The following is a 56,161-nucleotide window of genomic DNA, read 5'->3' on the forward strand; positions in this document are numbered from 1 at the left end:
CACGCAGATCGGACACGCCATGTCGGCGTAAGCAGCGTCCCAGCCCAGCACGTGATACGGCCGGATTGATGCATTCACGGGTAATGCTCAGCAGGTCATCGGTGGGCAACAGCAGCGTGCGGCGCAACTCCACGACGATGAGTTCCTGGTCGGGCGTCAGCGTGGTGTACATCGTTTTGGGACGATGCGAAACATCATCAACGCTGTCCCTGTCCTGCCACTTGCGAATGGTTTAGCGACTGACGTTGTACAACCTGGCCAACTCGGCCTGGGACAACGTAGAGTTCTTGATTTCTTCGCGGATCAGGTGAGTTGTCCGGGCGCGGCTATGCAGGGCTTGAGTCATGAGAAGGCTGCTGATTGAGGTTGTCCAACAGTGTACGCAAAACGTGTCTGGCTTTGAATAGCGGCCAGCTACGGTGGGGTACATAATCACACGACTCTAGACACCTAGACGCACTAAGCAACAGACGATCTAGCAAATCGATCCACCAATGTTTTTACCACTGCGGAGGTAGAATGACGTGATGTATTTATCTGGCCCTTACTTTTTTGCAATTATTTTCTGCGTAATTTAGTGGATATCTTTCGATTTTTATTGCGATTGACAAAAGTTTCGATACTTTCCAAGAAAAATTCAGTGTCAAGGTAGTAATTGGGAAAGCATTGCCTAAGAGAATTAAAAGATTCTGCTCCGACTAAAACAGCTTGCGCTCCAGATAGATTTTCAAGCTCAGGAAATAAAGTTAATTGTGGTCCACTTGTGTAAAGTGGTAAGAGCCGCTCTGCTTTTTCGTACTCTTTATATGCTTCTTCCGCTTTTTTTATGGGAAAGAATTGAATTTTCAGTTACCTTTGTTCAGGAAGTAATAATAAAAGGTAGTATCCTTTCTGGCGCATTGCGGGATTTTCTGTTGCTTTCAATGCGGCTCTATATGACTGCAACTTCTTCGAAACTTGTAGTTCTTTGTCCAGCGCGGCTAGATTTTTTGCGATATCATTTAATCTTTCATCTTCGAAATTTGATACTTGAGACGTTTCCATAGCCTCTAAAGCCAATGAGGCGTATTAGAAGTAGTGAAGCCATTTTTCTTCTCCTTCACTTGACTTTAACGCCTGACCAATTACAGCTCCAACAGTTTCAACAGCAGTTGCCCATGCATGCTGAACCACGGTGCGAATCTGTATCTCCAACAGCAACTTACTGAATTCAGGATGTTTTCTGCTGTGATAGCGAAGGATTAAATGGATGCTACGGTATCCGGATTCTTTAGGTGCGGAAATATAGTCATCAACATGAACTATTTCATATATACCCCGTCCATTTCTATATGATTCTGTAAGTTGATAGACCTGATCAATTGTGTCAAGTACAGCACGACAGCCTCCAATGTCTTGCATCTGAGTAAGCCGCATACTTCCTTTTTTTACCAACTTTGCGAGGATAGAGCGTGTACGCTTTAGGCGTTCCACCACTAGAGCGTCCGATTTCAATCTTCTTGCCTTAGTCTTCAGAACTACAGCTATTGAATTAAGAGGAAAAGTATGGAAAGAGCGCCAATCATTCAAAGCACTGATTGCTTGCTCTGGTAGTTGATCCTCAGTAAGTGCTGCAGACTGAAACGCCATTAACGCTTTACCAGCCGCATCAATTCTTGATCTACTAAATTTTAGTTTGTGTCGAAGAGTCATTGTGCTGATCTATAAGAAACTGAGCCATCACATCATCATATGATGATTGTTGATGAGTCAAGCTATCATATATAAATTTTCGGTGCAATAACTTATATTTTGAAGGGCGAGGAGGGCGAGGGTCAGGTTCGCCATACGTACACGGCCTGAGCAGCTTATGTTGTCGCTTGGAAAAACCGCCTGCGGCGCAAGAGCCAGTCAGACGAATCGGAGAGGGTTGCGCTTGCAAGCGCAACCCGGTTTTGCGGCGCCGAGCTGCGCTCGCCGAAGGCCCCGCAAAACCCCCGCGTCCGTACCGGACGCGGATTCGACGCCCGCGTTCTGCATGCGTTGAATAAATAAAAAGGGCCTCCCCGCCGAAACGGGGAAGCCCTTTTTATTTATTCAGTGGTGGAGACGGCGGGAATCGAACCCGCGTCCGCAAGCACTCCACAGACAGTTCTACATACTTAGCACTATCATTTAATTTAACTCAGCCAGCACGGATGTGCACGTTATGGGCAAGCGAGTTACCTATTATTTAGTCGGACGCTAAGTAACCCAGCATCAGACGAGTCCCTGTAAATGACTCTAGAGCTTTTGACGGCCCACCCCAGGGACGAGGTGTTCTAGAGCTAACAGCGATTAAGCTGCCAGTGCGTACGAGTTATCGTTTGCAGTTAAGTTTTTTCAGGTTGTATTTACGAGGTAGCCCGCCCTCGGTATGCCCTGCGCTGCTTTGCAACCCACGTCGAAACCAGGTCGTCCCCACAGAACCTTCATTGTAGCGCAATCTGCCCACTCTTGCATGATGCATTCGTGATAGGGAGCGAGGCATTCTCGAATCGCTTGAATTCGCTTGTCGGCGTGCCAGGTCAGGCGGATGCCAATTTATGCCGCCAGCTGCCGCGCCTGCGCCGCCTTCACCACGTCAGTCACCAGCTCGAGCAGGGTCAGTGGCGTGTCCAGCAGGTGGTCTGCCTTCCAGTGTTGCGGTTCGACGGGGCCGCAGTAGCCCCAGGCGCAGGCGACCGTGCGCATGCCGGCGGCGCGGCCGGCCTGGATGTCGCGCAGGTCGTCGCCCACGTACCAGCAGTCTTGCGGCGCAAGGTTCAGGCGGCGCGCCGCTTCCAGCAAGGGGGCGGGGTGCGGCTTCGGGTGCGCCATGGTGTCGCCCGAGATCACGCAGCCGGCGCCGCCCAGGCCGATCTGGCCCACCAGCGGGTCGGTGAAGCGGGCCGCCTTGTTGGTGACCACGCCCCAGACCAGGCCCAGCGCTTGCAGCCCTTCCAGCATGGCGGGGATGCCGTCAAATAAACGGCTTTCCACGGCCAGGGCTGCTTCGTAATTGTTCAGGAAGCCATCCTTCAGGGCTTCGTAGCCGCTTTCACCCGGTTGGACGCCATACGACGCGCCTATCATGCCGCGCGCACCGGCCGAGGCCGTTGGGCGCAGGATGTCATACGGGGTCGGCGCCAGGCCAGCGCGTGCGCGCAGCAGATTGATGGCCGCTGCCAGGTCGGGCGCGGTGTCGGCCAGGGTGCCGTCGAGGTCGAACAGGATGGCGCGCGGGGCTGGCAGAGGGTCTGTGATCATGGCGGGCAAAAGTGTGTCAAGTAGGAATGAAAAATGGCGGCCGCAGCCGCCTTGTATTATGCGTGTTGGTTACAGCGGCCGGGTGCAGGCCACCAGATAATTGACGCTGGTATCGCTATTAAGTGAGTAAATCTTGGTCAGTGGATTGTAGCCCATGCCGCGCATGCTGTTGATGTCCAGGCCGGCGCTGCGCAGGTATTGCGACAGTTCGGCCGGGGTGATGAATTTGTCATAGTCGTGCGTGCCTTTCGGCAGCAGACGCAGCAGGTATTCGGCGCCCAGGATGGCAAACAGATACGCTTTCGGGTTGCGGTTCAGGGTCGACAGGAAGATGTGGCCGCCCGGCTTGACCAGGGTGGCGCAGGCCTTGACGATGGCGGCGGGGTCCGGCACGTGCTCGAGCATTTCCATGCAGGTCACGACGTCGTACTGGCCCGGCTCTTCCTCGGCCATGGCTTCGGCGGCGATCAGCTTGTAGCGTACCTTGGCACCCGATTCCAGGCTGTGCAGGTCGGCCACTTTCAGGGCCTTGTCGGACAGGTCGATGCCCGTCACGTCGGCACCCTTGCGGGCCATCGATTCGGCCAGGATGCCACCGCCGCAGCCGATGTCGATCACGCGCTTGCCGGCCAGCGGCACTTTCGCATTGATCCATTCCAGGCGCAGGGGGTTAATTTCGTGCAAGGGACGAAACTCGGAAGTGGGGTCCCACCAGCGGTGGGCCAGCTCACTGAATTTTTGGATTTCGAGAGGGTCGGCGTTCATAGGTCGAATAATAGCGGCAATTTTACAATCGGGCAGCCACGGACGAAAAAAAACCCCGCTTTGGCGGGGTTTTTCATGCTGTCCTTGACTTGCGCGATGACTTGCGGCAAGTCCAGGGACTCAGCTATTACTTGTTGCGGGTACCAACAACTTCGATTTCCACGCGACGGTTTTTCGCACGGCCTTCGGCAGTTTTGTTATCAGCAACAGGTTGTTTCTCGCCTTTGCCTTCGGTGTACACGCGGTTGCTTTCAACGCCTTTGGTGACCAGGTAGGCTTTGACAGCATCAGCACGACGTACCGACAGTTTTTGGTTGTAAGCATCGGTGCCGACGGAGTCGGTGTGACCCACAGCGATGATGACTTCCAGGTTGATGCCGCCCAGTTGTGCGGTCAGCTCGTCCAGCTTGGCTTTGCCTTCTGGCTTCAGCGTAGCTTTGTCGAAATCGAAGAATGCATCAGCAGCGAAGCTGACTTTTTCCGAGGTAGGAGCAACGACGACTGGCACTGGTACGACAACGGCTGGTGCCGGTGCTGGTACGACTGGCGCTGCTGGAGCCACGCATTTGCCGTCTTGCAGGGTTTCTGGTGCTACGCACAGTGGCACGTCGCAACCTGGCACCGCGTCAGCAGGTGTCCAGTAGCCGGTGCGCCAGCACAGACCGAATGGATCGCGCACGATCACGCCGCGGGCATCTTGCACATAAGCGCTTTTTGGGCTTGGTGCTTTGATGTCAGTGGTAACTGGCGCAAATGGTGGGGAGGTTGGGGTTTGGGCCGAAGCCGAGCCAGCAATCACTGCGGATGCAGCGAAAAACAGCGTTACAAATTTATTCATTCTTTTTTCCTTTCGGGGGGTGATATCCGCAGAACAACACTGCGCTACTGGTGCTACGTGCCAAGATTTTATCATGTAGACCATATGCGCTCGTCTCAGATTGCGAAACTAGCAATTAACTTCCCAGTCATTTTGCCACACGCATCAGGGGCGCACGACCGTGGTTAAATCAAAGCTTGCCCGATTTTAGACCGCACGTTGTTTTTGCGCAACGAAAATGCCCATTTGTAACGCGTCTGTAACAATTGATCGTTTTTTTTGCCACTTTTAAGGGCAGGTGTCTTGAACTGGTATTGCCATTGTGCATTATCGACAAGCCAGCGTGCACGGCCCCGGTGCAAACTGTCAATATTGTCGGCATGGCCAATTTGTACAGGTAGCTGGGCGCGCATGCTAAAATCGTGCGCTTGACTGTTAAGAGTGTCGAGCAAATGCCCCCGGCGGCACTGCATGGCCAGGACGTACCGCTGCGGTACGCGTACTGGTCGTGCCGCCAGTGCGCCGATTTGCTCGGGCACTCTGCGACATGGAAGCCGGGCCGCGCCAGCAGCGCGCGGTGCGGCGTCCACGACGACAGCCGCCTAGGATATGCAGTATTGCGTCATACATTGCGTAACAGATAAGTTAACCACAGCCTGAGATCAGTCGAACCGCCAATGGATCAATTCGCAAAAGAAACAATTCCTATTTCCCTCGAAGAAGAGATGCGCAAGAGCTACCTCGATTACGCCATGAGCGTGATCGTCGGTCGCGCCTTGCCCGATGCGCGTGATGGCTTGAAGCCAGTGCACCGCCGCGTCTTGTTCGCGATGCATGAAATGAATAACGTGTGGAACCGCCCTTACGTCAAGTGCGCCCGCGTGGTCGGCGAAACCATGGGTAAATACCATCCCCACGGCGATGCCTCGATCTACGACACACTGGTGCGCATGGCGCAAGATTTTTCGCTGCGCTACATGCTCGTCGATGGCCAGGGCAACTTCGGTTCCGTCGACGGCGATGGTGCCGCGGCGATGCGTTACACCGAGTGCCGCCTGGATAAGATCGCCAGCGAGCTGCTGGCCGATATCGACAAGGACACCGTCGACTTCCAGCCCAACTACGATGGCAAGGAAAAGGAACCGACGGTCTTGCCGACGCGCATCCCGAACCTGCTGATCAACGGTTCGTCCGGTATTGCCGTCGGCATGGCGACGAACATTCCGCCACACAACATCACCGAAGTCATCGACGGCGCGCTGCACGTGCTGCGCAACCCCGATTGCACGATCGATGAATTGATCGAGCTGATCCCGGCGCCGGACTTCCCGACCGCCGGCATCATCTATGGCGTGTCCGGCGTGCGCGACGGCTACCGCACCGGCCGCGGCCGCGTGGTGATGCGCGCCAAGACCCACTTCGAAGAATACGGCAAGGATGGCGGCCGCATCGCCATCATCGTCGACGAGCTGCCATTCCAGGTCAACAAGAAATCCTTGCTGGAACGCATCGCCGAGAACGTGCGCGACAAGAAGCTCGACGGCATTTCCGACATCCGCGACGAATCCGACAAGTCGGGCATGCGCGTGGTGATCGAGCTGAAACGGGGCGAAGTGCCGGAAGTGGTGCTGAACAATCTGTACAAACAGACCCAGTTGCAAGACACCTTCGGCATGAACATGGTGGCCCTGGTCGATGGCCAGCCGAAGCTGCTGAACCTCAAGCAGATGCTGCAATGCTTCCTGTCGCACCGTCGTGAAGTGGTCACGCGCCGCACCGTGTTCGAACTGCGCAAGGCGCGCGAACGGGGCCACGTGCTCGAAGGCCTGGCTGTCGCTCTGGCCAATATCGATGACTTCATCGCCATCATCAAGGCCGCACCGACGCCGCCGATCGCCAAGGTCGAGCTGATGGCCAAGGCCTGGGATTCGTCCGTGGTGCGCGAAATGCTGGCCCGCACGGGCGACGGCACGACGCCAGGCGGCATCGATGCCTACCGTCCGGAAAACCTGCCGAAGCACTACGGCATGCAAACGGATGGCCTGTACAAGCTGTCGGACGACCAGGCGCAGGAAATCTTGCAGATGCGCCTGCAGCGCCTGACCGGCCTGGAGCAGGACAAGATCGTCAACGAGTACAAGGACGTGATGGAACATATCGCCGACTTGCTCGACATCCTGGCCAAGCCGGAACGCGTCACCGTCATCATCACCGATGAAATGACGGCGGCGAAAAACGAATACGGCGCTGGCAACAAGGACGTGCGCCGCTCGCAGATTGAGCTCAATGCGACCGACCTGGAAACGGAAGACCTGATCACGCCGCAAGACATGGTCGTGACCCTGTCGCACACCGGTTACATGAAGGCGCAGCCGATTTCCGAATACCGTGCGCAAAAGCGCGGCGGACGCGGTAAACAGGCCATGGCGACCAAAGAGGAAGACTGGATCGACCAGCTGTTCATCGCCAATACGCACGACTACATCCTGTGCTTCTCGGATCGTGGTCGCATGTACTGGCTGAAGGTGTGGGAAGTGCCGCAAGGCTCGCGCAATTCGCGCGGCAAGCCGATCGTCAACATGTTCCCGCTGCAGGACAACGAAAAGATCACCGTAATCCTGCCGCTGTCGGGCGAGAACCGCACGTTCCCGGAAGACCATTACGTGTTCATGTCGACCAGCCTCGGCACCGTCAAGAAGACGCCGCTGAAGGACTTCAGCAATCCACGCAAGGCCGGCATCATCGCCGTCGACCTGGACGACGGCGACTTCCTGATCGGCGCGGCGCTGACCGATGGCCAGCACGATGTGATGCTGTTCTCCGATTCGGGCAAGGCAGTGCGCTTCGACGAAAACGATGTGCGTCCGATGGGCCGCACGGCGCGCGGCGTGCGCGGCATGAACCTGGAAGAAGGCCAGCACGTGATCGCCCTGCTGGTGGCCGAGAACGAGCAGCAATCGGTGCTGACGGCAACCGAAAACGGTTACGGCAAGCGTACGCCGATCACCGAGTACACGCGCCATGGCCGTGGCACGAAAGGCATGATCGCCATCCAGACCAGCGAGCGCAACGGTAAAGTGGTTGCCGCGACCCTGGTCGATACCAGCGATGAAATCATGCTGATCACCACCGGTGGCGTCTTGATCCGCACCCGCGTATCGGAAATCCGCGAAATGGGCCGCGCGACGCAGGGCGTGACCCTGATCGCCGTGGAAGACGGCACCAAGCTGTCCGGCCTGCAGCGCGTGGTGGAAACGGATATCGACGAAGTCGAGCTGACGACGGAGGCGGGCCTGGAGGCCGCGGCCGCGCCGGCAGCGGCTGAACCAGCCGATCCTGTTGATCCGGCCCAGCCGGAGTAAGATGATTGGGGCTCTTTCGGGAGCCCCAATTGCTATTGGCGCGCCTTTTCCTGGTGCCGCCAGCAGAATTTCGTAGGTCGGCTTAGCCCGTCGGGCGTAAGCCGACATGCATCGCCGGCAGTGCCCTTTTACCAGTCATTCAACATCCCGCATGCCATGAGAAAAATCGTCGCCACCTTCTTCGCCGCGTTTTCGCTGGCCTTCCTTGCGACCCTGCCGGCCCTGGCCCAGAGCGCGCAAGCCACGCCCGCGCGCCAGGCGGCGCCCAGCCCCGCCATGAAAGTGGCCGTGCGGCGCATGCTCGATGCGATGCAGTTCCCGCAGCTCACGCGCAGCATCTTCGACCAGATGCTGCAATCGGTGCCCGCCATGATCCGCCAGTCGGCGCAGCAGCAAATCAGCAGCAACCCGAAACTGGACGAACAGCGCAAGGCGCGCGCGCTGGCCAGCGCCGAGGAAGAAATCCCTGTCGCCATCGCCACCCTGACGCAGGTGCTGGCCGACCCGACCCTGATCGATGAGCTGAGCGCCGAAATGGTGCCCCTGTACGCGCGTTTTTACACGGTGCCGGAAGTCGAGCAACTGACGGCCTTTTACAAGACGCCGCTGGGCCGCAAGATGCTGGCCACCATGCCGCAACTGTCGGCCGAATCGATGGCCATCAGCCAGCGCGTGCTGATCCCCCGCGTGAATGCCGTGCTCGAGCAAGTCATGCGGGCGGCCACGCAGTCGCCCCAATAACTCCATTTTTCCAAGGACCGTATCGTGACCCATATCTACAACTTCTCCGCCGGCCCCGCCGTCCTGCCCAAGGAAGTGCTGGCGCAAGCGGCTGCGGAAATGCAGGACTGGCATGGCAGTGGCATGTCGGTGATGGAAATGAGCCACCGTGGTCCCGAATTCATTTCCATCTACAAGCAGGCAGTGGCCGACCTGCGCGAACTGCTGGTCGTCCCCGAGAACTACAAGATCCTGTTCCTGCAGGGCGGTGGCTTGGGCGAGAACGCCATCATCCCGATGAACCTGGTGGGCCTGGCCGCGCAGCAGCCAGCCACCGTCGACTTCGTGCACACGGGCTCGTGGTCGGGCAAGTCGATCCAGGAAGCGGCCAAGTATGCCGACGTCAACGTGGCCGCGTCGTCCAAGGCCACCCGTTTCACGGGCGTGCCGCCTGTGAGTGAATGGAAGCTGACCCCGGGCGCCGCCTACCTGCATATCTGCACCAATGAAACCATCGACGGCGTGGAATTCCAGCAGGCGCCAGGCGTGCCGGCAGGCACCACCATCGTGGCCGACATGTCCTCGCACATTTTGTCGCGGATCATTGACGTATCGCAATATGGCGTCATTTTTGGTGGCGCGCAAAAGAATATCGGCCCGGCCGGCCTGACGGTTGTCATCGTGCGCGAAGACTTGCTGGGCAAGGCGCTGCCGATCTGCCCGTCCGCTTTCGACTGGAGCATCGTGGCCGAACATGAATCGATGTACAACACGCCGCCCACCTACGGCATCTATATCGCCGGCCTGGTTTTCCAGTGGCTCAAACGCCAAGGTGGCGTGGCAGCCATGGAACAGCGTAATATTGAGAAAGCGGCGCTGCTGTACGCGGCGCTCGATGCGGACGACTTCTACCAGAACCGGGTCGACCCGGCGTACCGCTCGCGCATGACCATCCCGTTCTATCTGCGCGACGAAAGCTTGAACGACGCATTCCTGGCCGGCGCCAAGCAGCGCGGCCTGCTGCAACTGAAGGGCCACAAGTCCGTCGGCGGCATGCGTGCATCGATCTATAACGCGATGCCGATCGAGGGCGTGCAAGCCTTGGTGAGATATCTGAACGAGTTTGCCGGACGCTAGAATGCCTGCCAAAAAGTCCAGGGCGTTGTTGCATTGCCTTGTCGTACATCCGTACTGTCAGCGGCAACGCGCCTAGCCCTGATCATTTTGTCCGGCATTCTCATGAATATGCGCGCCGGCCCGCCGCCGGCGCAGGCCGCGCGGCCATGATTGAAGTACAGCTGACGAAACAAACAACCATGACCGATAAATTGAAACCGCTGCGCGAACAGATCGATGCGATCGACGCGCAAATCCTCGAGCTGCTGAACCGCCGCGCGCAAATCGCCCAGGAAGTGGGCCACGTGAAAGCCGAAACGCAGGCGCCCGTGTTCCGTCCCGAGCGCGAAGCGCAGGTGCTGCGCGGCGTGGCCGAGCGCAATCCCGGCCCCATGGGCGACCGCGAAGTGCAGACCATTTTCCGCGAAATCATGTCGTCCTGCCGCTCGCTGGAAAAGAGGGTCACCGTGGCCTACCTTGGCCCGGCCGGCACCTTCAGCGAACAGGCCGTATATCAACAGTTCGGCAGCGCCGTCGAAGGCTTGCCGTGCGCGTCCATCGATGAAGTGTTCCGCTCGGCCGAGGCGGGAACGGCGGACTTTGGCGTGGTGCCGATCGAGAATTCCTCGGAAGGCGCCGTCAACCGCACGCTCGACATGATGCTGCAGACTAGCCTCATCATCAGCGGTGAAGTGGCCATTGCCGTGCACCACAGCCTGATGACGAAGAGCGGCAACATGGATGGCGTCACGTCGATTTGCGCCCATTCGCAGGCGCTGGCGCAATGCCAGGTCTGGCTGAACCAGAATTACCCGCACATCGCGCGCCACGCCGTGGCATCGAATGCCGAGGCGGCCCGCATGGCAGGCGAAGATGGCGCGGTGGCGGCGATTGCCAGCGAACTGGCAGGCGCGCAATACAAGCTGGGCGTGGTCAAGGGCCATATCCAGGACGACCCGCACAACCGCACGCGCTTTGCCGTCGTGGGTACCTTGCAAACGGCGCCGTCGGGCAAGGACCAGACCTCGCTGGTGCTGGCCGTGCCGAACAAGGCCGGCGCCGTGTACCAATTGCTGGCGCCCCTGGCCAAGCACGGCGTGTCGATGACGCGCTTCGAGTCGCGCCCGGCGCGCATGGGCAGCTGGGAGTATTATTTCTATGTCGACGTGGAAGGCCATGTGCACGACGCGGCCGTCGCCCAGGCGCTGGCCGAGCTGCAGAGCAATGCGGCGTTTTTCAAGGTGCTGGGGTCGTATCCGGTCAGTTTGTGAGTGGGGGGCGGGGTCAGACCCGCTGGGTCTGACCCCAGCCTTCCGTTGCGCTCCTGCCACCTCTGCGTTTTACCGTTACAGTAAGCATACAGAAATGCTGGGGTCAGACCCGACGGGTCTGACCCCGATGATCAACTTTTAATGAGTTCACCATGTCTAAAAATATCGGTCCAGAATACGTCCGCGCCATCGCCCCTTACCAGAGCGGCAAACCGATCGCGGAAGTCGCGCGCGAATTCGGCCTCGACGAGGCAGCCATCGTCAAGCTGGCGTCGAATGAAAACCCGTACGGCATGCCGGAATCTGCCAAGCAGGCGATGATCGCCGCCATCGATGACCTGGGCCGCTACCCGGACGCCAACGGCTTCGACTTGAAAGCCGTGCTGTCCAAGCGCTACGACGTGCCAGCTGACTGGATCACCCTGGGCAACGGCAGCAACGACATCCTGGAAATCGCCGCGCACGCGTTTGTGCAGCATGGCCAATCCGTGGTGTACTCGCAGTACTCGTTTGCCGTGTACGCGCTGGCCACGCAAGGCCTGGGCGCGCGCCACCTCGTCGTGCCGGCGCAAGCCTATGGCCATGACCTCGACGCCATGGCGGCGGCGATTGCCGACGACACGCGTTTGATCTTCATCGCCAACCCGAACAACCCGACCGGTACCTTCCTGTCGGCGGCGCAGCTCGAAGCGTTCCTGCAGAAAGTGCCGCAGCACGTGGTGGTGGTGCTGGACGAAGCCTACAACGAATTCCTCTCGGCCGACGACCAGTACGAATCGACGGCCTGGGTGCGCCAGTATCCGAACCTGGTGGTGTCGCGCACCTTGTCGAAGGCGTATGGCCTGGCCGGCCTGCGCATCGGCTTCGCCATTGCCCAGCCGGCGCTGACGGACCTGATGAACCGTATCCGCCAGCCGTTCAATGTCAATTCGCTGGCACAGGCGGCCGCGATTGCCGCCCTGAACGACAAGGCCTTCCTCGAACAAAGCGCGCGCAACAACGCGGCCGGCTACCAGCAGTTCATCGAAGCTTTCACGCAACTGGGTCTGGAATTCGTGCCGTCGCACGGCAATTTCGTGCTGGTGAAAGTGGGCGACGATGACGGCGCGGGTGCGCGCGTCAACCTGGCGTTGCTCCAGCAGGGCGTCATCGTGCGTCCCGTCGGCAGCTACGGCTTGCCGCAATGGCTGCGTATTTCCATCGGCCTGCCGCAGGAAAACGCCATCTTCATCGCCGCGCTGACGAAAGCGCTGGCTTGACGATATGACGACGCCTGCACTGAAAAAAATCGTCATCTTCGGCGTAGGCCTGATCGGCGGCTCGTTCGCGCGCGCCTTGAAACACGCGGGCGCAGTTGGTACCGTGGTCGGCATGGGCCGCTCGCCGGCATCGATGGCGCGCGCGCTCGAACTGGGTATCATCGACGAGATAGGCGGCGACATGGCCAGTGCCTTGCTTGGTGCCGACCTGGTGCTGCTGGCCGCGCCCGTGGCGCAGACGGGTGCCATCCTGGCATCCATCGCGCCACACCTGCAACCGGGCACCATCGTCACCGATGCGGGCAGCACGAAAAGCGACGTGGTGGCGGCCGCGCGCGCGGCGCTCGTTAGCAAGGTGGGGCAATTCGTGCCCGGCCACCCGATCGCGGGACGCGAGACGAATGGTCCCGACGCGGCCATCATCGATCTGTATCAAGGCAAGAAAGTGGTGCTCACGCCGCTGGCGGAAAACGCCGCGGCCGACGTGGAGCGGGTGGCGGCCGCGTGGCGCGCCTGCGGTGCCATCCTGCACACCTTGAGTCCCGAAGAACATGACAAGGTGTTTGCCGCCGTTAGCCATCTGCCGCATCTGCTGGCCTTTGCGCTGGTCGACGACATCGCCAACAAACCGCACGCGGGCCTGCTGTTCCAATACGCGGCCAGCGGCTTTCGCGACTTTACGCGCATCGCCGGCTCATCGCCGGAAATGTGGCGCGACATCAGCCTGGCCAACCAGCCGGCGCTGCTGCACGAACTGGACGCCTACCTGGCGCAGTTGACGACCTTGCGCGCCCACCTGGCCGCGAATGACGGCGCCGCCATCGAAGGCGTGTACGCGAACGCCCAGCACGCGCGGCAACAATGGATCGAGGCGATTGAAACGGCGGAAATACCTGCCGCGCCCACACGATAAATACTCAAGGATTCCAGCATGACCCAGACCAAGCACTACCCCCACCATATCGATTTGCAGCCGGTGATGCATGCCGAAGGCACGGTGCGCCTGCCCGGCTCGAAAAGCATTTCCAACCGCGTGCTGCTGCTGGCCGCGCTGGCCAAGGGCACGACGAAAATCATCGACTTGCTCGCCTCCGACGATACCTTCGTCATGCTCACGGCTCTGACCTCGCTGGGCGTCAAATGGACGCAGGATGAATTGACGGGCGCTCCGGCCTCTGCCCACCAGGTGCACCACGTGGAAGGCTGCGGCGGCGTCTTCCCGCATCACGCGGCCGACCTGTTCATGGGGAACGCCGGCACGGCGATCCGCCCGCTGACGGCGGCCTTGGCCGTCATCGGCGGCGACTACACCTTGCACGGCGTGTCGCGCATGCACGAGCGCCCCATCGGCGACCTGGTCGATGCGCTGAATGCCGTTGGCACGCAGATCGAATACACGGGCGAGCAGGGCTTCCCGCCGCTGCGCATCCGCCGCGGCCACATCCACGCGCAGCGTATCGCCGTGCGCGGCAATGTGTCGAGCCAGTTCCTGACGGCCCTCCTGATGGTGGCGCCGCTGATGGCGCGCGACCATGCGGTGACCATCGATGTGACGGGCGAACTGATCTCGAAGCCCTACATCGAGATCACCCTGAACCTGATGCGCCGTTTCGGCGTGACGGTCGAGCATGACGGCTGGCAGTCGTTCACCGTGCAACCGGGCCAGCAATATCAGAGCCCGGGCACGATTCACGTGGAAGGCGATGCTTCATCGGCTTCATATTTCCTGGCGGCCGGCGCCATCGGCGGCGGCCCCGTGCGCGTGGAAGGCGTGGGGCGCGACAGCATCCAGGGCGATGTGCGCTTCGTCGAAGCCTTGCAGCAGATGGGCGCGACCATCACCATGGGCGAGAACTGGATCGAAGCCCGCTCGAATGGCGTATTGAAAGCCGTCGACATGGATTTCAACCATATTCCCGATGCGGCCATGACGATCGCCGTGGCTGCCCTGTACGCCGACGGCACTTCGACCTTGCGCAATATCGCCAGCTGGAGGGTGAAGGAAACGGACCGCCTGGCTGCCATGGCGACGGAATTGCGCAAGCTGGGCGCGGAAGTGGAAGAGGGCGCGGACTACCTGCGCGTGACGCCTCCGGCTCAGATTCTTGCGGCCAGCATCGACACGTATGACGACCACCGCATGGCCATGTGCTTCTCGCTCGCTTCGCTCGATGGCGCCGCGCGCCGCGGCAACACCATGCGCATCAACGAGCCGAAATGCGTAGCCAAGACCTTCCCCGAGTATTTCTCCGCGTTTGCGGGGATTGCCAAAGACAATCTTATTTAATCGAAATCCGGGGTCAGACCCTCTCCACCAGTAACGCCAGTTCAGGCGTTGACGCAAGTGGGGGTCTGACCCCAGCCCTAACGGGTTTAGTTTTTTAAAGTGACAAAATAATGCCGACCTCCAACATTCCAGTCATCGCCATCGACGGCCCCACCGCTTCCGGCAAGGGCACGGTGGCGCACCGCGTGGCCGACAAGCTGGGCTTTCATTACCTCGACTCGGGCGCGCTGTACCGGCTGACGGCCTTGAGCGCGCTGCGCCGCGGCACGGACTTGCGCGACGAGCACGCGCTGGCCAAGCTGGCCGAGCACTTGCCTTGCCATTTTGCGGGCGGCGAGATCCTGCTGGCGCAGGAAAACGTCACCGAGCAGATCCGTGCCGAAGAAGTGGGCAATACGGCGTCAAAGATTGCCGTATTGCCAACAGTGCGCCAGGCCCTGGTGGGCTTGCAGCTGGGTTTTCGCAAGACGCCCGGCCTGGTGGCCGACGGACGCGACATGGGTACGGTGATCTTTCCGCATGCCCAATTGAAGGTGTTCCTCACCGCCAGCGTCGAGGCGCGCGCGCAACGGCGCTACAAGCAATTGATAGACAAGGGTTTTTCTGCTAATATGGAAGACCTTCTGATGGATTTGCAGGCGCGGGACGAACGTGATACTCACCGTGCGATTGCGCCGCTGGTCCCCGCGGAAGGTGCGCATGTCCTCGATACGTCGGAAATGACGGCAGATGTTGCCGTTGAAACCGTGTTGAAATGGTATGCCGCTGCAGCAAAATAGCGTGTTGTTGTGCTATGTGGTGCCCGTTGACGGCTCCTGGCCTGTCCGGGTGTGTCAAAAACCTAACCCAGTTTAAGTCGCATGGTGCGATCTCTGCTGGATAACCTGTGTGAACCCTATGTCTACTGTTACAACTAACGAATCTACCGGTATGGAAAGTTTTGCTGCGCTCTTCGAGGAATCGTTGTCGCGTCAAGATATGCGCTCCGGCGAAGTTATTTCCGCTGAAGTCGTGCGCCTCGACCACAATTTCGTGATCGTGAACGCTGGCCTCAAATCCGAAGCATTCATCCCTGTCGAAGAATTCAAGAACGACCACGGCGAACTGGAAGTCAAAGTTGGTGACTTCGTTTCCGTGGCGATCGAATCGCTGGAAAACGGTTTCGGCGATACCATCCTGTCGCGCGACAAAGCCAAGCGTCTGGCTTCGTGGCTGGCTCTGGAAAAAGCGATGGAATCGGGCGAAATCGTCGTCGGTACCGTCAATGGTAAAGTCAAAGGCGGTCTGACCGTGTTGACCAACGGCATCCGTGCATTCCTGCCGGGCTCGCTGGTTGATACCCGTCCTGTCAAAGACACGACCCCATTCGAAGGCAAAACCCTCGAATTCAAGGTCATCAAACTGGACCGCAAGCGTAACAACGTGGTTCTGTCCCGCCGCGCCGTCATCGAAGCTTCGATGGGCGAAGAGCGTCAGAAACTGATGGAAACGCTGAAAGAAGGCACGGTCGTGACCGGCGTCGTCAAAAATATCACCGACTACGGCGCGTTCGTGGATCTGGGCGGTATCGATGGCTTGCTGCACATCACCGACCTGGCATGGCGCCGTGTACGTCACCCGTCGGAAGTACTGACGGTTGGCCAGGAAATCACCGCCAAAGTCCTGAAATACGATCAAGAGAAAAACCGTGTTTCGCTGGGCGTGAAACAACTGGGCGACGATCCTTGGACCGGTCTGTCCCGTCGTTACCCACAAAGCACCCGTCTGTTCGGTAAAGTAACGAACCTGACCGACTACGGCGCATTCGTGGAAGTGGAACAGGGTATCGAAGGTCTGGTACACGTTTCCGAAATGGACTGGACGAACAAAAACGTTGCTCCTAACAAAGTTGTCCAACTGGGCGACGAAGTAGAAGTCATGGTTCTGGAAATCGACGAAGAGCGTCGTCGTATCTCGCTGGGTATGAAACAGTGCAAAGCCAACCCTTGGGATGACTTTGGCGTAACCCACAAGAAGGGCGATAAAGTCCGCGGCGCGATCAAATCGATCACCGACTTCGGCGTGTTCATCGGCCTGGCCGGCAACATCGACGGTCTGGTGCACCTGTCCGACCTGTCCTGGACCGAAACCGGCGAAGAAGCCGTGCGTCGCTTCAAGAAAGGTGACGAACTGGAAGCCATCGTTCTGGCCATCGACGTTGAGCGCGAGCGCGTTTCCCTGGGCGTCAAGCAACTGGAAGGTGACCCATTCAACAACTTCGCAGCCATGAACGACAAAGGCTCGCTGGTAACCGGTACCGTTAAATCGGTTGAGCCTAAAGGCGCCGTGATCCAACTGTCCGAAGAAGTCGAAGGCTACCTGCGCGCTTCCGAAATCTCGCGTGACCGCGTTGAAGATGCTGGTACGCACCTGAAAGTCGGCGATACCGTCGAAGCAATGGTGTTGAACATCGACCGCAAAGCCCGTGGTATCCAACTGTCGATCAAAGCGAAAGACAACGTTGAAACCCAGGAAGCCATGCAGAAGATGGCAGCTACCGACAACAACGCAGCTTCGGGCACCACCAGCCTGGGCGCCTTGTTGAAAGCTAAGTTCGATAACAAGAACTAAGACTGCGGATACGGCAGATGACAAAGTCCGAGCTGATCAACCGCCTTGCTGAGCGTTATTCTCAGCTGGTGGCGAAAGATGCGGAGTATGCCGTCAAGACCATTCTCGATGCGATGACCAACGCCCTGGCGACCGGTCAGCGTATCGAGATCCGCGGTTTTGGCAGTTTTGCCCTGAACAGCAGGCCCCCGCGTATCGGCCGCAACCCGAAATCCGGCGACAAGGTGATGGTTCCTGAAAAACGGGTACCCCACTTCAAACCGGGCAAACAGTTGCGCGAGCGGGTGGACGCGATGGTCGGGCAACCGATTATCGAGGATTAATCGTCTGCTGGAAGGCGACACAAAGAGCGGCGTCCTTGGATGCCGCTTTTTTTTGTTAATATGCTGTAGAGCACTGCTCAAACCTACTGCGCGTCGCGCTTTGCGGCCGGCGATGCTCACCGTACTTCAGTACGGTTGCGCTTCTTGGCCACAAATCACTGCCGCTCGCTACGGTTTGATCAGTACTCTACGTTTGTGCCATGTTGGCACGGGCATTTTTTTGTTCACTCTGGACCTATCGATGAAAATCATCTCCACCATCGTTGGCTGTGTTCTTTTCGTCCTGTTCTTCAGTTTTGCGCTGAAGAATGCGCAGGTTGTCGACCTGCATGTTTTCCTCAATTATGAAATTCGCGGCCCCCTGGTCCTGATGCTGCTGGGCTTTTTTGTCGCCGGCGCCAGCCTGGGCGTTCTTGCCCTGACGCCGACCGTGTTCCGTCATCGCCGCGAAGCGACCAAGCAAAAAACCACCATTGCCGCGCTGCAAACCGTTGGCGTGGCCAGCAATGTCCAGCCGCAACCGGACAGCGTGAGCGCGCAGTAATCGGCGCCGTCGCTCCTATCTCTCTTACTCGAATAAAAACAATCGCATGGATTTTGAACTCTGGTGGCTCTTGGGTATCCCGGTGTTTTTCGCGTTGGGCTGGATTGCCGCGCGTGTTGACATTCATCAACTGGTGGCCGAATCGCGCAGCCTGCCGCGCAATTACTTCAAGGGCTTGAATTTCCTGCTCAATGAGCAGCATGACAAGGCCATCGATGCCTTCATCGAAGTCGTCAAGCTGGACCCGGAATCGGCCGATATGCACTTTGCGCTGGGCAACCTGTTCCGCCGCCGCGGCGAGACGGAGCGCGCCATCCGCGTGCACCAGAATTTGCTGGCGCGCCCGGACCTGCCGCTGGAACAGCAGGGCCATGCCGCTTATGAGCTGGGCATGGATTACCTGAAGGCGGGTTTGCTGGACCGCGCCGAAGAAACCTTCAACAGCCTGGTTGACACGCAATATGCGGCCCAGGCGCGCCGTGCCCTGCTGGAAATCTACCAGCGCGAAAAGGAATGGCCACGCGCCATCGAAGCGGCCGTGGGTTTGCAGGAATCGGGCGCCGGAGCGCGCCAGAAGGAAATCGCCCAGTTCTATTGCGAGCTGGCGCATGACGCGCTGGTGCACATGAAACCGGACGACGCCATGCCTCTGCTGGAAAAAGCGCTGCAGACGGACCGCAAGAGCGTGCGCGCCACCATCCTGACGGGCGACGTGCTGCTGGCGCGCGGCGACGTGGAAGGCGCGCTGACGACCTGGCGCCGCGTGGAGCAGCAAAGCGTGCCGCACGTGGCTCTGGTGGCGCAGCGCCTGATGGATGGCTACACCAAGCTGGGCCGCGCGCAGGAAGGCGTCAACCTGCTGCGCTCCTACCTGGAAGAGGCATCCTCCATCGACCTGATCGAAGTCGTCTTCAAGGCCGTCATCGAACTTGACGGCGTGGAAGCGGCGAAGCAGCTGGTCAGCGCCGAGCTGCGCCGCACGCCGACCCTGCTGGGCCTCGATAAACTGCTCGAGGCGCGCATGATGGATGCCCCGGCCGCGATCTGGTCCGAGCTGTCGATGGTGAAAAACCTCGTGCACGGCTATACGCAAAAGCTGGCCCGCTACCAGTGCAGCCACTGCGGCTTCAAGGCACGCCAGTTTTACTGGCACTGCCCGGGCTGCAACCGCTGGGAAACCTACCCGCCGCGACGCACGGAAGAGCTCAACGTCATGAACTAGTCGTGCCCACCACAGGGCCCATGGCTGCGTTGCAGCGCCTCGCCGTACTATTCGTACTGTCTTCGGCGCAGCGCCTTGCCCTGAACCCTGTGCTGTGCACTTGCAGGTCAGATATATATATATATTACAAATACGGCACAACCATGAAAATCACCATTATCGGCACGGGCTATGTGGGCCTCGTGACGGGCGCCTGCCTGGCGGAGCTGGGCAACGACGTCTTTTGCCTCGACCTGGACGCACAGAAGGTCGCCTTGCTCAACAGCGGCGGCATCCCCATCCATGAACCGGGCCTGGACGAAGTCGTGGCGCGCAACCGCGCCGCCGGCCGCATGACCTTTTCCACCGACGTCGAGGCCGCCGCCGCGCACGGCGTGATGCAATTTATTGCCGTCGGCACTCCGCCCGATGAGGACGGTTCAGCCGACCTGCAATACGTGCTGGCCGCCGCGCGCGGCATCGGCAAGTATATGACGGACTACAAGGTCATCGTCGACAAGTCGACGGTGCCCGTCGGCACGGCCGAGAAAGTGCGCGCCGCCATCCAGGGCGAGCTCGACGCGCGCGGCGTGGCCGCCACGTTCTCGGTCGCGTCGAACCCGGAATTCCTCAAGGAAGGCGCCGCCGTCGAAGATTTCATGCGTCCGGACCGCATCGTCATCGGCTGCGACAGCACGCCGGAAGGCGAGCGCGCGCGCGAATTGCTGAAAAGCCTGTACGCGCCGTTCAACCGCAACCGCGAACGCACCTACTGGATGGATGTGCGCTCGGCTGAATTCACGAAGTATGCGGCGAATGCCATGCTGGCCACGCGGATTTCCTTCATGAATGAATTGGCGAACCTGGCCGACAAGGTGGGCGTGGATATCGAGGCCGTGCGCCACGGTATCGGTTCCGACCCGCGCATCGGCCACAGCTTCCTGTATGCCGGTTGCGGCTATGGCGGTTCCTGCTTCCCGAAAGACGTGCAAGCGCTCGAGCGCACGGCGCGCGGCTACGGCCAGGAATTGCTGATCCTGCGCGCCGTCGAAGCCGTCAACGACCAGCAGAAGCAGGTGCTTGGCCGCAAAGTGGTCACTCGCTTCGGCGAAGACCTGACGGGCCGGCATTTCGCCGTGTGGGGCCTGGCCTTCAAGCCGAATACGGACGACATGCGCGAAGCGTCGGCCCGCGTGCTGCTGGCAGACTTGCTGGCACGCGGCGCCACGGTAGCCGTCTACGATCCTGTCGCCATGACCGAGGCAAAGCGGGTGCTGCAACTGGACTTGACACCGGAGCAATTGGCGAAGGTGCGCTTTGCCGACAGCCCGAAGGATGCGCTGCAGGACGCCGACGCGCTGGTCATCGTGACTGAATGGAAGGCCTTCCGCAGTCCCGATTTTGAGCAGGTCAAGGCGCGCCTGAAGCAGGCCGTGATCTTTGACGGGCGTAATCTGTTCGAGCCGGCCGTCATGGCCGAGAATGGCATCGAATACCACGGGATCGGTCGCTCGATCCTGACACGCGCATGAGCGCCCATGAGGTGGCAGCCTTGACGGCGCCGGCCGCGCTGGCCCAGGTACGCCTGCTGGTGGTGGGCGATGTCATGCTGGACCGCTACTGGTTCGGCGACGTCAGCCGTATTTCGCCGGAAGCGCCCGTGCCCATCGTGCGCATCGAGAAGCGCGAAGAGCGCCTGGGTGGCGCGGCCAACGTGGCGCGCAACGCAGCCGCGCTGGGAGCGAAGACAAGCTTGCTGGGCGTGGTCGGCGACGATGAGGCCGGCAGCCAGGTCGAGCGCCTGCTCGAAGGCGGCGGCATCCACAGCTATCTGCAGCGCGATGCGGCCATTTCCACCATCATCAAGCTGCGCGTGATTGGCCGCCAGCAGCAAATGTTGCGCATCGACTTCGAGGATGCGCCCAGCGATACGGTGCTGCGCGACAAGCTGGCGCAGTTTAATGCCCTCTTGCCCAATTATGATGTGGTGATCCTGTCCGACTACGCCAAAGGCAGCCTGGTGAACGTGGCCGAGATGATCAAGGCCGCCAAGGCCGCCGGCAAGATCGTCATGGTCGACCCGAAAGGCGATGATTTCAGCCGCTATGCGGGAGCGTCAGTGCTCACTCCGAACAAGTCCGAACTGCGCCGCGTGATCGGCAACTGGAGTACGGAAGAGCAATTGACGGAACGCGCGCAGCAGATGCGCGCACAACTGGGCCTGGAAGCCTTGCTGCTGACCCGCTCGGAAGAGGGCATGAGCTTGTACACGGTCGATGAGGTGCTGCACATGCCTACCGATGCGCGCGAAGTGTTCGACGTCTCGGGCGCCGGCGACACGGTGATCGCCACCATGGCGGCGATGCTGGGCGCCGGCATGGGCCTGGGCGACGCCGTGCGCACGGCCAACCGGGCTGGCGGCATCGTTGTCGGCAAGCTGGGCACGGCCACCGTGACCCGCGAAGAGCTGTTCCCACAATAATCCGCTGTATTCCACCTGCTACCTGCGCCGCATCGTTTGATCTGGCGCAGGTTTTCCCCTGCTTCCACTGTCCCGTCTTGTCAACCGTATCACGCCACAGCCGTTAAAGCCGTTAAGGCGCTGCTTCTCCCTTGCGTTCGAGTCATCTTGAAACCACATCACGGAGAGATACCCATGTTCAAAAAAATACTGCTGGCCATCGGCACCCTGATCGCGACGATGGGCTTTGCCTTTGCCCAGGTCGATGTCAACAAGGCGGACCAGGCGGCACTCGACAGCGTCAAGGGCATCGGCCCCGTCACGTCGAAGGCCATCGTCGATGAACGTGCCAAGGGCGGCGCCTTCAAGGATTGGGCCGATTTCGAAAGCCGCGTGAAGGGCATCGGCCCGAAAAGCTCCGAGAAACTGTCGGAAGCGGGCTTGCAGGTGAATGGCCAGGCCAAGTCCGGCGCGCCAGCGGCCCCGGTGGCGAAAGCTGCCCCGGCAAAAGCTGCTGTCAAGGAAGTTGCAGCGAAAGAAGCCGCACCGAAGCCAGCTGCTGCGACCGATACCGCTGCGGCACCAGCCAAGACGGCCGCTGAAACGAAGAAAGAAGCGGCTGCCGCGAAAAAAGAAGCCAAGGCCGCTGCTGCTGCAGCGAAGAAAGAAGCAGCCGCTGCCAAGGCTGCCGCTCCTGCCGCCGCCGCGGCCGATGGCGCCGCGCCTGTGAAGAGCGCTGCGGAAGTGAAGAAGGAAGCTGCTGCGGCCAAGAAAGAAGCGAAGGCTGCCGCCGCTGCCGCGAAGAAGGAAGCGAAGCTGGCTGCAGCCGATGCGAAGAAGGCCGAAGCCGAGAAAAAGTAAGCGTGTTGCTGTAAAGCGTATTGCGTGGTGGTGCCGCGCAGTACGATAAAAAACCCCGCGTGGTACCGGCCGCGCGGGGTTTTTTTATGCGCCCGCCACTTTGCCCGGCCTGTGCGCCTAAAGCTGCGACTCGATCGGCAGCCAGCGCATCACGGACACCAGCATGCGGCGCCAGAAGCCCGCTTCGGGATCGTGCGTCCACACCTTGGCGGGCTGCTCGGTGGCATCGGACCAGCGCAGTTCGCCGTTGTCGAGGAATACGCGATAGCTGGTGTCGCTAGCCGTCGAGTGCAGGAACAGTTCGCGCATGTCGGCCGCCAGCGCGGCGTCGTTGAACAGCACGCCCATCTCCGTGTTGAGCTGGGCCGAGCGGGGATCGAGGTTGAAGGAACCGACGAAGCCCCGCTGGCCATCGACCACCATGGCCTTGGTATGCAGGCTGGCGCGGCTCGACCCCATCAGGCTGATGCGCTTGCGGTGCTGGGTCTTCAATTCAAACAGTTCGACGCCGCCGCCCAGCAGCGCCTGGCGGTAGCGCGCATAGCCTGCGTGCACGAGGGCCACGTCGGTGGCGGCCAGCGAGTTGGTCAGCACCTGGACCCTGACGCCGGCGGCAACCTTGTTGGCCAGGCTTTGCGTGAGCGCTTGGCCGGGCACGAAGTATGGCGAGGTCAGCAGCGCTTCTTTGCGCGCCTGCGCCAATAGGGGCAGCAAGCTGTGCATGAGCCAGTGCTCGCTGCGCTGCAAACTGGCCACGGGTGCGGCTTTTTCCGGCGGGTCCGACAGCACCTGCACTTGCCCGCTCCAATGCAGGCGCAGCCGTCCATCCAGGTGGGCTTGCAACTGGCCCGTATCGGTCAGCTGCCGCAGGTAGGGCGAAGCGCCCAGTTCGCCCGTGAGCGCGTCGAGGCGGGCACGCACTGCGGGCAACTGCGGCAGTTCCGGCGCATCAGCGTCCTTGCCTGCGTGCAAGGCGCCGATGGGGATGACGGCGCGGCTGTTCCAGAAACGATCGAAGATGTCGCTCGTCTGCTGCACGGCGGGGCCCACCAGCAGCAAGTCGGCATCCTGGAAATTGACTTGCTCGGCGGCATCAAAGTATTCATCGCCGATATTGCGTCCGCCGACCAGGGCGACCCGACCGTCGACGATCCAGGCCTTGTTGTGCATGCGCCGGTTCAGGCTGACGGCGCGCAAGGCCATTTCCATGGCACGCAACCAGATGCCGTCGCGGTTGCGGCCCGGATTGAAGATGCGCACGTCGATCAGCGGGTGGCTGTCGAGCGCGAGGATGGCGGCGTCCTGGCCGCGCGCGTTGATATCGTCAAGCAACACGCGCACGCGCACGCCGCGGTCGGCCGCGCGCAGCAGTTCGCGCACCAGCAGCCGTCCCGTGACGTCGTTATGCCAGATGTAGTATTGCAGGTCGATGCTGCGGCCCGCTTCGCGCGCGCTCAGGGCGCGCAGGGCAAAGGCTTCCAGATTGTCATCGATCAGGGCCGTGCCGCTGTGGCCTGGGCGTTGCGCCAGCTGTGGCGCCAGCACGCGGTCGAGCAGGGTGGCATCCATCGCCACGGGCAAGGCCGTGCCTGGCGTCCCCAGCGAACGCTCGGCGAAGCGCCCGTAGCTGTACAGGGCGGCGATGCTGAGCACGGCAAACAGCGTGGTCAGCAGCAACAGTTTGACGAGCACGCGGCGCACCGTCAGCGGACCGCGGGCATGTTGCGGCGCGAGGAAAGCCTGGTGGTGTGTGGCATGCGGTGTCTCTCAGCTCGATGGCAACAGCCGATTGTAGCAGTTTCTATACTGCACGATTTTCAGCTCGAGCCCGCGGGCAGGCGCGCCAGGAAACCGTGAATCTGGGAAACGACCGCCGCGCCTTCACCGACGGCGGCGGCCACGCGCTTGGTCGAGCCGGCCCGCACGTCGCCGATGGCGAAGACGCCCGGCACGCTCGTTTCCAGCGCGGCCCGGTCCGGCAAGTCGGGAGGCGGGGCGGGTAAATGCGCGGCGTGGCCGTGGGCGCGGCATTCGGCGCGCGTAACGTCGAAGCCCGTGCGGATAAAACCCTGTTCGTCAACGGCGACGGCGCAGTCGTGCAGCCAGTCCGTGTTCGGATCGGCGCCGACGAAGAGGAACACGCGGCGCACGGCGCAATCGGCTTCCTCGCCCGTGCGGTTGTTGCGCCAGCGCACCTCCTTCAAGCCATCGTCGTCACCTTCGAGGGCGATGATTTCCGTGTGCGTGTGCAAGGTGATGTTGGGCGTGGCGGCGATGCGCTCGATCAGATAGCTCGACATGCTGGCCGCCAGTCCCTCGCCGCGGATCAGCATGTGGACTTTGGCGGCGTGACCGGAGAGAAACACGGCCGCCTGGCCGGCCGAATTGCCGCCGCCCACCAGGATGATCTCTTCCTGCCTGCACAGCTTGGCTTCGATGGGCGAGGCCCAGTAATACACGCCCCGTCCCTCATACGTTTTCAGGTTCGCCAGCGAAGGCCGGCGGTAGCGCGCGCCGCAGGACAGCACCACCGTGCGTGCGCGCACCTGCGTGCCGTCGCACAGCTTGACGCGCAGTGGCCAGGTGTCGCACAGCAAGTTGGCGGCGCTGGCCGGGGTGGCGATTTCGACGCCGAACTTTTGCGCCTGCACATAGGCGCGTCCTGCCAGCGCGCGGCCGGAAATGCCGGTGGGAAAACCCAGGTAATTTTCGATACGCGCGCTGGCGCCGGCCTGGCCGCCATACGCGCGCTGTTCCAGCGCCAGCACGGTCAGACCTTCGGAGGCCGCATACACAGCCGTGGCCAGGCCGGCGGGACCGGCGCCCACCACCAGCACGTCGAAGATCTTGTCGCCGGACAAATCGGGCAGCATGCCCAGGCAGCGTCCCAGTTCCGCATTGCCGGGATTCTTCATGATCTTGCCATCCGGACAGACCACCAGTGGCCATTCCTGCGGCGTGGGCTGGTAGCGCTCGGCCAGCGCAGCGGCGGCCGTATCGCTGGCCGGATCGAGCACCGTGTGCGGGTGGCCGTTGCTCGACAGAAAACTTTGCAGGTGGAACAGATTGCCATTGCCGCGCGGTCCCACCAGCACGGGGCCGCCCGAATTCGATTCGATCAGCGCCACGCGGCGCAGGATCAGGGCGCGCACGATGCGTTCGCCCATCTCCGCCTCGGCCACGATCAGTGCGCGCAAGGATTCCGAACTGATGTCGAGCAATTCCACCGCGCCTACGGCGCTGCCGTTGACAAGGGTGGGGCGGCCGGACAACTGCGCCACTTCGGCAATGAAGTGGCCGACGCCCACTTCGCGCAGCAGCGACGCCTGCCCCAGCACTTCGTGGCGCTTGATGCTGACCCGCCCGGACAGTATTACCAGCATGCCGAAGCTGCTGCTGCCCGCCTCGAACAGCGTATCGCCATCGGCAAAGCGCTGCAACGTGCCATAACGCTGCAAGCGCTGCAGTTCGAGCGCATTGAAGACGGGCGAAATTTGGTGGCTGCGGCCCTGCAAGTCGAGCGTGGCGAACTGGACGGGATCGTCCTGCGTCGTTTCGGGAATGAATTCGGGTGTGCTGCTGGCCATGGCGAGTCCGTTCGGAGGCTGAATAAGCAAATAACAAAAATAACTAACAGTGACGAGTCTAGCGCATGCGGCGCGCGCCTGCCGCAATACTCCTTGTGCACGCCCGGAAATGGCAGCGCGGCAGGCGCCGTGCGGCATGTGGCGGCGCAGCCATACGCACATGCGGGGCCGGATGCCGCCGCCGATGAGCGATACGCCGTCCAGCATCTCATATTAGAATGGGTCTTTGTTGAATCTACTCAAACAGACACGATGGCTTACAAGACACTTGAAGATACGATAGGCAACACCCCGCTGGTGCAACTGACGCGCTTGCCGGGCGCCAATGCGCTTGCGCGCAACAACGTCATCCTTGGCAAGCTGGAGGGCAACAACCCGGCCGGCTCCGTGAAGGACCGCGCCGCCATGTCCATGCTCAAGCGCGCTGAAGAGCGCGGCGTCATCAAGCCGGGTGATACCCTGATCGAGGCCACCAGCGGCAATACGGGCATCGCGCTGGCCATGGCCGCCGCCTTGCGCGGCTACAAGATGCTGCTCTTGATGCCAGACAATCTCAGCGTGGAGCGCCGCCAGAGCATGGCCGCCTACGGCGCCGACATTCTGCTGACGCCGAAGACGGGCGGCATGGAATATGCGCGCGACCTGGCCGAGCAGATGCAGAAGGATGGCCGCGGCGTGATCCTCGACCAGTTCGCCAACGAAGACAATTCACGCGCCCACTACGAAAGCACGGGCCCGGAAATCTGGCGCGATACCCATGGTCAGGTGACACACTTCGTCAGCGCCATGGGCACGACGGGCACCATCATGGGCGTGTCGCGCTATTTGAAAGAGCAGAATCGCGCCATCCAGATCATCGGCGCGCAGCCCGAGGAAGGTTCGCAAATTCCCGGCATCCGCAAATGGCCGGAAGCGTACTTGCCGAAAATTTACGACAAGTCGCGCGTGGACCAGGTGGAGTACGTGAGCCAGGGCGTGGCCGAGCGCATGGCGCGCAGCCTGGCGGCGGAAGAGGGTTTGTTCTGCGGCATCTCGGCAGCCGGCGCCTGCGAAATCGCGCTGCGCATCTCGCAAACGGTGGAAAACGCGACCATCGTGTTCGTCGTTTGCGATCGCGGCGACCGCTATCTGTCCACAGGTGTTTTCCCTGCGTAATAGTGTAATTGAATTGATATCGGCCAGAACGGCCTGAGAACTGCTTGAAACACCCCCTCCCCATGGCGGGGAGGGAAAACCTGCGAAACTGGCAGGATCAGCCTTGTGGCGTTTCGCCTTCTTTTGGCTTGAATTGCTTGTCGCTGATGCGGAATTTGTTACGGCGGTCACCCATCAGGTAACGCAGGTCGCGGATGCTCAGGTCGCTCACTTCGTGCATGCGGATCAGCAGCGATGCGCCGACAGGCAGACGGTGGTGGCGGATTTTGCTGATGACCGGTGGCGCCACTTCCAGCGCGCGGGACAAGGCTGCGTCGTTTTTCAGGCGCAGGTTTTCGATCAGGGTATCGAGCAATCTGTTTGGGTTGTACTGGAGCAGATCGTCGGAGTCCGAATCGCTGTTCATATCAATGCCGACTTGGTTTGTCATGATGTTAATGTTCCTTCTGTAGTTGCACTGCAAAGTAAAAAACACTCGGAGCTCGCTCTTGCTGCGTTCATGTTCATTCTTTACTAAAAGGAACAAATTCACACACGGTACGATCCGGGATACAGTTTTTCATGATATATACACAATTGTACAGCAGGATTCCATTTCAGGCCGGAAAGCTCTGTAATCTTGCTTTGGATAAAAAAAGTGTTGTCATGCTGCAACAGCTATTTATTCTTTATTATGCTCTATGATAGAACAAAAATTGTACTTTGACAAAAGTTAAGTATATAACCATTTCCATATTCCGTGCCGCACAAAGGCTGGCGAGCGAGGCTGGCACATGTTATCGGCCCCACCATAGACTTGTTTGCTGGTCGCTTCAACATCGCTTACGCTTTCTTACAAGTAATATTATAACTTTACACTGACTTTCGGTTAGCGTGCGCGCACTTGGCTGATGGCCTTGCCCAAGTCGATGACTGACATGGCATAAAAATAACTTCTGTTGTACTGAGTTATAGCAAAGAAGTTATTGCTTGCCAAGTAATACTCAGTTGCTTCTGAACCATTTTGCAGATCAATCAGGCCGAACAACATGTTCTGGGGCGTGGCTGTGACGGTACTCACGCCGCCTTCCTGCAATTCCTCCAGCCGGTACTTGGCTTGCAAGCCCTGGCCGATGAACTTTTCCCAGGCGTGGCTGGACGAGACGGTGACGCGATACGTGCTGATGGCCGGGTCATCGCGGCGCCAGCCGTGTTCGACGAGGAAGTGCGCCACGCTGCCGATGGCGTCGGCCGTGGAATTGCGCAAGTCGATGTGGCTATCGCCATCGAAGTCCACCGCATATTTCATGATGCTGCTGGGCATGAACTGCGGCAGGCCGATGGCGCCCGCATACGAACCGAGCAGGGTTAAGGGATCGATGCCATCCTTGCGCGCGTACAGCAGCGCGTTTTCCAGTTCCCCCTTGAAAAATTCCATGCGCGCGGCGCGCGTCGGGCTTTCCGGATAGGAAAATGCCAAGGTGGTGAGCGCGTCGAGCACGCGGAAACGGCCCGTGTTGCGTCCGTACACGGTTTCCACGCCGATGATGCCGACGATGATCTCGGCCGGCACGCCATATTCGCGTTCGGCGCGCGCCAGCGCTTCGGCGTTCTCTTCCCAGAATTTCACGCCCGCATGGATGCGTACCGGCTCGATGAAGCGGGCGCTGTAGGCTTGCCAGTTCTTCGGTTTGCCCGGCGGCGCCGGCTTCATCAACTGCACGGTCGACTCGACATAGCGCACCTTGCCGATCAGGGTATCGAGTTCGGCGCGGTCAAAGCCATGTTTGGCGGACATCTCGTCGAGGAAGGCGCGGACTTCTTTCCAGTTGGCATAGTCGACAAATTCGCCTTCGAAGTCGAATTTCGCCGGTGCTTTCTTCGCCGCCGGCTTGCCGGCCACCTTCTTGACGGGCTGGGCCTTGGCCGCGCGCACGGCACGGGCACGGTCGGCAGCGGAAATATTGCTGTTTTCGCCAGCGTGTGCGGTGGACAGGCACAGAGGAAGGGAGAGGAGCAGGGACAGGGCGGAGGTTTTGATCGGTAACAAGGAGCGTCTCATCGGCATTGGGTTAACAGGCGGCGCAAGCTGCGCCGCGCGCGGAGTTGTTCGTCTGGGTTGGCATTACCATACTTCATCGCGGCATAGATTGCCAGAAACTGTGTGATGGCGGCGTGCGCCTCGGGCGTGGCCTTGCCAGCGGCCAGACGCGCAGCATAACCGTGCGGGCCTTCATGCGGCGCACGGCTGTAGCCGCGTCGCGCCTGCTGGCGGCAAAACTGCGCGTACAGGGCGTCGAGCGGATCGCCCTGCCGCGCTTGCCGCCAGCAGACCAGTGCGCCGGCCACGGCGGACAGCAGGGCCAGCACGGCGCAGGCGATTGCCAGGGTCGTCGCCGGCAGGTTTTGCAAGCTATCGAGCATGGCGCGCTGGCGTTGCGGCGTGGTGTCGAGCACCCAGTTGCTCCACGCGTGCTCGGCCTGCTGCCATTGCTGGCGCCACGCGGCAACCGCGCCGTGTGCGCCGCCATCGAGGCCGGCCAGGGCGCGCCATGCCGTCAGCGGCGACGGGGCCGCCGGCAGGGCGGCATCGAGGTTGCGCTCCGTGCGCAGGGGCGCGACGGCGCTGGTGGGATCGACGCGCACCCAGCCCCTGCCAGCCAGCCACACTTCGCTCCAGGCATGGGCATCGGACTGGCGCACGCTCAGGCTGACGCCGTCATTGTTGCGTGCGCCGCCCTGGTAGCCCGTGACGACGCGCGCGGGGATGCCCATGGCGCGCATCAGCACGACGAAGCTGCCCGCGTAGTGCTCGCAAAAGCCCGCCTGCGTGGTAAACAGGAAGTCGTCGACGCCATGCTTGCCCAGCAGCGGTGGCTGCAGGGTGTAGCGGAAAGGCCCGCGGTGGAAGTGCTCAAACACGGCGGCGATGGCGTCGGCGGGCGCGAGCATCTGCGCGCCGCGGCCGCGCAATGCGCGGGCCCAGGCCACGCTGCGCGGGTTGCTGCCAGCGGGCAAGGCCAGCCATGGCTGCTGCTGGGCCAAAGTCAGGCTCGCCTGCAGCCGGTAGCGCGTCTGGGAACTGGCGCGGTAACGCACGGTCGAAGTAAGGACCTGCGCCGTCAGCACTTCCAGCGCGGACGAGACGACATACGGATTGCCGGGCAAGCGTTCGATGCTGCGCGGCAGGTCGAGGGCGAAGATGCGCCGCTGGCCGCTCGCTTGCAAGGTCACTTCGTATTGGCTGGGCTGGCCTTCCAGTGTGATGTCTATCCGGCTGTCGCTGGCAGGCGCGCGGCCAGCACCCCGGCGCGTCCAGGTAGCGCCGTCGAAGTCGCCCAGCACCACGCCGCGCCAGTACAGCTGATCCTGCGGCGGGATCGGCGTGGAAAAGCGGGCCGTGAAGACGGACTCGCCTGACAGGGCCAGTGAGGCGATGGCGCCCGCTTGCATGCTGTCCGACAAGCCCGTGCGTGCTTGCGCGCCCTCGTGCGGCGCACCCCACAGGGCGCCGTCGGGACGCGGCATGGCAAGAAACATCATGGCCGACAGGGGAATGGCCAGCGCCAGCATGCGCCCCAGCAAGCCTAGCCTTTGCGCCAGGCGCGGTTGCAGCGTGCCGTACTGGGCCGACAGCAGGGCCGACAGCAGGACGATGACGGTGGCCAGCATCCAGGCGGCGCTGAGGATGCCTTGCGCATGAAAAAAATTGGCCAATAGTAAAAAGAAACTGAGGAAGACGAAGACAAAAATGTCGCGCCGGCCATGCATTTCCAGCGATTTCAAGGCCAGCAGCAGGACCAGCATGGCCACGCCGGGATCGCGTCCCAGCAGCGTGCCATAGCTGGCGTACACGCCGGCGATGCCGAGCAAGGCCAGCGGCGCGAGCATGGCCAGCTGTGGCTGGCGCCGGCCCCGCACGGTGATGATGGCGCGCCACAGCAGCGGTGCGGCAGCGGCGGCCGACAGCCACGGGGGCAGGTGCAGCGCGTGCGGCGCCAGCACCATGGCGGCGGCCAGCAACAGCAGCAGGATGTCGGCCTTGTCGCGCGGCAAGCCACTCAGCCAGGTTTTCATGGCGTCTCCTGCGCTGGCGGCACATCGTGCGGCGAACCATGCAGGGCCAGTGCGCGCAGGCAGGCGTCGCGCTGGCCGGCCCCCAGGGCCGGTGCCAGGGTCAGCCCCCCCAGGCGCAAGCCATATGGCAAGCCCGTGCTTTCCGCCTGCAGCACCCAGGCGGCCAGGCGCGACAGGCGCGCTTCTGGCGCCAGCGCGTGCAGGTCCGTGTGGTCGAGCATAAGGTTGCCATGCGTGCCGTGTGGTGCGCCCTTTGGTGCGTCGGCGTCAGGCTGGAATTGCTTGCTGAATAAATGTCCGCCGTCATGGCGGGCGATCTGGCGCCATGCCAGGCGCTGCAAGGGGTCGCCGGGCTGGTAGGTGCGCACGCCGGCCAGTTCCAGTGCGCCATCGGGCGAGCCGGGTGAGCCTGGCTGCCGTGCTTGCTGTGATGTGCCGGCCAGCCAGGGCAGCGGCGGCGCATCGTGCTCGGGCTGCGGATACACGAGCACGCGCGCCTCGGGCTGCCAATGGCACCAGGCAACAAACAGGCCCAGCGGAAAACTGCCGGACAGGCGCACGGCTGGCGCATTCAGCCATCCCCGTTGCTGCGCCAGCACGCCGATGCTGACGGCCGTTTCGCCGTGGGCGGCGATATCGGCCAGGTTGGGTGCCGGCGGCGAACCGATGACGGCCAGACGGATCGCATGGCGCGGGCGGGTGCTGCGGTTGATCAGGCGCAAGGCAAACAAGGCGTGGCTGCCCGCAAACACGGGCTTGCCCGGCGTGGCCGCCAATGCCAGGCCCGCCAGGTTGCGGCTGGTAAACAGCATGTCGGCGACGGCGCAGGCGGCCGCGAAGTACGTGAGCGCATAGCCCAGGCCCAGGCGGTAATTGACGGCGGCGATCCACAGCGCCAGCAGCAGCGCGGCAAATGCCAGGCCCGCACGCGAGGGGCTGATGTGCACGCGTTGCGCGCCCAGCCAGGGGCGTGCCGGCAGCCATGGAATAGTGCGCCAGCGCATGCCGCTCAGACGGGGATGCTCAACAGCAGGTGCTGCAGCAGCGCGCGGCTGTCCGTGGTCCCTTGCGCGGCATGCAGACGGTGGGCGCAGACGGGTAACAGCACCGCTTGCACATCGTCGGGTGTGACGTGGTCACGTCCGGCCAGGGCGGCCCAGGCGCGCGCCGCCTGCAGCAGGGCCAGCGCGGCGCGCGGGCTGAGGCCATCGGCAAACACGCCGGGCACGCGGGTGGCATGCACCAGGGCCAGCACGTAGTCGACCACGGCGGGCGAGGCGTGGATGGCGCGCAGGCCCGCTTGCGCTTGCAGCAATTCGTCCGCGTTCATCACGGCCGGCAAGGTTTGCAGCATGGCGCGGCGGTCGGCGCCCAGCAGCAGCGCCCGTTCGGCGGCCGCATCGGGGTAGCCGAGTGTAACGCACATGAGAAAACGGTCGAGCTGCGATTCGGGCAGGGGGAAGGTACCCAGCTGGTGCGCGCAGTTTTGCGTGGCGATGACGAAAAATGGCTGCGGCAGCGCGTGCGTGACGCCATCGAGCGTCACTTGCCGCTCTTCCATCGCTTCGAGCAAGCCCGATTGCGTCTTCGGCGTGGCGCGGTTGATCTCGTCGGCCAGCAGTACTTGCGTGAACAGGGGGCCGGGGTGGAAAATGAAACTGGCGCTGGCGCGGTCATACACGGTCATGCCGGCCACGTCGGCGGGCAGCAGGTCGCTGGTAAATTGCTGGCGCTTCCATTGCAGGCCCAGCGAGATGGCCAGTGCATGTGCCAGCGTGGTCTTGCCCACGCCGGGCACGTCTTCGATCAGCAGATGGCCGCCCGCCAGCACACAGGCGAGGGTCTGGCGGATCTGCAAGTGTTTGCCGACGAGAACTTCGCCGATCTGCTGTGCGGCCTGGTGTATTTTCGAAAACATGTTATTTCTATCACAGTACGATGGATTATTTAATTTACAATCGCTTTGGCCAGGTCAAACGGCACCGCCCGCCAGCCGCGCGCTCGTGGTAGATTAGAGTGACAGCAAAGGCGGCAAGGGCGGTACAGACCAGCCAGTGATTTTATGCGAGAACGCGCCAGGCAGGCAGGAATGCTATGCAGTGACTTCGGCGCGCGTTCCCGGTATGGATAGAGAGCAGAGACAGAGGTAACCAGTACAGCGCATGAGCACAGCCATTTATACCCATCCCGATTGCCAGCGCCACGAAATGGGCGACTGGCACCCTGAATCGCCGGCCCGCTTGCAGGCCATCAATGATCAATTGATCCTCGCGCATATCAGCGACCTGGTCGAGCACCGCGACGGCGTGCGCGCGCAATTGTCCGATATCGAGCGCAACCACAGCGCCACGGCCATCGGCCTGGTGCGCGACAATGTGCCGGCGGAGGGCGACTACTATCCGCTCGACGGCGATACCCTGCTCAACGCGCACAGCTACGACGCGGCGCTGGCGGCGGCAGGCTCGGCCGTGACTGCCACCGACGCCGTCATCGATGGCGAGATCAGCAACGCCTTCTGCGCGATCCGCCCGCCCGGTCACCATGCGCGGCCCAGCGAGCCCATGGGTTTCTGCCTGTTCAACAATGTCGCCATCGCCGCCAAGCATGCACTCGATGTGCGGGGCCTCGAACGGGTCGCCATCGTCGACTTTGACGTGCACCATGGCAATGGCACGGCCGAATCCGTGGCAAATGATCCACGCATCCTGATGGTGAGTTTTTTCCAGCACCCGTTTTATCCGTACAGCGATGTCGAGTCCTACACCGACACGCGCGTCAACGTGCCCGTGCCGGCCCGCTCGAAGGGCGATGCCGTGCGCCAGCTGGTGCTCGACCACTGGCTGCCGGCGCTGCACCGGCAGCAGCCGCAGATGATTTTCATTTCCGCCGGTTTCGATGCCCACCGCGAAGACGACGTGGGTGGCATGGGCTTGGTGGAGGCCGACTACACGTGGCTGACGCAGCAGATGATGGCCGTGGCCAATCAGTATGGCAAGGGCCGCATCGTCAGCTGCCTCGAAGGGGGCTACAACCTGTCGTCCCTGGGCCGCAGCGTGGCGGCGCATGTGAAGGCCCTGGCGGAGCTGTAATAGCTGAGCTGTAACTACAGCAAGCTGGGGCGGCTGCGGGAATTGGTATGGCGGTGGGTCTGGTAATCGAGTGCGTCGCCGGCCATGAAGCGGCGCCAGGCTTGCGTGTAGACGAGCGATGATTTATCCGCGTCGAAGCTGTCGAGCTGCAACATGTCGCGGTGGTGCTTGATTTCACTGATCAATTGGTCATACAGCATTTGCAAGCCATAGCTGTCGGCGCTCTGGCGTTTCAGGCGTTCTTCCAGCTGCGCCACCTGCCCCTGCAACTGCCGACATTCCTTCTTCCAGTCATTGCGCGGCACGCGCTTGGGCGCCTTGCCAGTGTGTTCCATCATCATATTATCGAACTATCCCCATCACCTATCTCCCTGGCGAGAGCCAGCCTGGAAAATAATTGCTTTTCATTTAAGAGGCGATATTAGAGCATACTTTTTTGTTTCTTACAGTAAATATAAAAATCCATGTGGAAATATTTGACCTTGCTTTCCTGATGCGCATCACTGGCGCTGCGCTTCCTTCAATGGCGCTGCGGGGGCGGCGCCGGCCATTTTTCCGTCGTCGGCGTACGTCAGGGTCAGCAGGGTATTGTCGTCCCAGTTCAGGTCATGCAGCGGCGGCACGTAGCGCTGGCGGTCTTCCGTGACGCGGATGTCCAGCGTGCGCTCGCCCGAGCGCGCCTGTACGGCCAGCAGCTTGCGGAACACGGGAAACGGCACGTGGATCAGCGACGAGTGGCAGGGTCCGCCCGCCAGGCGGAACAGCTTGCGCCGGACAAAGGGCAGGTCATCCTGCTCGACGGCCCAGCGGATTTCGCATTCCAGGCGCAAGTCGCCCAGGCGGCGCACATTCTGGGGCAAGCCCGGCGTGTGGATGTCGGCGCGCCAGCGCAGGGTGTCGCGCTTCTTGTTGCTGACCAGGTCGGCATTCGCGTCGTAGGCGGTCTTGTCGCGCGTCAAGGTGAAGCCGCCGTCCGCCGCCAGGGGGACGGGGATCGACAGCTTGTCGGCCGACAGGTGCAGGGTCACGCCATCGAGCCTGGCCTGGGATGTGGCGGGGATCAGCATGAAGCGCAACGGCGCGCCCGGCGCCAGGCGCTGGTGGTCGGCATACGCGTCGAGTCCCTTGAGCATGGTGCGGTAGGAGCGCAAGTCGGGATCGCGCGTGCCTTGCACGTCGACAACCTGCTGCATTGCCTGGCTGGCCGTGTCGCCGGGCGCCGCCGCTTGTTCCTGGGCCATGGCGGGCAGCAGGCAGGCGCAAAGGGGAGCAAGGAGGAAAAAACGGGGAAGATGCATGGAATGCGTGCCAGGTTGAGCTTGCAATGGGGAAACCGGCCAGGCTGGACGGACTGCGGATCTTATCATTCAAGTAACTGCTAAATTATCACCAATTGTCTCGTCCGCGTCGCACGGCTGGCGCTGGCGCTGGAAAATGGGACGTCGTGGCGGCAACCACGTAAAATAGCGGATTGACTGAACGAACTGAAGGCAAGAGCATGGCGATACAATGGTACCCAGGACACATGAACGCGGCCCGCAAGAAAGCGGCCGAGACCATGGAAAATACCGACCTGGTGATTGAAGTGGTGGACGCGCGCCTGCCGGCAGCCAGTTGCAATCCCATGGTGGACGAGCTGCGCCTGTTCCGCCAGCGTCCTTGCCTGAAGATCCTCAACAAGACCGACCTGGCCGATCCGGCCGCCACTGCCGCCTGGGTGGCCTATTTCAATGCCCAGGAAGGCGTGACCGCGTATGCGATGACGACCAAGAAGCCGGGCGACGTGGCGCGCATTCCGGACCTGGCCAAATCGCTGGCGCCGCACCGCGGCGTGCCGACGAAGCCGCTGCGCATCATGATCATGGGCATCCCCAACGTGGGCAAGTCGACCCTGATGAACGCGCTGCTGAAAAAGCGCGTGGCCAAGGTGGGCGACGAGCCGGCCGTAACAAAAATGCAGCAAAAGCTGTATCTGGACAAGAACACCATCCTGGTCGACACGCCCGGCATGCTGTGGCCAAAGATCGCCATCCCCAGCGACGGCCTGATGCTGGCGGCCAGCCACGCCATCGGCTCGAACGCGCTGATCGAAGAGGAAGTGGCCGTGTTCCTGGCCGAGGAATTGCTCAAGCGCTACCCGGATTTGCTGACGGCTCGCTACGGCACCAAGGTCGGCGAAGTCGATGCCATCGGCGTGGTCGAAGGCATTGCCGCCAAGCGCGGTTTCCGCATCAAGGGCGGCGACTACGATTTCGAGAAAGCCTCGCATACCTTGCTGCTCGACTACCGCAGCGGCATCCTGGGACGCATCTCGCTGGAAACGCCGGACACGCGCGCGGCTCTGCTGGCCCTGCACGCGGCCGAGATGGCGGAAAAAGCGGCGAAAGCGGCAGAGATTGCGGCTGAAAAGGCCAGAAATTCTGCGCGCGGCAAGCGCGGCACATAAGTTACCGCTTCACTCAGGAAAACGCCGCGACATGGCTGTCGCGGCGTTTTTTTTATGCGGCGGCGCCTTCTCCGAACCTGAAACTTGTCACTGCCAGGGCACCAAAGAAATCCTCCTCGTGATACACCACGTGCGCCGCTTCCTGCTCGGCCGCACCCAGCGCCACCATCAGCGGCAGCAGATGGTCTTCCTGCGGATGGGCCTGGCGCGCGCCCGGCGCGCGGTCCCAGGCCAGCAATTGCTCCAGTCTGTGTGCCGGCGGCAAGGCCATCGCCTGGCGCAGCCAGGCATCGAACTGCTGCGAGGCGACGGCGCCCGCCTGGCCGAACTGGCGCAGGTTATGGTAAGACAGGCCGCTGCCGACGATTAGCACGCCCTGCCGGCGCAAGCTGGCCAGCGCGCGGCCCACTTCGACGTGTGTGAGCGGGTCGTAGCCGTGTTTCAGCGACAATTGCACCAGCGGCACGTCTGCCTGCGGGTAGATGGGGAACAGGGCGCTGAAGGTGCCGTGGTCGAAACCCCGCTCGTGGTCGAGGCGCGCCGGATGGCCGGCTGCATCGAGCAACTGTTTTACCTGCGCCGCCAGATCCGGCGCGCCTGGCGCGGGGTACTGGATTTGATACGTGTGCGGCGGAAAGCCCGAATAATCGTAGATCATGCCCGGTTGGGGGTTGGCCGAGACGAGAAATTGCGGCCCTTCCCAGTGCGCCGTGACGACCAGCACGGCTTTCGGGCGCGCGCCGATCTGGCGCGGGATGTCTTGCAAGGATGCTTCGAGCACGTCGTAGCGGTCGCCGAACTGGTCTTTCATGAACGGCCACGGGCCACCGCCGTGCGACAGAAAATAGGTGGGGAAGGTGTGCTCTTGCATGGCGGCTCCTGAGGGGAATGACTGATGCTATCGATGATAGTCATGCGCGGTCAGTTGATCAAGATCGCAATTATTGATATATCATTTCCATTTTGTTGATGATGGGATGCTCATGGATACCTTGCGCAGCATGCGGGTGTTTCGCGCCGTGGTGGAACTGGACAGTTTTGTGCGCGCCAGCGAGCGCCTGGATATGTCGCCCGCCATGGTCAGCAAGCATGTGATGCACCTGGAACGCCACCTGGGCGCGCGGCTGCTGAACCGCAGCAGTCGCCACCTGAGCCTGACGGAAATCGGCAAGGTGTATTTTGAACAGTGCCGCGACATGCTCGACAATCTCGACGAGGTGGAAGCGACTGTGGGCCGCACGACGGTAGTGCCGCGCGGCATGCTGCGCCTGAGCGCCCCCGTCTGGTTCGCCAACGCCATCTTTACGCGCACCCTGGTGGCTTACCGCGAGCGCTTTCCGGAAGTCACGTTCGACATCGACTTGAGCGGAAGAGTCGTCAACCTGGTGGAAGAGGGTTTCGACCTGGCCCTGCGCGTGAGCCAGGCGCCATCGCCGACCCTGATCGCGCGGCCCATCGGCAGCATCGCCTTTCACCTGGTGGCCGCGCCCGCCTACCTGGCGCGCGCGGGCCAGCCGCACCTGCCGCAAGACCTGGCGCAGCACGCCATGATCAGCTATTCGCTGTTGGCAAACGGCAATGAATTGGCCTTCGACGGCCCGCAGGGGCGCGACACCGTGAAGTTCTCGCCCGTCCTGCAATGCAATAACGAAAGCCTGCTGCACGCGGCCGCGCTCAACGGCATGGGCATCGCCTTGCTACCGTCGTGGCAGACGGATGCCGACCTGGCGGCGGGGCGGCTGGTGCGCCTTTTCGATGATTTCAAGCTGGCGGGCGGCAAGGTGTACGCCGTCTACACGAGCCGCCGCTACCTGTCCTCGAAAGTGCGCACCTTCATCGACTTCCTGGCCGATGAAGGGCGCCTCGGTGACTAACTACGCTTGCGAGCGCTTGACGTCGATCAGCGCGAACAGGCGCGCGCTGCGCATCCACGCCAGCACCAGCGCCGCCAGCTGCGTCACCAGCAAGCCGGCCACGATGGCCAGTGGACCGGGCGCGGCCAGATTCAGGCGCGCCATGCCCAGCAGCGCATACAGCGCCAGTCCCAGCACGGTGATGACGAGGTAGATGGCCAGGCTGGCCAGCGGCCGCCGGCGCAGCATGCCCAGGCCCCGCCACCAGGCCTTGACGGCCGAGGTGCGGCGCCGGTCGACTGCCAGCGCGGCGCGGCCCGCGTCGAGCGTGGCGCAAGCCAGCAGGAACAGCAAGCCCGTGAATAGCAAGGCCAGGTGACGGGCCAGGTCGGCATCGGCTTCCAGGATGGCTTTCGCCGCGTGCTTGTCGGCCAGTTTCAGCGCGCCGGCGCCGATGGCCAGTGCCATGCCCAGCGGCACGATGCTCCACAGCAGCATGCGCAGCATGCGGCCATATTCGCTGAAGGCGCCCGTCAGCAGGGGGCCGAAACCCAGTGGCGCAGGCGCGCGCGCGGCCGTCACCACCAGGCCGCTCAGCAGTGGCGACAGCAGCAAGGTCAGGACGATGCCGGTGATGGCGGCCTGGCTGATGGCCGCGCCATTGCGGCTGGCATTGGCCACCAGGTCGGCCAGGGTCATCAGGTCGAGCTTGTGCGCCAGGGCCGCCGCGTGCACGGCCTGATCGAGGCTGGCGCTCAGGGTGCGCCAGAGGGGAATGACGGCAAGGATGGTGGGGATCAGCAGCAGGCCAGCCCACAGCAGCAGCAAGCGCCATTGCAGGGCGGCGCGGCTGGCGCGCGTGGTCAGGGTCAGGCCGCTGGCCCGTGTCGTGGTAGTGGCGCTCATACGATGGCAATCAGGGAAAGCAGGTATTGGAAGGCGGCGGCGAGGTCGAAGCTCCAGCGCCGCGCGGCGGATTTGTCGGCCTTCAAGGTGCGGCTGTCATCGAGCTTGTTGACGTCGAGGTAGTGCACGCGGTCGGGATCCAGCTCGGCCGAGACGGCCTTCACGGGCTTGCTCCAGGTGTAGCGCTGCCACAGCTGGTCGTTATCCCAGACCACGCGTTCGGACGTGCCGTCGGAAAATTTCACCAGCAGCACCTGCGGCACGGGCGAGCCGCGGCGGCGCACCACCACGCTGGTGAGATACGGATACGGTCCCGTGCCGGGTTTGGCGTCCGGGTGCGCCTTGTGCCACGCCTTGCGCACTTTTTTCTCCTCTTTTTCCAGCGCTTCGGCCGTGTGTTCCACGCGCTTGCCGTTCATCAGCGCCATGCCGGCCAGCGGCGTCTGCTCTTCGCTGCTGAAGCTGCCGATGCGGTCGTCGATGTTCGCGCTGGCATAGACTTGCTGCGCGAAGACTTGCTCCACGATGCGCCGCTGGCCCGTCGCCTCGGCCAGCGCTTCGCGCAGGTCGGCTACGCTGGGGTGGCGGAATTTCCACTGTTCGTAATACGCCTTGAAACCCCGTTCCATGGCCTCGCTGCCGATGCGCGCTTCCAGGTCGCGCATGGTGACGGCCGTGCGGCTGTAGACAGGCCCCACGCCCTGCAGGCGGTCCCACGCGTTCTGGCCCAGCGGGTCGGCCGCATCCTGGCGCGGTGCGGCCAGGCGCTCGAATTCGAAGACCTTGAAGACGGGATCGAAGCCCAGACGCTTGAGCAGCGGCGTGGTGGCGTGGATGTCCTGGCCGCGCGCGCGCAGCATGCGCTGGTCCCAGTACTCGTTCAAGCCTTCGTCGAGGATGGGTTCCTCGAACTCGTTCGAGGCCAGGATGCCGTAGAAATAGCCATGGCCGAATTCATGGATGGTGACGAAATCGAGGCCGAATTCGGCGATGGTCTTCGGCTGCAGGTTGGCGTAGCTCGAGGCGGTGATGAAGGTCGGGTATTCCATGCCGCCCGCTTCGGCCGCATTAAACGGCGGAATCACCACCGTCAGGGTCTTGTACGGATACGGGCCCAGGGTGCGCGAAAAATACGTGAGTGTATCCTTGGCCGCCTGCAGCGCGGGGGCCGCGTTGGACGCATACTCGGGCGGGTACAGCACCTTGATGGCCACCGGCGGGCTGCCAGGGCCACTCCAGCTGCCCGTCAATGGTTGCGCGCTGCGCTTGTCGGCCGTCCAGGCGAAATCGTGCACGTCGCCCTGTACATAGTGATGCGTGAGCATGCCATCCTTTTCCTGCGGCGCGCCCTGCAGCTCGCCCGTGGCGCCCACCGTGTATTCCTTGGGCACGGTCAGCTTCACGTCGTAGTTGCCGAAATCGGCGTAGAACTCCGAATTGAGGTGGAATTCATGCGCGTTCCAGCGCGGCGCGGTGGCGCCCCGTTCGCCGGGCAATTCCAGCACGGCGATCTTGGGGAACCACTGGCCCACCAGGTGGAAGCTGCCGAAATAGCCGGTGCGCGCGATGACGCGCGGCAGCTGGTCGAAGAAGCGGATGTCGAGCGTCGTCTCGGCGCCCGGCGCGACCGCCTGCGGCAAGTCGACGCGCACCACCGTGCGGTCGCTGGCCGGGCCGTTGTCAGGCTGGACGAAATGCCAGGTCGCCTTGGCGCCGTTCTGCGTCATGCTGCGCAGTTCGATGTAGCCCCATTCGCCGTCGCGCGTGTCGACGCCCGAGCGGAAGCCCGTGTCGAGCTTGCGCTTCTCGGTAAAGAAGGTCGAATGTTCGCCTTCGAATGCATTCAGGTACAGGTGCAGGTATATGCTGCTGACGGCTTGCGCGCTGCGGTTGCGCCAGCGCAGTTTCTGCTGGCCGGCTATTGTGTGCTTGACGGGATCGAGCGTCGCTTCGATCTGGTAGTCGACCACGCGGTCCGACAGGGTCGCTTGCGCGCCCGTGCGCGCACCGCCCCAGGCGTTGCTGGCGCTGGGCGTGCTGACGGCGGACGCGTGCGGCGACGCCAGGGCGATGCCGTCGGCCGATGGCGCCAGCGGCATGGGCGCGCCGGGCGGCTTGCCTTGGCCCGGCTGGGCGAACAGGTCGGCCTGCAGGGCCAGTCCGGCCAGCAGCAAGGCGGCGATGGAAAGGGCTTTGAGCTTGCCCGAGATGGGGAAAAAACCAATGCTGCGGCGCGTGCTGCGGGGACTTGGCGGCCCCTGGCGCGTTGTGCTACGACTTTCCATGCTTGACTCCCACGGTGACTTGTTGATTTTCAAATGCAGTCGGCTGCGCCCAGGATCGCCGGGCGCTTGTTAATATACCTGTAAAAATTACAAATAAGCAATGAATTGTGTAAGCAGCCCCGCCGGCTGTTGCGGCGCCACGCGCCGTGCGTATAATGATTCGCTTTTGCCATCCCTCTCTTCCACTACCGTGCGTTCGCGCCGCGGTGACGCCTCAAGCCTGCCGCCATGAAGCCTGCCCCTTCCGTCCTGACCATTGCCACGCGCGCCTTGCTGCTGTGCGCCCTGGCCATGCCGGCGTATGCGCAGGAAGGCGTGGATGCCGGCGCGGCGGGCGTCACGCATGGCGACTTGTCCGCCGAGCTGGCGCAGGGCGGCCAGCACAGCGTGCGCGGCGCCCTGTCGCGCGATCAGGACGGCATGACGCTCGACGTGGCCATGGACGGGCTGCGCAATGGCAATTACCGCGATGGCAGCGTGTTTCACCAGCGCGGCTTCAACGGCGGCGCGGAATGGAAGGTGCGCCAGGGCCGCTTCGGCTTCAGCGCCGACCAGCTGAACCAGGACACCCGTTACCCCGCGCCCGAGGCGCCGTTCCTGGCCCTGCTGGCGGCCCGCCCGGAAGACCTGTATCGCTATGAAGTGCGGCGCGCCAGCGCCTTCGTGCAGCGCTATGTGGGCAAGTTCGAGCTGGGCGTGGAATTGTCGCAGCGGGAAAAGCGCGCCACGGCCCAGTATGCGGGCGAGGACGGCAGCAGCGAATCGCGGTACAGCAGCCGCCGACGGCAACTGGCGCCCCGCGTGCGCCATTACGGCAAGGTGGGCGGCGTGGGCACGGACACGGAAGTCGGCCTGGATATGATGCAGTGGCAGCGGCGCTCGGGCCGCGATGGCGATGGTCAGCGCTGCCAGTACGCGCGCGCGCTGCTGCTGCGCGAAGAGCTGGCTTTCGGTGGCGCGTATGCGCCGCGCTTGCTGCTGGGGCTGCGGCATGAACAGTTCCAGCTCGATCCGGCCGACATGCCCGTTGGCGGCAGCGACTGGGAAAACCAGAATGCCTGGGACGTGCAGGGCAGCTTGCAACTGCGCCCGCAACTGAGCGTGTACGCCAAGGCCGCGCGCAGCTACCGCATCGACGACGATGGCTATACCCGCGCCGGCTACCGTCCCCTGGCGGGACAGCTGCGGCGCGAAACGGAAGTGGGCGCCACCTTCGGCGACGCGGTGCGCAGCGCTTCCGTGCGCATTTTCAGCGAGCGCCTGAGCAACCAGATCGTCTTCGACCAGAGCCTGGGCCAGCTGGGCTTTGCGGGCAACCTCGACCCTTCGCGCCGCGACGGCATTGCCATCGAGGCCAGCATGGCGCTGGCGCGCGACTGGCGCCTCGACGCTCAACTGCGGCAAGTGCATGCGCGCTACGACGATTACGCCTACGACGGCCCGGATATCGCCCTCGTGCCCAAGACCCTGGCCAGCCTGCGCCTGTACTGGGCGGGGCAGGCCGGCGCGAGTGCCGACGTGGGCGTGCAATGGCTGCGTGCCCTGCGCTATGGGCGGGATTTCGACAACAGCTGCCTGGCGCAAGTGCCCGCGTTTGCCACCGTGGACGGACGCTACGTGCGCAAGCTGGGCGCGTGGGAGCTGGAACTGGCCGGCAGCAACCTGGCCAACCGCCGCCATTACGGCGATGCACCGGGCTGCCGCTCGAGCATTTACCTCAAGGATGCGCGCCAGCTGCGCGTGTCGGCGCGCTACCATTTCTGATACAGAGGCGCAGCGGGGCTTAAATGCGGCTTAAGCGGGCGCAAAGCAGGGTGATAAACGCGGCTTTTTTCCGCCGGGGCGTCATCGCCCGGCGCAAAAAGTGGTAATCTCGCCCCGTTCACGACCACTTTATGATGAAGGATTAATATGCGTTTTCTGCGTTTCTTGCGTCCCCTGCTTGCCGCTGTCACCCTGGTTGCAGCCTCCGGCGGCGCCATGGCGGCCGATACCGGCTTTACCACGCTTCCCACGCCAGTGCGCACGGACACGGGAAAGAAGGTGGAAGTGGTGGAGTACTTCATGTATTCCTGCCCGCATTGCTACGCGCTCGATCCTTTGATGCACGACTGGGTCAAGAAGCAGGGCGACAAGATCGCCTTCCGCCGCATCCATCTGGCCTTCTCCGGCCCGAAAGATCCGCAGGCGCACGCCTATGCCACCCTGGAAGCGATGGGCCAGCTGGAGCAGTTCCACGACAAGATCTTCCGCGCCATCCACGTCGAGCGCAACCGCCTGAACCGCGATGACGCCATCCTCGACCTGCTGGTGAAGAACGGCATCGACAAGGCCAAATACCTGGACATGTTCAATTCCTTCGGCGTGCAGACCAAGCTGAAACGCAACGAGCAGCTGATCACTGCCAGCAAGATCGACAGCGCGCCGACCATCGTCATCGACGGCCGCTTCGTCACATCACCGTCGCAGTTGTCGCGTCCGGGCCAGTCCGAGCCGCAGACCCAGGCGGCAACCCTGCGCGTGATGGATGAACTGGTGGCGCGCACGCTGAAAGAGCGCGCTCCCGCGCCAGCGAAGAAGTAACACTGGAGAGTTACGATGAAACAGCTGCCCTGGACTTTGTGCGTACTGGCCCTCGCCCTCGTGGCCTGGCTGGCGATTGCCGTCGTCAGCGTGGAAAACCAGCGCAATGCGCTGGTGACCAAGGCGTGCGTGGACCCCGCGTTCAAGAACGAGGTCGATGCGAAATGCCTGGCGTCCGTGCAGTCGCGCGCGCACTGGTGGCAGCATCTGAGCTATGCCATGACGCATTTCAGGAATTGAATGTGTCTGCTCGAAAAACCCGCCGCGCGCGGGTTTTTTTTCGTCCGCGTATGATGAAGCCACAACCATTCTGGAGGAACGATGAAGGAAGTGATCCTGATTACGGGCAGCAGCCGCGGCATTGGCGCGGCGACGGCGCTGCTGGCGGCGCGCCTGGGCTATGCCGTCTGCATCAACTATGTGCGCGATGCGCGGGCGGCCGAAGAACTGTGCGCGCGCATCGTCGCTGGCGGCGGCGAAGCGATCGCCGTGCAGGCTGACGTCAGCGATGAAGCCGACGTGGCGCGTCTGTTTGACGAAGGCGATGCGCGCCTGGGGACGCTCACGGCGCTGGTCAACAATGTGGGCGTGCTGGAACAGAAATGCCGGCTGGCCGACATTTCCGTGCAGCGCCTGGAACGCGTGCTGCGCACCAACGTGATCAGTTATTTCCTGTGCTGCCAGCAAGCCGTGCGGCGCATGTCCACGGCAAACGGCGGGCAGGGCGGGCGCATCGTGAATGTCTCGTCGGTGGCCGCGCGCATCGGTTCCCCGGGCGAATACATCGATTACGCGGCCTCGAAAGGCGCCGTCGATACGCTCACCCTCGGGCTGGCAAAGGAAGTGGCGGCCGAAGGCATCCGCGTCAACGGCGTGCGGCCCGGCATCATCTATACGGACATCCACGCCTCGGGCGGCGAACCGGGCAGAGTAGCGCGCCTGGCCTCCGGCGTGCCCATGCAGCGCGGTGGCCAGCCGGAAGAAATTGCCGATGCCATCCTGTACCTGCTGGGGCCAGGTGCGAGCTATGTGACGGGCAGCATTCTCGACGTGGCCGGCGGGCGCTAAAGGTTACGCTTTGGCTGGCGCGGCCTTGGCCGGCGCCGAATGGGGCGTGATCACCACGGTGCAGGTGGTGCCGGCCACCAGGACCTGGCTCTTGTCCTGCTCGTCGATGTGGATGCGCACAGGCACGCGCTGCGCCAGGCGCACCCAGTTGAACGTGGGATTGACGTCGGCCAGCAGTTCTCGGCCCGTGGCGGCGTCGCGGTCGGTGATGCCGCGCGCGATGCTCTCGATGTGGCCATGCAGGGTGCCGCCGCTCATCAGATTCATTTCCGCCTTGTCGTCCTGCGCCAGCATGCCCAGCTTGGTCTCTTCGAAGTAGCCGACGACGTAGTATGAGGCGCTGTCGATGACGGCCAACTTGGCCGCGCCGATGGCGGCGAAGTCGCCCTTGTGCACGTTCAGGTTCGTCACGTAGCCGCTGACGGGTGCACGCACGGTGGTGCGTTCCAGGTTCAATTGCGCCAGGGTGCGGGCGGCCAGCGCGGCCTGCACTTGCGACGAGGCCGAGCTGGCGGCAAAGGCTGCGCTTTCGCGGCTTTCCGTCGAGATGATGCTGGCGTCCAGATTGGCGCGGCGCTGCGCTTCCTTGCCGCGGCGGCCCTGTTCCGTCCTTTGCGTGGCCAGCACGGCGTCGGCCTGCGCCAGCGCGCTGGCATAGCGTTCCTTGTCGACGACGAACAGCACATCGCCTTTTTGTACCACCTGGTTGTCGCGCACCAGCACGTCCGTGACGGTGCCGGCCACGTCGGCGCTGATGTTGACGATGTCGGCCTTGATGCGGCCGTCGCGCGTCCACGGCGACTCCATGTAGCGGTCCCAGACGGTCTTGCCGATCCACAGGGCTGCAGCCAGGAGCAGCAGGGTGATGGCGTAGCGGGTCAGTTTGCTTACCATGTCGGCAGCCTTTCCTTGATTGGGTTGAACAGTTTTCTATATTTGTAGAGCTATTTGTAAAGCGATAGAGCCAGCGCGCCGAAGATGGCGATGAAGATGCACAGCCGCGCCAGCGAGGGGTGCCACACCATGCGGTACACGCCCAGCCAGCCCAGCACGCGGTCGAGCAGGGTTTGCAGGCCGATGCTGAGGATGAACAGGGGCAGCAGGGTGGGAATCAAAATTCCGAACAGGGCGAATTCACGCGGCATGGTGGTCTCCGGCGCCAGGCGCCATATGGTCGAGTAATGAGGTGTAGATCGAGTGCAGGTCGGCCAGCGCGGTCTGCAGGCGCGCGCTACGTTCGGCGCTTGCATCGACTTCCGTCTGGGCTGCGCGCACCACGGCGCCCGCCTGCAGGGTGGCGGCCAGCGCCGCTTGCAGCGCCGTGTCGCTGCGCGTGCGCAGCCAGCCGGCGATGTGCTCCACGCACTGCTGCAGCGCGTGACGCGTGGCGCCCGGGCGGGCGGTCGCGATCAGTTCGCGCAGCTCGATCACCGAGTGGCCGATTTCCAGCAGGGTCAAGGCCTGGCGCACGACGGCGCGCGTGGCGACACCCGGCGCCGGTCCGGCCGCCGCATTGAGCTGGCTGAGCAGGTCGCGCACGCGGTTGTCGAAGCGGTGTTTGACTCTTCGCGCGGGCGCCGTGCACGCATGCAGCGCTTCGCGCCACAGGGCCGGGCCGATGTGGTCCTTGTGGCCCATCGTGTGTTCGGGCAGCAGCACGGCAAACACGAGGGCGGCCAGCATCAGGCCGACGATCAGGGCCATGCCCGTATTCAAAAAGGCCGCGCCATCGACATGCATCACATTAGTCGGCGCCATCTGCGTGATGAAGGTCGTCACGCCCAGGCCCACGCCCAGCTTGGCCGGATTCGTCATCAAATACAGGCCGATGGCGAGGAACGGTGCAAAGCTCAGTACCAGCATGGGGAAGCCGTCGCCGTGCACCAGCACGAAGTACACGCACACGAGCGACAGGGGCATGGCGATCAAAAAGCCCGCCAGCACTTGCCGGATCATCAGGATGGGGCGCGGCGAGGACGATGCCAGCGCGCAGAACACGGCCGCCATCAGCATCGCCGTGCTGGCGTAGGGCCAGGCGAGGAAGTAGGCACCCAGAGCCAGCAGGAGCAGGCTGATGGCCGCGCGCGCGCCGCTGGCGATCACCAGTGCTGGCGGCGTCTTCGGCGCATACGCCTGCGGCGTGCTCACTTCCAGCGGCGTATCGTGCGCCAGGCTGAAATACACTTCGTGAAAGCGGCTCATGTCGCGCGCGAAGCGTTCCAGCAGCTCGCATATAGTGTCGAAATCGATGCGCTGCGCATGCACGATGGTCGCGCTATCGATGTCTGCGCGCGCCAGCGCCAGCGCCGTTTGCAGGTGCCGCTGCATGGTGTCGAGCGAGTCTTGCGAAGGCGTCGCTTGCAGCGCTTCGGCGACGATGGCGTACAGGGGCGCGCACGCCTGCATGACTTGTGTTTCGCCATCGCGCTGCAGGCGGTCGAACAGGCGGTGGAAGGTGTAGAAGGTGGTCAGCGCCGTCATGAAGGTGGCGTTGAAGGCGTGCAGCTTGCGGTTTTGCGCACGCACGTGACCCACTTTGCTGGTGACTTCGAACAGGGCTGCCGAGCGACCCAGTTCCAGCGCCGCCACGTCGGCGGCAAATTGCAGGTGCGTCAGTTCCACCTGCGCCGGCGTGAGTTTTTGTTGCAGCACGTCCTGGCAGAAGGTGAGGAATTTGCCGTAGCGCGCCTGCACCGTGCGCATCACTTGCGTGCCCTGGTGGCGCGGCAGCAGCACGCTGGATACAAACGCCGAGCAGATGATGCCCAGGCCGACTTCGGCCACGCGCGTGACGGCCAGCGCGAACACCTGCATCGGTTGCTCGATGGCGGGCAAGAGGATCATGCAGGCCGTGTAGCCGGCCAGCACATACACATACGACTGGGCATTGCGGTGCAGGGCCGAGCCGCTCGTGCACAGGCCCACCCACAGGGCCAGGCCGGCGAACAGCAGCACGGGCTGCTGCGGGAACAGGCCGATCAGGGTCAGCGCGGCCGTGCATCCCAGCAGGGTGCCGCACAGGCGGTAAAAGCTTTTTTCCAGCACCATGCCGCTGCTGGGCAGGGCCAGGATGATGGTGGTGGTCATCGCCGTGCTGGGCGAATCGAGTCCCAGGCGGTAGGCCAGCCACAGGGCGCAGAACGCAGCGATCAGGGTCTTGCCGATGTAGATCCAGCGTTCGCCTTCCGTCGTGCGCCAGTCCTGCAGCACCAGCGCCAGCCAGTGGGCCGCCCGGGACAGGGGGCCTTGCTTGAATGTTGTTGCTGTGGCTGGCGTCATCGATAGGCTATCAGTTCTGGTGGTGGAGATTGTTGAGGTTGCGCAGCTGGCGCATGTACAGCTTGTCGAGCACTTGCAGTTCTTCTTCCGTCAACCCTTCGTACAGGGCCGAGGTTTCCTGGTACACGTCGGGCAGCGCCGTTTCGATCAGGGCGCGGCCCTTGTCGGTCAGCGATATCATCACCGAGCGGCGGTCGCCGGGGCGCGTGCCACGGTGGATCAGGCCCCGCGTTTCCAGGTCGTTGCACACGCGCGTCAGGTTGGCCGGCTTTTCATGGCAGGCCATGCCCAGGGTGCAGGCGTTCGAGGTTTCGTCATCCGTGCCGTACAGTACGGCGAGCACCATGTAGCTGGCATCGACCAGGTCATGCTTTTTCAGCGCGGCATTGGTCAAGTCCTTCATGCCTTTTTGAATGTGGTACGTCATGCGCAACAGGCGCATCAGTTCCATGGGGAAGCCTGGCATGCGCGTGCGGATGTTTTGCAGCCGCTTGGAGGTGGCGTCAAAAGCGGTCATGTCCTATTCCTTCATGTATGAATAAAGTTCCGATTGTATCTTGTTGGGCTAGTGCAATACCAGGATTGCAACACTAGATTCCGCCTCCCAGTGCATTCATCAAGGAAACGTACAGATCGAGTTCGCGCGCTCCATTTTGCGCCTGCTGCTGTTCTTCCGCCAGCAGTGCCACTTGGGTGTTGAGCATGGCGATGGCGTCGCTCATGCCCGCCTTGTACGCCTTTTCCGCCAGGTCGCGCGCGCGCTGCGCCGTGGCCAGCGCCTGCACGGTCAACTGGTGCTGTTTGGCCAGCGATTGGGCGCGGGTGACGGCATTGGCCACATCCGACATGGCGTTGATGACGGTGGCGTTGTACTGCTCCACGGCACCGTCGTACACGGCCGTCTGGCTGCCCAGCTGGGCGCGCAGGCGGGCGCCGGCAAAGATGGGCAGGCTCAGCGCGGGCGAGGCGCCGCGGATGTCCGAGTTGGCGTCAAGAAAGTGGCTGAAACCAAAGGCCTGGAAGCCGGCAAAGGCCACCAGGTTGACGTTCGGGTAAAACTCGGCCTTGGCAGAGTCGATGCGCTGCGCCGCCGCTTCGACTCTCCAGCGCTGGGCCGCGATGTCGGGGCGGCGGCCGATCAGGTCGGCCGGCAGGGCGGCGGGAATGGCCAGCGGCTGATCCAGGCGCAGTACGGGGCGCGTGAGCGCCGCACCGGCCGCCGGCCCCTTGCCCGCCAGGGCCGCCAGCTGGTTGCGCAGCAGGGCCAGCGACTCGGCCGACTGCTCCAGCTGGCGGCGGCCCGCCGGCAAGGTGGTCTCTATCTGCGCCACGTCGATGTCGGTGCCGATGCCGGCGGCCTTGCGCTGGCGCGTGATGTCGAGGATGCGGGCGCGCTGCGCCAGGCTGCGTTCGATCACGTCCTGCAGCTGGAATTCATACGACAGCTGGATGTAGGTGCGCACCAGCGCCGTTTCCAGGGCCAGGCGGGCCATCTGCGATTCGGCCGAGGCCATCTGCACGTCGCCCAGGGCGGCGGACAGGGCGGCGCGGTTGCGGCCCCACAGGTCCAGGTCGTACGAAGCCGTCACGGTGGCCTGGTTGCGCCAGGCGTAATTGCCGGCCAGCGGCGCCGGCGTGCTGCCGTGCTGCGAATACAGTTCGCGGTTGATGGAGACATTCGCGTCCGCTTGCGGGCGGGTCTTGTCTTCAAACGCGCCGGCCAGCGCCTCGGCCTGGCGCACGCGCGCCTGGGCGCCGCGCAGGGTGGGACTGTCGGCCAGCGCCTGCTCCATCAAACGGTTCAACTGGGGGTCGTGCAAGTCTTGCCACCATTGCGCGCGCGGCCATTGTATGGCGGCGCTGGCGGCGGCATCCATGGCCTGGCTCGCCTGCAACTTGTTAGCGTCGAGCATGGCCGATTGCGGCGCGATATGGCCCATGTCGGCGCACGCGCTCAAGGCAAGGATCAGGCTGGCGGCAAGCAAGCGGCGGTGCAGGGACATGCAGGGACTCCGGGAGAGATCGTGTTGGGGGTGCTGCGGACAGCTCGCCGCGGTGAGCGCCGGGAGTGGCCCGGTATGCTGCGCCGCAACTGAGGTGTGTTACTGATTGTGTGACTGAAACCGGCCGACTGGTTTCTTATTGCACGACGTGTTTTGCCGTTTGCGCGACATCAAAGTCCGCTTCCGTTTGCGGGATCAGGCCAGCCTTGCGGGCGGCGTAGAACTCGGCCATGACTTGTTCGCGTGTCACCTTGCTGGCGGCGGTGGCTGGCGTTTTCGGGTAGTCGACTTCGCTGGTGGCGATTTCGCCGGCGTTGCGGGCACGGATGTATTCGGCCGTGACTTGCTCGCGCGACAATTGCTGGCCCGTGGTGGCAGGCGCGGCGCTTTGGGCAAAAGCCGAAGTGGCGGTGGTGATGGCAAACAATGCTGCGATGAGTGATTTGGCTTGCATGATAAGACTCCAAAATGTGCATGATGGCTGGGTGGATGGGCCGGCTCGCCACGTACCGGTCGGTTCGGCGGCATGGCGCTGGTGGGTGCCGCGCCGCCGATGAAGCAGTTTCTGGATGAGAAGATGCTTACTTGAATTAACTATAGCAATGAATAGTACATTTGTGAAGTAATTTTTAAAGAAATTTGTGCGATGCCGCATTTCCCCGGGGCAATGCCGTGCAGGCGTGCGCCGCTGGCCAGGCCAGGGGAGTAAGCTGGTTTTTTGATCAACGGAGGCAGCCATGAGCAGCAGCACACTCGATCCGGACAATTTGCCCGTCACGCCCGACCGCGTCCTGGGCAGCGGCCATGGCAAGGGCGCGCTCGGTCCCAGCGACAGTTCCGACAGCGGCAGCGACATGCAGGGTGTGCCGGGCCAGGACCCGGAAGAGCTCGATAGCGACAGCGATGCGGCCGGCACGGGCGAGCGCGCTGGCGTGGAGCCGCAGAATACGGCGCCCGATGGCGGCGATATCGACGTCGATCATGTGGAAAGCATGGCGCCCGTCCAGCCGGCAGAGGCGGGCGAGGGCGAGGGGGAGGGCGCGCCGCGCGCGCCGCTGCCGCGTCCCTGATCCTGCTTGCCTGCCGCGAATGGCTGCCACGAATTACTGTCTCTCCCGCGTCATCAGCGTAAAATGCGGACAAGGCGGCGTGCGCGCCGCCATGGCCAGCCGGCCGGCACAGGATAGGATGTCAGAGGATGCAAACGCAGATGTCGGAAGAGAAAGAAAAAGACTTGATGTCGATGTACCGCGAGACGCGGCCGCGTGAGTTTTTTGGTGATAAAAGTAACACCAATCACCTGGCCTGGAGTTTGCTGGTGATATTGCTGGCGCTGGCGTTCTGGCTCGTCGTGGCCCTGGCGGCGGCGGAAAACCAGCGCTATGCCCTGGAAACGAAGGCTTGCCAGGATCACGTGTTCCCTACGGAAATCGACACGTCTTGCCTGAAGCAGGTCAAGTCGCGCGATCGCTGGTGGCAGCATGTGGGCCATGCGCTGGTGCGGATGGGCGCCTGACCCGGGCGCGATCTGGCTGAACTTGGCGGCCGCCGCGAGGGCCGCGGCGGTGGTAGAGTGATGGAACGATAGTGCGGGAGGTGCCATGCCACGCGATCACTCGCGCGAGCAGCCGCAATGGCTGCTGGCGCGCCACAGTGCCTTGACGGCGCGCCAGTTGCTGCGTGCCTATGGTTTGTTATGCCTGTTTTCCCTGGCGATTGCCGCCGCCTTTGCGCTGCGCGGCCTCGGGACCATTCTCATCTTTTCGTTCGCCGAACTGGGCCTGGTGGCCGTCGCCCTGCTGCACTACCTGCGCCATGTGCGCGACTATGAACATATCGCCCTGCGCGACGGCGAGCTGATCGTCGAACAGGTCAGCGCCGGCCACTGCCGGTGCCACCACTTTTCCCCATGGCGCACGCGCGTTGATGTGCCGCACTGGCCGCGCCAGTTGATACATATCCATGATAGCGGCGCTGGCGGCGCTGGCGGCGCGCAGGTGGAGGTGGGCGTGTTCGCCACGCCCGAGCGGCGCCGGCAGGTGGCGCAGGAACTGCTGGCCCTGCTGCCACCGCCAATGTCGCCGCCAGCGCCACCGCAACCGCCTTACACGGCCCGCGACGGGCCTTCCCACAGATTGATATGGCCTTCACGCGCCTGCACGTCGATGGCCGCCAGTTCCTCTGCCGTAAACGTCAGTTGCTGCAGCGCGGCCACGTTTTCGCGGATTTGCGCGCTGCTGCTGGCGCCGATCAGGGTCGATGTGACTCTTGGATCGCGCAGCACCCAGGCCAGCGCCATCTGCGCCAGGGTCTGCCCCCGCTGCGCGGCGATCTGGTTCAGGGCGCGCACGCGGGCCAGGTTTTCCGCGCTCAGGTGCTTTTGCAGCAGCGAGCCGCCGCCGGGGCGGTTGACGCGCGCATCCTGCGGCACGCCATCGAGGTACTTGTCGCTGAGCAAGCCCTGCGCCAGCGCCGTGAACGTGATGCAGCCCATGCCTTGCGCTTGCAGGGTATCGAGCAAGCCATCTTCCTCGATCCAGCGGTTGAGCATATTGTAGGCAGGCTGGTGGAGCAGGCACGGCACTTTCCACTCCTTCAGCAGCGTGGCCGCCTCGGCCGTCTTTTGCGGCGAATACGACGACAGGCCCACGTACAGCGCCTTGCCCTGCTGCACGGCGGTGGCCAGCGCGCCCATGGTTTCTTCCAGCGGCGTGTCGGCGTCGTAGCGGTGCGAGTAAAAGATGTCGACGTAGTCCAGGCCCAGGCGCTGCAAGCTCTGGTCCAGGCTGGCCAGCACGTATTTGCGCGAACCGCCGCCCTGGCCGTACGGTCCAGGCCACATGTCCCAGCCCGCCTTGGTGGAAATGATCAGCTCATCGCGGTAAGGCAGGAAATCGTCGCGCAGCAGCTTGCCGAAATTGCTTTCCGCGCTGCCATATGGCGGCCCGTAATTGTTGGCCAGGTCGAAATGCGTGATGCCCAGATCGAAGGCCGTGCGCAGCATGTCGCGCTGCGAGGCCAGATGGTTGCTGTCGCCAAAGTTGTGCCACAGTCCCAGGGACAGCAGCGGCAGTTTCAGCCCGCTGCGCCCGCAGGTGCGGTATGGCATGCTGTCGTAGCGGTTCTCGGCGGCGTGGTAAGTCATGGCATCTCCCGGTTGAATGAAGCGCTTATTTTCGCGCAAAATCAAGGTGGGCGTGCGTGCTCCTTGCGCGCGACCGGACGCGCCTTACAATAGGCGTTGAGGAATCTCGCAAGGAGCGGTCATGGAAATCGAATTGAAATTGTTGCTGGCACCGCAAGACGCGCCGCGGCTGCGCGCGCACCCTTTGCTGGCGCAGTATGCGCAAGGTGCGCCGCAACTGCTGCAGATGCACGATATCTATGTCGATACGCCCGATTTGCAGCTGTGCCACCACCAGGCGGGCTTGCGCGTGCGCCAGGTGGACGGGCGCTGGGTGCAAACCTTGAAGGCGGGCGGCAATGTCAGCGGCGGCTTGCACAGCCGCCATGAATGGGAAGACGACGTGCTTGGGCCGCAACCGGATCTCGCTGTGCTCGACTCTGCCATCGGCCGCAAGCAGCCCATCCGTGCGCTGCTGCGCCAGGATGCCATCCGCGACGCCTTGCAGCCCGTGTTTACCACGCGCATCGAGCGCACCGTCTGGCAGCTGCGCACGCCGCAGGGCGACCAGATCGAATGCGTGCTGGACCAGGGTGTCATTGAAAGCGGTGCGAACGGTGCCGATGGTGCCATACGCAGCGTGGCCGTCAGCGAGATCGAGCTGGAGTTGAAGCAAGGGCAGGCCGCCAGCCTGTTCGACGTGGCGCTGGCCTTGCTGCAAGACGTGCCGCTGCAGCTGGGCCACATGAGCAAGGCGGAGCGCGGCTACCGCCTCGCAGCGCCGCAGCCTTTGCGCGCCGTCAAGGCGCAGCCTCTGGCGCTGGACGCGGCGATGTCGGTGGAGCAGGTATTCCTGGCCATCGCCGGCAATTGCCTGGAACAGGTGAGCGGCAACCAGGATGGCGTGGCGGCGGGCGAGGATGTGGAAAGCGTGCACCAGATGCGCGTGGGCTTGCGCCGTTTGCGCTCGGCGCTGGGCATGTTCAAGTCCCTGCTGGCACTGCCGGCGGAGGTGAAGAGCGAACTCGACTGGCTGGGAAGCGCGCTGGGCGAGGCGCGCGACTGGGATGTGTTGGCTGGCAATACGCTGGCGCAACTCGATGGCGAGGCGCAAGCCGATGCGGCCGCGCTGGTGCAGGCGGCGCACGCGCAGGCGCGGCTCAAGCATGTACAAGCCGCCGAGGCCGTCACGTCGCTGCGCTGCACGGCCTGCATGCTGGGCTTGCAGCGCTGGCTGCAGGCGCGCGCCTGGCGCGACAGCTGTTCGGCGCGCCAATTGCGGCGCCTGGACGCGCAGGTCTTCCCGTTTGCCCGTGCCACCCTGCGCAAGGATCAGCGCCGCCTGATGAAGCGCGGCAAGCGCCTGCTGCATGCCTCGCCGCAGCAGCGCCACCAGGTGCGCATCGCGGCCAAGAAGACGCGTTATGCGACGGAATTCTTTGCCTCGCTGTTTTCCGCGCGCGCCGTGCAACCGTATGTGGGGCGCTTGTCGGTCCTGCAGGATGAATTGGGCTGGCTCAACGATGTGCAGGTGGCCGACCGGCTGCTGCAGCAATTGCCCGATGCCCAGGCTGACTTGCCGGCCCAGGACGGGTTGCGGCTGCACGCGGCCTTCATCCGCGGCTACCTGGCGGCGCACGCGCAGCAGGGCAAGGACGACCGCATGCACAAGGCCTGGCGGCGCTTCAAGGCGGCCCGCTTGCCGGCCTGAGTGCAACACGGAAGGACTCGGAGCCGTCAGTATGGGCGCTGGCCGCCCGCTGCCGTTTGCGCTAGCGCAGCCTCAGCTCACAGTTTGCTGTTCTGGCAGCCGGCACTGACGCATTCGCGCACGCGGTCTTGCAGGAATTGCGCGCGTTCGAT

The 56,161-nt window shown here is 62.8% G+C and carries 51 protein-coding genes, 1 other RNA gene and 2 pseudogenes (1 of these 54 cut by a window edge); 27 read left to right on the forward strand and 27 right to left on the reverse strand.

Going from position 1 to position 56,161, the window contains the following annotated elements; genetic code table 11:
* The 7 genes and pseudogenes from ACQ4WL_RS20850 to ACQ4WL_RS20880 form a co-directional block, all read right to left on the reverse strand.
* Positions 1–346 (reverse strand): annotated as a pseudogene (locus ACQ4WL_RS20850) (IS481 family transposase); the annotation flags it as partial.
* 722 nt (positions 347–1,068) lie between these two features.
* Complete coding sequence (locus ACQ4WL_RS20855) at positions 1,069–1,692, reverse strand: GTP pyrophosphokinase (protein WP_436511446.1); 624 nt, start codon at positions 1,690–1,692, stop codon at positions 1,069–1,071.
* A gap of 388 nt (positions 1,693–2,080) precedes the next feature.
* Positions 2,081–2,441: a transfer-messenger RNA gene (gene ssrA, locus ACQ4WL_RS20860) on the reverse strand.
* Positions 2,442–2,562: 121 nt separating this feature from the next.
* The gene (locus tag ACQ4WL_RS20865) at positions 2,563–3,267 is read right to left on the reverse strand and encodes an HAD family hydrolase (protein ID WP_436511447.1); all 705 of its coding nucleotides are present in this window, start codon (positions 3,265–3,267) and stop codon (positions 2,563–2,565) included.
* A 69-nt stretch (positions 3,268–3,336) separates the two neighbouring features.
* Positions 3,337–4,032: a bifunctional 2-polyprenyl-6-hydroxyphenol methylase/3-demethylubiquinol 3-O-methyltransferase UbiG gene (gene ubiG, locus ACQ4WL_RS20870; protein ID WP_436511448.1), complete on the reverse strand. Its 696-nt coding sequence runs from the start codon at positions 4,030–4,032 to the stop codon at positions 3,337–3,339.
* A gap of 127 nt (positions 4,033–4,159) precedes the next feature.
* Complete coding sequence (gene ompA / locus ACQ4WL_RS20875; RefSeq protein ID WP_436511449.1) at positions 4,160–4,870, reverse strand: outer membrane protein OmpA; 711 nt, start codon at positions 4,868–4,870, stop codon at positions 4,160–4,162.
* 164 nt (positions 4,871–5,034) lie between these two features.
* Complete coding sequence (locus ACQ4WL_RS20880) at positions 5,035–5,262, reverse strand: hypothetical protein (protein WP_436511451.1); 228 nt, start codon at positions 5,260–5,262, stop codon at positions 5,035–5,037.
* A gap of 264 nt (positions 5,263–5,526) precedes the next feature.
* Here ACQ4WL_RS20880 and gyrA point away from each other — a divergent pair, with 264 nt between their 5' ends.
* From gyrA to ACQ4WL_RS20955, 15 genes are all read left to right on the forward strand, one after another.
* Positions 5,527–8,211, forward strand: coding sequence for a DNA gyrase subunit A (gene gyrA, locus ACQ4WL_RS20885; protein WP_436511452.1), 2,685 nt, complete (start codon positions 5,527–5,529; stop codon positions 8,209–8,211).
* Between the two features lie 156 nt (positions 8,212–8,367).
* Entirely contained in the window at positions 8,368–8,952 is a 585-nt protein-coding gene (locus ACQ4WL_RS20890) for a DUF2059 domain-containing protein (protein WP_436511453.1), read from the forward strand.
* Positions 8,953–8,976: 24 nt separating this feature from the next.
* Complete coding sequence (gene serC / locus ACQ4WL_RS20895; protein WP_436511454.1) at positions 8,977–10,068, forward strand: 3-phosphoserine/phosphohydroxythreonine transaminase; 1,092 nt, start codon at positions 8,977–8,979, stop codon at positions 10,066–10,068.
* Between the two features lie 179 nt (positions 10,069–10,247).
* A complete protein-coding gene (gene pheA / locus ACQ4WL_RS20900) occupies positions 10,248–11,318 on the forward strand; it encodes a prephenate dehydratase (protein ID WP_436511455.1) in 1,071 nt (356 codons plus the stop codon).
* A 152-nt stretch (positions 11,319–11,470) separates the two neighbouring features.
* A complete protein-coding gene (gene hisC / locus ACQ4WL_RS20905) occupies positions 11,471–12,577 on the forward strand; it encodes a histidinol-phosphate transaminase (protein WP_436511456.1) in 1,107 nt (368 codons plus the stop codon).
* A gap of 4 nt (positions 12,578–12,581) precedes the next feature.
* The gene (locus ACQ4WL_RS20910) at positions 12,582–13,490 is read left to right on the forward strand and encodes a prephenate dehydrogenase (protein WP_436511457.1); all 909 of its coding nucleotides are present in this window, start codon (positions 12,582–12,584) and stop codon (positions 13,488–13,490) included.
* An 18-nt stretch (positions 13,491–13,508) separates the two neighbouring features.
* Positions 13,509–14,864 carry a 3-phosphoshikimate 1-carboxyvinyltransferase gene (aroA, locus tag ACQ4WL_RS20915; protein ID WP_436511458.1) on the forward strand — a complete coding sequence of 452 codons (1,356 nt, stop codon included), beginning with the start codon at positions 13,509–13,511 and terminating at the stop codon, positions 14,862–14,864.
* 110 nt (positions 14,865–14,974) lie between these two features.
* Complete coding sequence (cmk, locus tag ACQ4WL_RS20920) at positions 14,975–15,643, forward strand: (d)CMP kinase (RefSeq protein WP_436511459.1); 669 nt, start codon at positions 14,975–14,977, stop codon at positions 15,641–15,643.
* Positions 15,644–15,761: 118 nt separating this feature from the next.
* Positions 15,762–17,474, forward strand: coding sequence for a 30S ribosomal protein S1 (gene rpsA, locus ACQ4WL_RS20925; protein ID WP_071650172.1), 1,713 nt, complete (start codon positions 15,762–15,764; stop codon positions 17,472–17,474).
* 17 nt (positions 17,475–17,491) lie between these two features.
* A complete protein-coding gene (locus ACQ4WL_RS20930; RefSeq protein WP_008446215.1) occupies positions 17,492–17,797 on the forward strand; it encodes an integration host factor subunit beta in 306 nt (101 codons plus the stop codon).
* A gap of 241 nt (positions 17,798–18,038) precedes the next feature.
* Positions 18,039–18,341: a LapA family protein gene (locus ACQ4WL_RS20935; RefSeq protein WP_034751796.1), complete on the forward strand. Its 303-nt coding sequence runs from the start codon at positions 18,039–18,041 to the stop codon at positions 18,339–18,341.
* Positions 18,342–18,387: 46 nt separating this feature from the next.
* Positions 18,388–19,563 carry a lipopolysaccharide assembly protein LapB gene (gene lapB / locus ACQ4WL_RS20940; protein ID WP_436511460.1) on the forward strand — a complete coding sequence of 392 codons (1,176 nt, stop codon included), beginning with the start codon at positions 18,388–18,390 and terminating at the stop codon, positions 19,561–19,563.
* Positions 19,564–19,706: 143 nt separating this feature from the next.
* On the forward strand, positions 19,707–21,074 hold the full coding sequence (locus tag ACQ4WL_RS20945) for a UDP-glucose dehydrogenase family protein (RefSeq protein WP_436511461.1): 1,368 nt from the start codon (positions 19,707–19,709) through the stop codon (positions 21,072–21,074).
* Complete coding sequence (gene rfaE1 / locus ACQ4WL_RS20950) at positions 21,071–22,024, forward strand: D-glycero-beta-D-manno-heptose-7-phosphate kinase (RefSeq protein ID WP_436511462.1); 954 nt, start codon at positions 21,071–21,073, stop codon at positions 22,022–22,024. Before ACQ4WL_RS20945 ends, rfaE1 begins: the two co-directional genes overlap by 4 nt.
* Before the next feature lie 174 nt (positions 22,025–22,198).
* Positions 22,199–22,864, forward strand: a complete 666-nt coding sequence (locus tag ACQ4WL_RS20955) for a ComEA family DNA-binding protein (protein WP_436511463.1) — start codon at positions 22,199–22,201, stop codon at positions 22,862–22,864.
* 117 nt (positions 22,865–22,981) lie between these two features.
* Here the strand turns inward: ACQ4WL_RS20955 and ACQ4WL_RS20960 are convergent, their stop codons facing one another.
* The gene (locus ACQ4WL_RS20960) at positions 22,982–24,556 is read right to left on the reverse strand and encodes a phospholipase D family protein (RefSeq protein ID WP_436511464.1); all 1,575 of its coding nucleotides are present in this window, start codon (positions 24,554–24,556) and stop codon (positions 22,982–22,984) included.
* A gap of 125 nt (positions 24,557–24,681) precedes the next feature.
* Positions 24,682–26,451, reverse strand: a complete 1,770-nt coding sequence (locus ACQ4WL_RS20965) for an FAD-dependent oxidoreductase (RefSeq protein WP_436511465.1) — start codon at positions 26,449–26,451, stop codon at positions 24,682–24,684.
* Positions 26,452–26,703: 252 nt separating this feature from the next.
* On the opposite strand from ACQ4WL_RS20965, the gene cysM reads away from it, so the two are divergent.
* Positions 26,704–27,606 (forward strand): cysteine synthase CysM, encoded by a 903-nt coding sequence (gene cysM, locus ACQ4WL_RS20970; protein ID WP_436511466.1) that lies wholly within the window; start codon positions 26,704–26,706, stop codon positions 27,604–27,606.
* A 97-nt stretch (positions 27,607–27,703) separates the two neighbouring features.
* Here the strand turns inward: cysM and ACQ4WL_RS20975 are convergent, their stop codons facing one another.
* The 5 genes from ACQ4WL_RS20975 to ACQ4WL_RS20995 form a co-directional block, all read right to left on the reverse strand.
* Positions 27,704–28,036, reverse strand: a complete 333-nt coding sequence (locus tag ACQ4WL_RS20975; protein WP_034751784.1) for a hypothetical protein — start codon at positions 28,034–28,036, stop codon at positions 27,704–27,706.
* Positions 28,037–28,474: 438 nt separating this feature from the next.
* Positions 28,475–29,653: a lytic murein transglycosylase B gene (gene mltB, locus ACQ4WL_RS20980; protein WP_436511467.1), complete on the reverse strand. Its 1,179-nt coding sequence runs from the start codon at positions 29,651–29,653 to the stop codon at positions 28,475–28,477.
* Complete coding sequence (locus ACQ4WL_RS20985; protein WP_436511468.1) at positions 29,644–31,662, reverse strand: transglutaminase TgpA family protein; 2,019 nt, start codon at positions 31,660–31,662, stop codon at positions 29,644–29,646. Before ACQ4WL_RS20985 ends, mltB begins: the two co-directional genes overlap by 10 nt.
* A complete protein-coding gene (locus tag ACQ4WL_RS20990; protein WP_436511469.1) occupies positions 31,659–32,666 on the reverse strand; it encodes a DUF58 domain-containing protein in 1,008 nt (335 codons plus the stop codon). The genes ACQ4WL_RS20985 and ACQ4WL_RS20990 overlap by 4 nt, the downstream gene beginning before the upstream one ends.
* A gap of 5 nt (positions 32,667–32,671) precedes the next feature.
* Entirely contained in the window at positions 32,672–33,580 is a 909-nt protein-coding gene (locus ACQ4WL_RS20995; RefSeq protein WP_436511470.1) for an AAA family ATPase, read from the reverse strand.
* A 244-nt stretch (positions 33,581–33,824) separates the two neighbouring features.
* Between ACQ4WL_RS20995 and ACQ4WL_RS21000 the strand changes: the two genes are divergently transcribed.
* The gene (locus ACQ4WL_RS21000; RefSeq protein WP_436511471.1) at positions 33,825–34,751 is read left to right on the forward strand and encodes a histone deacetylase family protein; all 927 of its coding nucleotides are present in this window, start codon (positions 33,825–33,827) and stop codon (positions 34,749–34,751) included.
* Positions 34,752–34,765: 14 nt separating this feature from the next.
* Here the strand turns inward: ACQ4WL_RS21000 and ACQ4WL_RS21005 are convergent, their stop codons facing one another.
* Complete coding sequence (locus ACQ4WL_RS21005) at positions 34,766–35,089, reverse strand: hypothetical protein (protein ID WP_436511472.1); 324 nt, start codon at positions 35,087–35,089, stop codon at positions 34,766–34,768.
* 162 nt (positions 35,090–35,251) lie between these two features.
* A complete protein-coding gene (locus tag ACQ4WL_RS21010) occupies positions 35,252–36,049 on the reverse strand; it encodes a hypothetical protein (RefSeq protein WP_436511473.1) in 798 nt (265 codons plus the stop codon).
* A 200-nt stretch (positions 36,050–36,249) separates the two neighbouring features.
* Between ACQ4WL_RS21010 and ylqF the strand changes: the two genes are divergently transcribed.
* Entirely contained in the window at positions 36,250–37,197 is a 948-nt protein-coding gene (gene ylqF / locus ACQ4WL_RS21015; protein WP_102121594.1) for a ribosome biogenesis GTPase YlqF, read from the forward strand.
* Positions 37,198–37,249: 52 nt separating this feature from the next.
* On the opposite strand, the gene ACQ4WL_RS21020 is transcribed toward ylqF, so the two are convergent.
* Positions 37,250–38,068, reverse strand: coding sequence for a DODA-type extradiol aromatic ring-opening family dioxygenase (locus ACQ4WL_RS21020; protein WP_436511474.1), 819 nt, complete (start codon positions 38,066–38,068; stop codon positions 37,250–37,252).
* A 112-nt stretch (positions 38,069–38,180) separates the two neighbouring features.
* On the opposite strand from ACQ4WL_RS21020, the gene ACQ4WL_RS21025 reads away from it, so the two are divergent.
* On the forward strand, positions 38,181–39,071 hold the full coding sequence (locus ACQ4WL_RS21025; RefSeq protein WP_436511475.1) for a LysR family transcriptional regulator: 891 nt from the start codon (positions 38,181–38,183) through the stop codon (positions 39,069–39,071).
* Here the strand turns inward: ACQ4WL_RS21025 and ACQ4WL_RS21030 are convergent, their stop codons facing one another.
* Both ACQ4WL_RS21030 and ACQ4WL_RS21035 read right to left on the reverse strand, forming a co-directional pair.
* The gene (locus ACQ4WL_RS21030) at positions 39,072–39,956 is read right to left on the reverse strand and encodes a hypothetical protein (RefSeq protein WP_436511476.1); all 885 of its coding nucleotides are present in this window, start codon (positions 39,954–39,956) and stop codon (positions 39,072–39,074) included. It abuts the gene before it with no gap.
* A complete protein-coding gene (locus ACQ4WL_RS21035) occupies positions 39,953–42,241 on the reverse strand; it encodes a M1 family metallopeptidase (RefSeq protein ID WP_436511477.1) in 2,289 nt (762 codons plus the stop codon). Before ACQ4WL_RS21035 ends, ACQ4WL_RS21030 begins: the two co-directional genes overlap by 4 nt.
* A 228-nt stretch (positions 42,242–42,469) precedes the next feature.
* On the opposite strand from ACQ4WL_RS21035, the gene ACQ4WL_RS21040 reads away from it, so the two are divergent.
* From ACQ4WL_RS21040 to ACQ4WL_RS21055, 4 genes are all read left to right on the forward strand, one after another.
* On the forward strand, positions 42,470–44,005 hold the full coding sequence (locus ACQ4WL_RS21040; protein WP_436511478.1) for a TonB-dependent receptor domain-containing protein: 1,536 nt from the start codon (positions 42,470–42,472) through the stop codon (positions 44,003–44,005).
* A 147-nt stretch (positions 44,006–44,152) separates the two neighbouring features.
* Positions 44,153–44,824 (forward strand): thiol:disulfide interchange protein DsbA/DsbL, encoded by a 672-nt coding sequence (locus tag ACQ4WL_RS21045; protein ID WP_436511480.1) that lies wholly within the window; start codon positions 44,153–44,155, stop codon positions 44,822–44,824.
* A 15-nt stretch (positions 44,825–44,839) separates the two neighbouring features.
* Positions 44,840–45,064 carry a hypothetical protein gene (locus tag ACQ4WL_RS21050; RefSeq protein ID WP_436511481.1) on the forward strand — a complete coding sequence of 75 codons (225 nt, stop codon included), beginning with the start codon at positions 44,840–44,842 and terminating at the stop codon, positions 45,062–45,064.
* An 81-nt stretch (positions 45,065–45,145) separates the two neighbouring features.
* On the forward strand, positions 45,146–45,892 hold the full coding sequence (locus ACQ4WL_RS21055) for an SDR family oxidoreductase (RefSeq protein ID WP_436511482.1): 747 nt from the start codon (positions 45,146–45,148) through the stop codon (positions 45,890–45,892).
* 3 nt (positions 45,893–45,895) lie between these two features.
* Here ACQ4WL_RS21055 and ACQ4WL_RS21060 read toward each other — a convergent pair whose 3' ends face one another.
* The 6 genes from ACQ4WL_RS21060 to ACQ4WL_RS21085 form a co-directional block, all read right to left on the reverse strand.
* Positions 45,896–46,786 (reverse strand): HlyD family secretion protein, encoded by an 891-nt coding sequence (locus tag ACQ4WL_RS21060; protein ID WP_436511483.1) that lies wholly within the window; start codon positions 46,784–46,786, stop codon positions 45,896–45,898.
* 50 nt (positions 46,787–46,836) lie between these two features.
* Positions 46,837–47,037 carry a DUF1656 domain-containing protein gene (locus ACQ4WL_RS21065; protein ID WP_070224633.1) on the reverse strand — a complete coding sequence of 67 codons (201 nt, stop codon included), beginning with the start codon at positions 47,035–47,037 and terminating at the stop codon, positions 46,837–46,839.
* Positions 47,027–49,171 carry an FUSC family protein gene (locus ACQ4WL_RS21070; protein WP_436511484.1) on the reverse strand — a complete coding sequence of 715 codons (2,145 nt, stop codon included), beginning with the start codon at positions 49,169–49,171 and terminating at the stop codon, positions 47,027–47,029. Before ACQ4WL_RS21070 ends, ACQ4WL_RS21065 begins: the two co-directional genes overlap by 11 nt.
* Positions 49,172–49,181: 10 nt before the next feature.
* Positions 49,182–49,688: a MarR family winged helix-turn-helix transcriptional regulator gene (locus ACQ4WL_RS21075; protein WP_436511485.1), complete on the reverse strand. Its 507-nt coding sequence runs from the start codon at positions 49,686–49,688 to the stop codon at positions 49,182–49,184.
* A 73-nt stretch (positions 49,689–49,761) separates the two neighbouring features.
* Positions 49,762–51,174, reverse strand: coding sequence for an efflux transporter outer membrane subunit (locus tag ACQ4WL_RS21080; RefSeq protein ID WP_436511486.1), 1,413 nt, complete (start codon positions 51,172–51,174; stop codon positions 49,762–49,764).
* A 136-nt stretch (positions 51,175–51,310) separates the two neighbouring features.
* Positions 51,311–51,628, reverse strand: a complete 318-nt coding sequence (locus tag ACQ4WL_RS21085) for a DUF4148 domain-containing protein (protein WP_436511487.1) — start codon at positions 51,626–51,628, stop codon at positions 51,311–51,313.
* A 283-nt stretch (positions 51,629–51,911) separates the two neighbouring features.
* Between ACQ4WL_RS21085 and ACQ4WL_RS21090 the strand changes: the two genes are divergently transcribed.
* From ACQ4WL_RS21090 to ACQ4WL_RS21100, 3 genes and pseudogenes are all read left to right on the forward strand, one after another.
* Positions 51,912–52,244, forward strand: coding sequence for a hypothetical protein (locus ACQ4WL_RS21090; RefSeq protein WP_436511488.1), 333 nt, complete (start codon positions 51,912–51,914; stop codon positions 52,242–52,244).
* A gap of 128 nt (positions 52,245–52,372) precedes the next feature.
* On the forward strand, positions 52,373–52,690 hold the full coding sequence (locus ACQ4WL_RS21095) for a hypothetical protein (RefSeq protein WP_436511490.1): 318 nt from the start codon (positions 52,373–52,375) through the stop codon (positions 52,688–52,690).
* 85 nt (positions 52,691–52,775) lie between these two features.
* Positions 52,776–53,171 (forward strand): annotated as a pseudogene (locus ACQ4WL_RS21100) (DUF2244 domain-containing protein); the annotation flags it as partial.
* A 107-nt stretch (positions 53,172–53,278) separates the two neighbouring features.
* On the opposite strand, the gene mgrA reads toward ACQ4WL_RS21100, so the two are convergent.
* Positions 53,279–54,319 carry an L-glyceraldehyde 3-phosphate reductase gene (mgrA, locus tag ACQ4WL_RS21105; RefSeq protein WP_436511491.1) on the reverse strand — a complete coding sequence of 347 codons (1,041 nt, stop codon included), beginning with the start codon at positions 54,317–54,319 and terminating at the stop codon, positions 53,279–53,281.
* Positions 54,320–54,440: 121 nt separating this feature from the next.
* Here mgrA and ACQ4WL_RS21110 point away from each other — a divergent pair, with 121 nt between their 5' ends.
* On the forward strand, positions 54,441–56,009 hold the full coding sequence (locus ACQ4WL_RS21110; protein WP_436511492.1) for a CYTH and CHAD domain-containing protein: 1,569 nt from the start codon (positions 54,441–54,443) through the stop codon (positions 56,007–56,009).
* A 77-nt stretch (positions 56,010–56,086) separates the two neighbouring features.
* On the opposite strand, the gene ACQ4WL_RS21115 is transcribed toward ACQ4WL_RS21110, so the two are convergent.
* On the reverse strand, positions 56,087–56,161 hold the 3' portion of the coding sequence (locus ACQ4WL_RS21115) for a lysozyme inhibitor LprI family protein (RefSeq protein WP_436511493.1). It continues 285 nt past the right edge of the window; 75 of the gene's 360 nt are visible here — the last part of the coding sequence; its start codon lies beyond the right edge, outside the window — the gene reads right to left on this strand; it ends in the stop codon at positions 56,087–56,089.

The sequence above is a fragment of the Janthinobacterium kochi genome, assembly GCF_051380715.1.
In the GTDB taxonomy this organism is placed as follows: domain Bacteria; phylum Pseudomonadota; class Gammaproteobacteria; order Burkholderiales; family Burkholderiaceae_D; genus Janthinobacterium.

Bases quoted from the DNA above. Each gene is read 5' to 3' on its own strand.
- ACQ4WL_RS21070 (WP_436511484.1), bottom strand. From the start codon at position 49,171: ATGACGCCAGCCACAGCAACAACATTCAAGCAAGGCCCCCTGTCCCGG.
- cmk (WP_436511459.1), top strand. From the start codon at position 14,975: ATGCCGACCTCCAACATTCCAGTCATCGCCATCGACGGCCCCACCGCT.
- ACQ4WL_RS21110 (WP_436511492.1), top strand. From the start codon at position 54,441: ATGGAAATCGAATTGAAATTGTTGCTGGCACCGCAAGACGCGCCGCGG.
- ACQ4WL_RS21060 (WP_436511483.1), bottom strand. From the start codon at position 46,786: ATGGTAAGCAAACTGACCCGCTACGCCATCACCCTGCTGCTCCTGGCT.
- ACQ4WL_RS20935 (WP_034751796.1), top strand. From the start codon at position 18,039: ATGAAAATCATCTCCACCATCGTTGGCTGTGTTCTTTTCGTCCTGTTC.
- ACQ4WL_RS20865 (WP_436511447.1), bottom strand. From the start codon at position 3,267: ATGATCACAGACCCTCTGCCAGCCCCGCGCGCCATCCTGTTCGACCTC.
- ACQ4WL_RS20855 (WP_436511446.1), bottom strand. From the start codon at position 1,692: ATGACTCTTCGACACAAACTAAAATTTAGTAGATCAAGAATTGATGCG.
- ACQ4WL_RS21095 (WP_436511490.1), top strand. From the start codon at position 52,373: ATGCAAACGCAGATGTCGGAAGAGAAAGAAAAAGACTTGATGTCGATG.
- ACQ4WL_RS21080 (WP_436511486.1), bottom strand. From the start codon at position 51,174: ATGTCCCTGCACCGCCGCTTGCTTGCCGCCAGCCTGATCCTTGCCTTG.
- ACQ4WL_RS21090 (WP_436511488.1), top strand. From the start codon at position 51,912: ATGAGCAGCAGCACACTCGATCCGGACAATTTGCCCGTCACGCCCGAC.
- ACQ4WL_RS20995 (WP_436511470.1), bottom strand. From the start codon at position 33,580: ATGTTTTCGAAAATACACCAGGCCGCACAGCAGATCGGCGAAGTTCTC.
- ACQ4WL_RS21020 (WP_436511474.1), bottom strand. From the start codon at position 38,068: ATGCAAGAGCACACCTTCCCCACCTATTTTCTGTCGCACGGCGGTGGC.
- ACQ4WL_RS21075 (WP_436511485.1), bottom strand. From the start codon at position 49,688: ATGACCGCTTTTGACGCCACCTCCAAGCGGCTGCAAAACATCCGCACG.
- ylqF (WP_102121594.1), top strand. From the start codon at position 36,250: ATGGCGATACAATGGTACCCAGGACACATGAACGCGGCCCGCAAGAAA.
- hisC (WP_436511456.1), top strand. From the start codon at position 11,471: ATGTCTAAAAATATCGGTCCAGAATACGTCCGCGCCATCGCCCCTTAC.
- ACQ4WL_RS21040 (WP_436511478.1), top strand. From the start codon at position 42,470: ATGAAGCCTGCCCCTTCCGTCCTGACCATTGCCACGCGCGCCTTGCTG.
- ACQ4WL_RS20990 (WP_436511469.1), bottom strand. From the start codon at position 32,666: ATGCGCTGGCGCACTATTCCATGGCTGCCGGCACGCCCCTGGCTGGGC.
- ACQ4WL_RS21010 (WP_436511473.1), bottom strand. From the start codon at position 36,049: ATGCATCTTCCCCGTTTTTTCCTCCTTGCTCCCCTTTGCGCCTGCCTG.
- ACQ4WL_RS20910 (WP_436511457.1), top strand. From the start codon at position 12,582: ATGACGACGCCTGCACTGAAAAAAATCGTCATCTTCGGCGTAGGCCTG.
- mltB (WP_436511467.1), bottom strand. From the start codon at position 29,653: ATGCCGATGAGACGCTCCTTGTTACCGATCAAAACCTCCGCCCTGTCC.
- gyrA (WP_436511452.1), top strand. From the start codon at position 5,527: ATGGATCAATTCGCAAAAGAAACAATTCCTATTTCCCTCGAAGAAGAG.
- ACQ4WL_RS20945 (WP_436511461.1), top strand. From the start codon at position 19,707: ATGAAAATCACCATTATCGGCACGGGCTATGTGGGCCTCGTGACGGGC.
- ACQ4WL_RS21005 (WP_436511472.1), bottom strand. From the start codon at position 35,089: ATGATGGAACACACTGGCAAGGCGCCCAAGCGCGTGCCGCGCAATGAC.
- ACQ4WL_RS21085 (WP_436511487.1), bottom strand. From the start codon at position 51,628: ATGCAAGCCAAATCACTCATCGCAGCATTGTTTGCCATCACCACCGCC.
- ACQ4WL_RS20930 (WP_008446215.1), top strand. From the start codon at position 17,492: ATGACAAAGTCCGAGCTGATCAACCGCCTTGCTGAGCGTTATTCTCAG.
- ACQ4WL_RS21050 (WP_436511481.1), top strand. From the start codon at position 44,840: ATGAAACAGCTGCCCTGGACTTTGTGCGTACTGGCCCTCGCCCTCGTG.
- aroA (WP_436511458.1), top strand. From the start codon at position 13,509: ATGACCCAGACCAAGCACTACCCCCACCATATCGATTTGCAGCCGGTG.
- ubiG (WP_436511448.1), bottom strand. From the start codon at position 4,032: ATGAACGCCGACCCTCTCGAAATCCAAAAATTCAGTGAGCTGGCCCAC.
- rpsA (WP_071650172.1), top strand. From the start codon at position 15,762: ATGTCTACTGTTACAACTAACGAATCTACCGGTATGGAAAGTTTTGCT.
- ACQ4WL_RS20880 (WP_436511451.1), bottom strand. From the start codon at position 5,262: ATGCGCGCCCAGCTACCTGTACAAATTGGCCATGCCGACAATATTGAC.
- ACQ4WL_RS21065 (WP_070224633.1), bottom strand. From the start codon at position 47,037: ATGCCGCGTGAATTCGCCCTGTTCGGAATTTTGATTCCCACCCTGCTG.
- ompA (WP_436511449.1), bottom strand. From the start codon at position 4,870: ATGAATAAATTTGTAACGCTGTTTTTCGCTGCATCCGCAGTGATTGCT.
- ACQ4WL_RS21030 (WP_436511476.1), bottom strand. From the start codon at position 39,956: ATGAGCGCCACTACCACGACACGGGCCAGCGGCCTGACCCTGACCACG.
- ACQ4WL_RS20890 (WP_436511453.1), top strand. From the start codon at position 8,368: ATGAGAAAAATCGTCGCCACCTTCTTCGCCGCGTTTTCGCTGGCCTTC.
- ACQ4WL_RS21025 (WP_436511475.1), top strand. From the start codon at position 38,181: ATGGATACCTTGCGCAGCATGCGGGTGTTTCGCGCCGTGGTGGAACTG.
- ACQ4WL_RS20955 (WP_436511463.1), top strand. From the start codon at position 22,199: ATGTTCAAAAAAATACTGCTGGCCATCGGCACCCTGATCGCGACGATG.
- ACQ4WL_RS20965 (WP_436511465.1), bottom strand. From the start codon at position 26,451: ATGGCCAGCAGCACACCCGAATTCATTCCCGAAACGACGCAGGACGAT.
- ACQ4WL_RS21055 (WP_436511482.1), top strand. From the start codon at position 45,146: ATGAAGGAAGTGATCCTGATTACGGGCAGCAGCCGCGGCATTGGCGCG.
- ACQ4WL_RS21035 (WP_436511477.1), bottom strand. From the start codon at position 42,241: ATGGAAAGTCGTAGCACAACGCGCCAGGGGCCGCCAAGTCCCCGCAGC.
- ACQ4WL_RS21045 (WP_436511480.1), top strand. From the start codon at position 44,153: ATGCGTTTTCTGCGTTTCTTGCGTCCCCTGCTTGCCGCTGTCACCCTG.
- rfaE1 (WP_436511462.1), top strand. From the start codon at position 21,071: ATGAGCGCCCATGAGGTGGCAGCCTTGACGGCGCCGGCCGCGCTGGCC.
- ACQ4WL_RS20975 (WP_034751784.1), bottom strand. From the start codon at position 28,036: ATGACAAACCAAGTCGGCATTGATATGAACAGCGATTCGGACTCCGAC.
- pheA (WP_436511455.1), top strand. From the start codon at position 10,248: ATGACCGATAAATTGAAACCGCTGCGCGAACAGATCGATGCGATCGAC.
- mgrA (WP_436511491.1), bottom strand. From the start codon at position 54,319: ATGACTTACCACGCCGCCGAGAACCGCTACGACAGCATGCCATACCGC.
- cysM (WP_436511466.1), top strand. From the start codon at position 26,704: ATGGCTTACAAGACACTTGAAGATACGATAGGCAACACCCCGCTGGTG.
- ACQ4WL_RS20985 (WP_436511468.1), bottom strand. From the start codon at position 31,662: ATGAAAACCTGGCTGAGTGGCTTGCCGCGCGACAAGGCCGACATCCTG.
- ACQ4WL_RS21000 (WP_436511471.1), top strand. From the start codon at position 33,825: ATGAGCACAGCCATTTATACCCATCCCGATTGCCAGCGCCACGAAATG.
- lapB (WP_436511460.1), top strand. From the start codon at position 18,388: ATGGATTTTGAACTCTGGTGGCTCTTGGGTATCCCGGTGTTTTTCGCG.